Source organism: Aeromonas sp. Lyrl_2 (genome assembly GCF_051948815.1).
Lineage (GTDB): Bacteria > Pseudomonadota > Gammaproteobacteria > Enterobacterales > Aeromonadaceae > Aeromonas > Aeromonas veronii.
The window spans coordinates 1-52022 of sequence record NZ_JAYJLJ010000026.1 but is presented as its reverse complement, the minus strand read 5'-3'; the positions used below and the strand labels follow the sequence as shown (position 1 = coordinate 52022).

Here is a 52022-nt window from a genome sequence, read left to right as displayed (position 1 = left end):
GATCGTCTGTTTACTCTATTTGCCATAAGAAAAAGCCCTTCACCATGGTGAAGGGCTTTTTGCTATCTGACGTTAACCGCTCGGTTCGGCGTGCAGGCTCAGTAGCCCTGCTGATGCACGTCCATCACGGCGCGGCCAGACGGGTCGGCCATCTCCTTGAACTTGGCATCCCACTCCAGCGCAGTGGGAGTGGAGCAGGCGACCGACTTGCCGTAGGGCACTGTACGGGCGGCGGCTTCCAAGGGGAAGTGCTCGTCGAAGATGGCGCGGTAGAAGTAGGCCTCCTTGGTGAGCGGGGTGTTGATGGGGAAGCGGAATGCCGCTGCCTCGAACATCTGATCCGTCACTTCCTGTTCCACCATGGCTTTCAGGCTGTCGATCCACGAATAGCCCACGCCGTCGGAGAACTGCTCCTTCTGACGCCATGCCACTTCGTGGGGCAGCAGATCCTCGAATGCTTCGCGCAGGATGTGCTTCTCGATCTTGCCCTTGCCGCACATCTTGTCGGCCGGCTGCAGGCGCATCGCCACGTCCATGAACTCCTTGTCGAGGAAGGGCACGCGACCTTCCACACCCCAGGCTGCCATCGACTTGTTGGCACGCAGGCAGTCATAGAGGTGCAGTGAGGCGAGCTTGCGCACGTTCTCTTCGTGGAACTCTTTGGCATTGGGCGCCTTGTGGAAATAGAGGTAGCCACCGAACAGCTCGTCGGAACCTTCGCCGGAGAGCACCATCTTGATCCCCATCGCCTTGATGTAGCGGGCCATCAGATACATGGGCGTGGAGGCGCGGATGGTGGTGACGTCATAGGTCTCGAGGTGATAGATGACGTCGCGCAGGGCATCCAGACCCTCCTGCACGGTGAAGTGGATCTGGTGATGGATGGTACCGAGGTGATCAGCCACCTTGCGGGCGGCGGCGAGATCCGGCGACCCTTTCAGCCCTACGGCGAAGGAGTGCAGTTGCGGCCACCAGGCTTCGCTCTTGCCATCGTCCTCGATGCGGCGCGCCGCATAGAGCTTGGTGATGGCGGAGATGACGGACGAATCGAGCCCGCCGGAGAGCAGCACGCCATAAGGCACGTCGCACATCAGCTGGCGTTTGACCGCCGCTTCCAGCGCGGCTTTCAGCTCGGCCTTGTCGCTGACGTTGTGCTCGACCGCGCTATACTCCATCCAGTCGCGCTTGTACCACTGTTTGAGCTCGCCATCCTTGCTCCACAGGTAGTGTCCCGGCGGGAAGGTTTCGACGCTCTTGCAGACCGGCACCAGCGCCTTCATCTCGGAGGCGACATAGAAGTTGCCGTGCTCGTCGCGGCCGGTATAGAGGGGGATGATCCCCATGTGGTCGCGACCAATCAGGTAGGCATCCTGTTCGGCGTCATAAAGAATGAAGGCAAAGATGCCGTTGAGATCGTCGAGAAACGCCGGGCCCTTCTCCTTGTAAAGGGCCAGCAGCACTTCACAGTCGGATTTGGTCTGGAACTGGAAATCGACCTTGAGGGTTTTCTCCAGCTCTTTGTGGTTGTAGATCTCGCCGTTGACCGCCAGCACATGGGTGCGCTCGGGGTTGTAGAGCGGCTGGGCGCCATTGCCCGGATCGACGATGGCCAGACGCTCGTGCACCAGAATGGCTTTGTCGGAGCTGTAGACGCCGGACCAGTCAGGCCCGCGGTGACGCAGTCGCTTGGACATCTCCAGCGCCGATTTGCGCAGGGCTACTGCATCGGACTTGATATCCAGAATGCCGAAAATTGAACACATTGGCGGTAATCCTCTTGATTTTTATATGAGCCCCCCACGTTTGGGCTCGAAATTCCATTTACATTCCTCGTCAGACACAATGCCTAGCGGAAAAACCTTTTGCAAGCGGGAAAACCGCAGAAAATCATGCCGTAAGCGTCAAGCAGATCAACAGGATAAGGATTGTTGCAACGGGGCAGGGTGACGTGAACGTCAAGCCGATGCGGGTTCGAAGATCACATAGACCTTGCGACAGGGGGTGAGGGTCTCCCACTCACCGACAAAGCCTGCCGGAATCACGAATTGATCGCCGGGTTTGAGGGCCTGCTGGCCGCCCAGACTGTCGTGGATCACCACATCCCCCTCCAGCAGCTGGCAATACTCGTGCTCGGTGTAGTGGATGGCCCAGCGGCCAGGCTCGCAAGCCCAGAAGCCGATGTGAAACTGCTGGCTTGGGTCGGAGTAGTGGTTCCACACCGTTTGCGCCGGGTTGCCCGCTTTAATGCGCTCGGGGGCGGGCATCAGCGGGGTAGGGGCCGCCTCATGGCGATCGAGCAGGATCCAGTCGTTGAGGGTCTTCATGGTGCCTCCTTGGCTTCGGCAGATAGGAACGCGGGGCCATCCCGGCCCCGCGTTTGTTCGTTTTATTAAACGAGGTTGTGCATAACTTAAACGATGCGCATTCCCTTGCCAAGGGCTGCTGGCCGATAACTCAAAGCGGCTGCAAGCGGCGGATCACATGGCGGGCAAAGCCGCTGCCCGCTTCGTTGTAGACGTTGAATACCGCATCCACTCCCTGCTCTCTGAGGGAGGCGATATCGTCCTCGAAACGGACGATGGCGGCGATCTTGCCGTTGAATCCGTGGCTGCGCAGCTTCTCGATGGCGTAGAGATTCCCCGAATGGTGGGGCATCGCCAGCAGCACCAGATTGACCTGATTGGAGAGCAGCACCTTGTCCCAGAAGTCGGTATCGGTGGCATCCCCCTCGATGACGTTCATCCCCTGGGCGCGCAGGGTGGGTAGCTTCTCGCTGTCGTTCTCCACCCCGAGGATGACGTTGCCGTACTTGTTCTCCAGCTCGAAGTAGGCCCCCTGACCGATCCGCCCCATACCGAGGATGATCACCTCCGCATCGCCCAATTCGATGGGTCTGTCTTCCGGATGGAGGTTGCTTGCCTGCAATCCCCGCAGCCAGTGGCCGATGCGGTGATAAATGCGCTCGCTCTGGGCATTGAGCGGGGCGGAGATCATAAAGCTCGCCGCCAGTGCCAGCGAGACCGCCACCAGCCACTCGTGGGAGAGCCAGCCCGCCTTGGCGGCGATGGCGGCGACGATCAGGCCAAACTCCGAGAAGTTGGTGAGCGCCAGGGTCGAGAGCAGGGCGGTACGCACCCGCAGGTGTGCGCCGCTGTAGACCAGATAGTAGAGGACACTTTTGAGCGGCAGGGCCAGCACCAGCGCCAGTGCCAGCAGCATGGTGTCGTGGGTCGGCAGGCCGTTGAGGCCGATGGTGAGAAAGAAGCAGACCAGAAAGAGGTCTTTGAGGTTAAAGAGCGCCTTGGCAAGCCCTGCCGCAGCCGGATGAGAGGCGAGCATCATGCCGATGATCAGTGCCCCGAGATCCGGTTTGAGGCCGACCACTTCAAAACCGGCGGCCCCGACCACCAGCGCCAAAAACACCCCGAACAGCACCTGCAGCTCGCCGTGCCCGGCACGCTCCAGCAGCTTGAACAGCAGCGGGCGCAGCAGCGGCAATCCCAGTACCCAGAGCGCCCAGATACTGGGCCACTTGCCGCTGGAGAAGGCCAGAAACGCCACGGCGAACACATCCTGCATCACCAGCACCCCGATGGCGATGCGGGCGTAGAGGGCATTCATGTCGCTGCGATCTTCCAGCACCTTGACCGCAAAGACAGTGCTGGAGAAGGAGAGGGCAAAGCCCAGCAGCAGCGCCAGCTTCCAGTCCAGCGACAGGGCAAGTTCAAGCCCCAGTCCCTTGCAGACCAGCAGTACCACGGTAAAGAGCAGGGTGGAGAGCAGCAGGTGCAGGCTGGTGGTACCCCACACATCGCGCCGCATCAGGGTCTTGATATTGAGCTTGAGACCGATGGTGAACAGCAGCAAGGTGACGCCGAGATCGGCTACCTCGCTCAGGGCAGGAGTATTTTCATATCCCATGCCGTTGAGGATAAAACCGGCGGCCAGAAAGCCGAGCAGGGGGGGCAGGCCAATCAGATTGACTACCATGCCGCAGCCAAAGGCCACAGCGATCAGAATGGGTTCCATAACAGATCCTGCAAGGGCAGGAGAGACCTGCCCTGTTTAACGCTTGGGTGGTGATTAGACGATATCGATGTCGACCACGGAGTCGAAGATGTGGTTCGGCCGAAACGGCATGCGGTCGATATCGGCGACCTTGCTCACCCCGGAGAGCACCAGCACCGTCTCGAGACCGGCCTGAAAGCCCGCCAGAATGTCGGTGCGCAGGTTGTCGCCGATGATGATGGTGTCGTCGGAGTGGGCCTCCATCCGGTTGAGCGCCGCACGAATGATCCAGGCGCTCGGCTTGCCGACATAGAACGGCTTCTTGCCGGTCATCCGTTCGATGGGGGCGCACAGGGCGCCGCAGGCCGGGTGCATCATGGGGCCGTGGGTGTCGGGGTTGGTGGCGATAAAGCGGGCCCCCTGATCGACGAACTTGGCGCCCTGTTGCATCATGGTCCAGTTGTAGTTGCGGGTCTCCCCCACCACCACGAAGTCGGGGTCTATGTCGGTGATGGTGAAACCGGCTTTGTAGAGCTCGTGGGTCAGCGCCCCTTCACCGATCACATACGCCTTCTTGCCATCCTGACGCTTGAGAAAGTCGGCGGTGCCCATGGCGGAGGTATAGAAGCACTCTTCCGGCACTTCGATCCCGGCGGAGCGGAAGCGGTTTTGCAGATCTTTCTGGGTCTGGGCCGGGTAGTTGGTGAGGAACAAGAGCTTGCTGCCCTGCTCCAGCAGGCGATGGACAAAACGGTCGGCACCGGGGATGAGATCGTTGTTGTGCAGGATGACACCGTCGATATCGCAGATGACGTTCTTCTTCATGAAAACTCCTTGTCAGGGCGCAGGCGAGCCGCCAATCGTTAAGATGTTCAATCATTTATGATTTTTGTGACGCCATTATAAGTCTGTTTGATGACAAGTCTCCCCTGTCTCGCCACTTCGGTGCACAATAAAGCTGCCGTCGGGTCAGTCTGGTGGAGGGGCTGACGCCGGATCACTTTGCTGATGGAGCCGTCGCTATGGACACCCCGATTCCCAAGCCAGTCACACCCGAACACCTCACCGCCGCGCAATTTATCGCCGGACTGCCGAAACTGGAGCTGCACCTGCATATCGAGGGCAGCCTCGAACCCGAGTTGATGTTTGAGCTGGGCCGCCGCAACGGTGTGCCACTGCCCTGGCCCGACGTGGCCAGCGTGCGCGCCGCTTATGACTTTGACTGCCTGCAATCCTTTCTCGATCTCTACTATCGCGGCGCCAGCGTGCTGGTGACCGAGCAGGACTTCTTCGACCTCACCTGGGCCTATCTTGAGCGTTGCGCCGCCGATAAGGTGGTGCATGTGGAGATCTTCTTTGACCCGCAGACCCATACCGCCCGCGGTATCTCCTTTGCTACCGTGCTGGGCGGCATCGAGCGGGCGCTGCAGACCGGGGAGAAGGAGTTTGGCATCAGCTGGCGCCTTATCATGAGCTTCTTGCGCCACCTCAGTGAAGAGGAGGCGTTCGCTACATTGGCAGAGGCTATGCCCTTCCTGTCGCGCATTCACGGCATCGGCCTCGACTCGGGTGAAAAGGGCAACCCACCGACCAAGTTTGCCCGGGTCTTTGCCAAATGCCGCGAGCTGGGGCTGCCGGTGGTGGCCCATGCAGGTGAAGAGGGGCCTGCCGACTACATCTGGCAGGCGATCAACGAGCTGCAGGTATGCCGCATCGATCACGGAGTGCGTTCGGCAGACGATCCCGAGCTGCTGCGCTATCTGGCGGATACCCGGCTGCCGCTCACCGTCTGCCCCCTCTCCAACACCCGGCTCAAGGTGTTCGGCAATATGGCCCAGCACAATGTGTTGCGGCTGCTGGAGCAGGGGCTCTGCGTCACCATCAACTCGGACGATCCCGCCTACTTTGGCGGCTATATGAATGCCAACTTTGTGGCGCTGGCCGAGGGCCTTGGCGCGACCATGTGTCAGCTCTGCCGCTTGTCGCTCAATGCGGTGGAGGCGAGCTGGCTGAGCTTGGCTGACAAGGCGCGGCTGACCCGGGAGATCCGCAGTTATGCCGCGACTCACGGGGTGATCCTGCATTGAGTCAGGCGCCAATGAAGTCGAGATGACATGCACTATATAAAGAGAGGCCCGCCATCACTGGCGGGCCTCTCTCATTTCAAAGACTGGTGTGGTTATCGGGGCAGGTCAGCGTTATGCCACTCGCACCAGAAACTTCTCGCCCTGTCCTTCGCGCTTGAAGCGCTCGAGCTGGGTGGGTAGTTCCTCAAAGTCGCCGACCACCAGCGGCGGCAGGGTCAGCTCGCCGCTCGCCATCTGCTCCATCATGGCGACCCCGGCGGCCACCAGTCGGCTCCACTGTTTGTCGCTGCCAAAGGCGTGCTGGGCGCCCAGCGCAATCTCGTGCAATGAGTGGCAATGGCTAAAGGCGGGCAACGGATTGTGCGGGATGCGCCCGAGCACAGTCACCATGTGACCGTAGTAGCCCAGCGCGGGCAGCAGGCTCTCTGCCTGTTGGCTGGAGACCAGATCGATGATCCCCTCGAACGGCTCGTTGCCGTTGGCAGTCTGCAAGGTGCCCAGCCACTCGGGATCCCGATAATCGGCCACCCCCTGCACACCTATCTGCTTGAGCCAGTGATGGTGGCGTGAGCTGGCACTGGCAAAGACCCGCGCACCTTTCTGGAGGGCGAGCTGCACCGCAAAGCGGCCGACACTGCTGCCGGCACCTGTGATGAGCAGTGCTTCCCCGTGCAGGCGCGGCAGCTTGGCCAGTGCCTGCCAGGCGGTGAGGCCGGGACAGGGCAGGGCGGCGGCTGCCTCGTCACTCAGGGCATCGGGCACCGGCAGCAGGGCACGGGCGGGTACCCGGGTGTGGCGGGCAAAGCTGCCGTGGTGGCGCAGGTCGGTGTGATAGGCGACCCGGGCGCCGAGACGCAGATGGCTGACGTTGGCGCCGAGGGCCACGATAGTGCCCATGCCATCGACGCCGGGCACCTGACCATCCTGCCAGTTGGAGTGGCCATATTCGATCAGCTTCCAGTCCACCGGATTGAAGGCGATAACCCGATTGGCTACCAGTACTTCGTCAGGGGCGAGCGGTGCCAGGGGCAGATCGGCGAGGGTAAGCTGGGTTGGTTCACCGGGGGCATGCCAGCACCAGGCTTGGGTGTGATTCATGATGACTCCTTGTGAAAGCGAGGGGAGAGAACAACGAGGTCATTGCAACAGTGATTCGGTCAGTCATATCACTGTTGCTAATGCGCAACAATACGGCAGGCCCCTACCTGTGGGGCCTGCGTTACGTAGCCGGTTGGCCATCGACAATCAGCGGCTGGTGGTTGCGTCCTCGGCCTGATAGACGGGGTAGTCGGTCAACCCCTTCTCGCCACCGCCAAACAGGGTGGCCGGATCGTGGGGGGCCAGCGGATAGCCGTGGCGCAGCCGGTTCGGCAGATCCGGGTTGGCAACGAAGGGGCGGCCAAAGCCAATCATGTCGGCCCAGCCCGCTTCGAGGGCGGCACGTGCCCGCTCGCCATCATATTTACCGGCATAGATCAGGGTGTTGGGGAAGGCATCCCGCAGACCCTGCTTGAAGTTCTCCGGCATCAGGGGGGCATCGTCCCAGTCCGCCTCGGCAATGTGCAGGTAGACCACGTTGAGCTGGCCCAGCAGACGGGCGGCCGCCAGATAGGTCTCCTGCGGATTGGCATCCACGGTGCCGTTGAGGGTGGTGAGCGGCGCAAGACGCACCCCGACACGTTCGGCGCCGATTTCGCTACTAACCGCTTCTGTCACCTCTTTGAGAAAGCGCAGCCGGTTATCCAGCGATCCGCCGTAACTGTCGGTGCGGGCGTTGGATTCGGAGTCGAGGAACTGGTTGATGAGATAACCGTTGGCGGCGTGCAGCTCGATGCCGTCAAAACCGGCGCTGATGGCGTTGCGGGCCGCCTGACGGAACTGGCCCACCACCGCATCGATATCGGCCTGGGTCATGGCGCGCGGGGTGACGGTCTCGACAAAGCCCGGCGCATCGCTGCCGTTATCGACGAACACCTTGACGCCCACTGCGGGCAGGGCTGAAGCGGAGATGGGCTGGGCGCCGCCGATGTTGTCCGGATGGGTGACGCGGCCCACGTGCCAGAGCTGGGCGAAGATGGTGCCCCCCTTGGCGTGCACGGCATCGGTCACCAGTTTCCAGCCAGCGATCTGCTCTGCGCTGTAGATGCCCGGCGTCCAGGCGTAGCCCTTGCCCATGGGGTCGATTTGGGTGCCTTCGCTGATGATCAGGCCCGCCTCGGCGCGCTGGGCGTAGTAGCTCGCCATCATGGCGTTGGCCACATCACCCGGCTGACTGGCACGGGAGCGGGTCATGGGGGGCATGACGATGCGGTTGGCAAGGTGCAGCTGGCCGAGGCGCAGCGGGCAGAACAGGTGATCGTGGCTCATCTTGAGTTCCTCATGGTGGAAGTGAGGCCACTTTATGCCGCCATCTTGTTGTGAAAAAGGGGGGTAATTGCACAAGAGAATTGTGCTTGATGCAGCAATCAGTGCAAACCGTCGGGAAAGAGGCGTTGAGGCATAAAGTTGAAGCATAAAAAAGAGGGCCGTCTGGCCCTCTTCTGTATTCTGCTGGTGGCAGGCTCAAGCCGTGGCGGGCATCACTTTCACCCGCTCGATACGCCGCTCGCTCACCTCGATCACCTCGAAGTTGAGCTGCTGCAGTTGCAACTGCTGACCCGGGGTGGGCAGAGTGCCGAAGTGGGAGAGCAGCATGCCCGCCAGGGTCACGTATTCATCGCTCTCGCTTACCAGCCCCTCGTGCTCCAGCACCTGCTCCACATGGTGGATGTTGGTGCTGCCGTTGATGAGCCACCCTTCGCCATCGCGCACGATATCCGGGGTTTCGTCCTCATCCGGCAGCTCGCCGACGATGGCCTCCAGCAGATCGTGGGTGGTGACCAGCCCCTGGATCACGCCAAACTCGTCGGAGACCAGAATAAGGCTCCCTTTGGCTTTGCGCAGCTCCGCCAGCAGGCGGATCACGTTGATGGTCTGCGGCACGATAATGGGATCGTTCTGCTTGGCCAGTTCGCTCAAAGATTGCCCTTCGTTCAAGGCAAACAGCAGATCGCGCGCCTTGACCACTCCGATCACCTCGTCCAGATCCCCGTCACAGATAGGGAACAGGCTGTGGGGCTCGCGCTGCAGCAGGGCGCGGATCTCGTCGCTGGAGTCGTTGATATCGATCCAGGCCATCTCCGAGCGCGGGGTCATGATGGTGCGAATGGAGCGCTCGGCCAGCGACAGTACGCCGGTCACCATATAGCGCTCCTCCTCGCCAAAGCTCACCGGCGCTACGGCAGGGGCATCCAGATCGTCATCCGGCTGATCCTGATAGGCCTTGCTGCCCATCAGCTTGAAGATGGCGGCGGTGGTGCGCTCGCGCAGCGGCTGTTTGGATTCGTGACGCATGGCGCTGCGCTGGGCCAGCTGGTTGAAAAACTCGATCAGCACCGAGAAGCCGATGGCCGCGTATAGGTAGCCCTTCGGAATATGGAAGCCAAATCCTTCCGCCACCAGGCTGAAGCCGATCATCAGCAGGAAGCTCAGACAGAGCACCACCACGGTGGGGTGGGCGTTGACGAAGCGGGTCAGCGGCTTGGAGGCGAGCACCATCACCACCATGGCGATGGTCACGGCGGCCATCATCACGCCAAGGTGTTCCACCATGCCGACGGCAGTGATGATGGAGTCGAGCGAGAAGACCGCATCGAGCACCAAAATTTGGGCGATCACCACGCCGAAGCTGGCGTAGGCGCCGACCGGGCCATCATCCTGGGGTTTGGCTTCCAGTCGCTCATGCAGCTCGGAGGTGGCCTTGAACAGCAGGAACAGGCCGCCCCCCATCAGGATCAGGTCCCGACCGGAGAAGGGGTGATCCCACAGGTGCAAAATCGGGGTGGTCAGGGTGACCAGCCATGACATGACGCTCAAGAGCCCAAGTCGCATCAGCAGGGCCAGCGATAGGCCGATGACGCGTGCCTTGTCCCGTTGGGCGGGGGGCAGTTTTTTCACCAGAATGGCGATAAAGACCAGGTTGTCGATCCCGAGCACGATTTCCAGAATGATCAGGGTAAACAGACCAATCCAGATATGGGGATCCAGCAGCAATTCCATTGTGACGACCTCAATAAAAACAGACAGAGCAAACAGTGATCACGGCGCACGATGGCCGCAGTAACAGCAAGGCAAAGGTGTTATTCAGAGGCGCTGATTAAGCAGAAAAAGATAGGCTTTGACAGAGAGAGACGAAGGGCAACTTCGGGGATTGTCCATGATGGGCAATAAAACCTCGGGTGAAAAATGAGCCCTGATGATAACGGCTGGCGCCAATTTGGCAAGCGCAGCGTCAGCGGGGCGTGATGGGGTTGTGATGCGACAGGGGAGGCGGCCGTGCCGCGCTCCCCCGTGCGGTCGTTACAACCAGCGCTTTTCGCGGGTGAAACAGACCGAGAGCCAGGCATCCCCCAGGGTGTCGCCGAGGCGAGACCAGAGCTCCTGACGCAGGGCATCCTGACGTTCGACGGGCCACTCCTGACCCGGCGCCACCAGAATGTTCAATTCCAGCTCGAAGCGGCGACCGCTTTTGGCCAGATGGCTGTAGCACTCGATGCCATGGCGCTGGCGCAGCGCCTCGATCTCCTGCTCGACTTGCCGTGGCACATCCCCCTTGGGGGCGATCTTCAACACTTCCCGTAGGTTGCGACCGAGCACCTTGATGGGAATGAGGGTGGCGCAGAGGGCCAGCAGCGAGACCAGAACCGGGTCTATGTAGCGGTTGTATTGGCCGTAGCCGATGGCATCGAGGCCGATGGCGACCACGAAACCGATAAGCAGGGTGGCGCTGAGCAGGGTATCCACCAGCCACTCTTTGGAGTCGACCCGCACCAGCTCGGAGTCTACCTGCTCGGCGACCTGGGCTTCGATGCGATAGATGATGGCGCAGAAGAAGGTGGAGACGGCGGCATAGATGAGGGCGTGGCCGAGATCGATCTCCCGTCCGCCATCCAGCAGGGTGGTGATGCCGCTATAGAGAGCGCCAAGGCAGAGCAGCAGAATAATGGTGCCATTGATGACGTTGGTGATGGGCTCGAAGTGGGCGTAGCCATACTGGAAGCGCTCATCGGAAGGGCGGGTAACGAGATAGGCGGTAACAAGACCGAGGCCTGTCATGCCCATGCTGAACAGGGTGAAGATACCATCGAGCATGATGGCGTTGGAACCGACGAAGAGGCCGTAGCCGATGCCGAAGATGGCAAAGGTGATACAACCGAACAGCGACAGGGTAAGCGCCTGTTTTTCGGTGGTGACCAGCGTACTGATAACATGGCTGTGGTGAGCCATAAAAGTCCTCCTTTCAAATGGTGAATATTGCCAAGCGCAAGCGGTTTTCTAGCTGATATACTGCCCGCTCACATGTGAGCGGACTGGCCTGACTGCCATTGACAGGCGGCTGGCCAGTCGTTGTCGCCGGCGTGCCGGCATCAAGCAAAGGATGGGAACAAGGATTCATGATCCCGAGACTCGATTACCAGGACAGTTTGTCACCAACAACCCTGCAGTTTCTTGAGTTGCTAGAGCGCAGCGCATTTCGTGGTGATATCGAAAAGTCTTATGCAAGCCGGTTGGCGATGGCGACGGATAACAGCGTCTATCAGGTAGTACCTCAGGCGGTTCTCTATCCGCGCAGTGCGGACGACATAGCAGCAATGCTCAAGCTGGCCGCAGAGCCGGCGTTCGCCTCACTGAGTTTTTTCCCTCGTGGTGGCGGTACCGGCACCAATGGCCAGTCATTGGGCGGCGGCATTATCGTCGATCTCTCCCGTTATATGAACCAGATCATGGAAATTAATCTGGAGGAGGGGTGGGTACGCGCCCAGGCCGGGGTGGTGAAAGACCAGCTCAACGCCTATCTCAAGCCCCACGGCTACTTCTTCTCGCCGGATCTCTCCACCTCCAACCGCGCCACCTTAGGCGGCATGATCAACACCGACGCCTCGGGGCAGGGGTCGCTGGTCTACGGCAAAACCTCGGATCACGTGCTGGGGCTCAAGGCGGTGCTGGAGAACGGCGACCTGATGGCCACCGAGCCGCTGACCGGTGAGCGACTGGCCGACAAGCTGGCGCTGGAGAATCGCGAAGGGGAGATCTATCGCACCCTCTATCGCATCGGCAAGGAGCGCCGCGCCGACATCGAGGCGACCTTCCCCAAGCTCAACCGCTTTCTGACCGGCTACGATCTCAAGCACCTCTATCAACCCGATACCGACACGCTGGATGTCAGCCGGGTGCTGTGCGGATCTGAAGGGTCTCTCGGCTTTATCACCGAAGCCAAACTCAATATCACGCCAATCCCGCGCTACCGCACCCTGGTCAACGTCAAGTACGACAGTTTCCCTTCCGCCCTGCGCAACGCCCCCTTTATGGTTGAGGCCCAAGCGCTGTCGGTGGAGACGGTGGATTCCCGGGTGCTCGGGTTGGCCCGCGCCGACATCATCTGGCATTCGGTGAAAGAACTTATTCAGGATGTGCCCGGCAAGGATCTGCAGGGACTCAACATCGTCGAGTTTGCCGATACCGACGAGGTAGAACACAAGGCCAAGGTGGCAGAGCTCTGCCGCCGTATCGACGCGCTGCTGGCCAAGGGCGAGGCGGGGATCATCGGCTATCAGGTGTGTGACCACTTGCCGAGCATCGAGACCATCTACACCATGCGCAAGAAGTCGGTGGGGCTGCTGGGCAACGCCGAAGGACGCAAGAAGCCGGTGGCCTTCACCGAAGATACCGCCGTGCCGCCCGAGTCGCTGGCCGATTTCATCATGGAGTTTCGTGCCCTGCTCGACGCCCACGGCCTCGACTACGGCATGTTTGGCCACGTTGATGCCGGTGTGCTGCACGTGCGCCCGGCGCTGGATTTGTGCGATCCCGAGCAGGAGGTGCTGCTGCGCCGCATCTCCGATCAGGTGGTGGCGCTCACCGCCAAATATGGTGGTCTGATGTGGGGCGAGCATGGCAAGGGCTTTCGCTCCGAATACAGCCCCGCCTTCTTTGGCGAGCTGTGGGAAGAGCTGCAGCGGGTCAAGGGGGCGTTCGACCCGGCCAACCGCATCAACCCGGGCAAGATCTGTATCCCCTACGGTAGCGGCGCCGAGCTGGTGTCGGTGGATGGGCCCAAGCGCGGCAAGTATGACCGCCAGATCCCGCTCGCGGTGCGCACCAGCTACACCCGCGCCATGGATTGCAACGGCAATGGTCTGTGCTTCACCTTCGAGACCGACTCCCCCATGTGCCCCTCGGTCAAGATCAGCCGTGATCGCCGCCACTCCCCCAAGGGGCGGGCGGGCCTGATGCGTGAATGGTTGCGTCAGCTGGCGGAGCAGGGCTTTGACCCGCTGGCGGAAGAGGTGGCGCTGCAATCCGGTGGCGTGCGCTTCAAACAGCTGGTGGACAAGGTGCGCAACAGCTGGGCCAAACAGCGCGGCGAGTATGACTTCTCCCACGAGGTGATGGAGGCGATGGCGGGCTGCCTTGCCTGCAAGGCGTGCACCAGTCAGTGCCCAATCAAGGTGGATGTGCCCGATTTTCGCGCCCGCTTTATGCAGCTCTATCACGGTCGCTACCTGCGCGCCCCCAAGGATTACTTCGTCGGCACGGTGGAGAGCTATGCGCCGCTGCTTGCCAAGGCGCCGAAGCTGGTCAATTTCTTCCTCGAAAAAGAGTGGGCCCAGAAGGCGACCGAGAAGAGTATCGGCATGGTCGATGTGCCGCTGCTCTCTGTGCCGACCCTGGCCGAGAGCCTGCACGATAACCGCGCCCGCTATTTTGATCTGCCGGGACTGGAGCGGATGAGTGCCGAGCAGCGCAAGCAGGTGGTGCTCATCGTGCAGGACCCCTTCACCAGTTATTACGATGCCCCTGTGGTGCGCGACCTGGTGAAACTCGCCAGCAAGCTCGGTTTCCAGCCCTACTTGCTGCCCTTTAAACCGAACGGCAAGCCCCAGCATATCAAGGGGTTCCTGCGCGCCTTTGCCCGTACCGCGGCCAACAGCGCCCAGTTCCTCAATAAGGTAGCGGCGCTTGGCATTCCCATGGTGGGGGTGGATCCGGCCATGGTGCTTTGCTATCGCGACGAGTATGCCAAGGCGCTGGGGTCGGCTCGCGGCGATTTTCAGGTGTTGTTGCCGCAGGAGTGGCTGCTCTCGCTGCCGGTAGATCAGTTGCCTGCTCGAACCGACAAGACCAAGAGCGAGGAGGGGAGCGAGCCCTGGTATCTGTTTGCCCACTGCACCGAGAAGACCGCCAAGCCCTCGACCCACGGCGACTGGAGTACCCTGTTTGGCCGTTTCGGGGCCAGTTTGCAGCCGGTCTCTGTGGGTTGTTGTGGCATGGCGGGCACCTATGGTCACGACGTCAAACAGGTGGAGAACTCCAAGGGGATCTATGGGTTGAGCTGGGCTGAGCCACTCGCGCGCCTGCCCAAAGCGCGCTGTCTGGCGACCGGCTATTCGTGCCGCAGTCAGGTCAAGCGGATGGAGGGGGAAAAGCTCAAACATCCATTGCAAGCCCTGCTGGAGCTGCTCTGATGCTGACGTTCCCCAAGCGGTTTCGGGTGCCGAAGGCCTATCGGCACCCGCGTTTCTTGCTGTTACCCGCAACTCCCGCTCAGGCGGTGGTGGAGTTTGTCGCCATGTTGCGCGAGCGCGAGCAACTCCATCAGCTGTTTCGCCCGAACGATATCTGGCCCTCGGCCAACTTCAGCCTGAGCCAGCACGAAGGGGATCTGGAGTGGCAGCAGTCGGAGTTTCTGGCCAAGCGCTCCTTTGCCTATGGCCTCTGGAGCCCAGATCGGGAGCCGCAATTTTGGGGCGGGGTTTATCTCTACCCCTCGGTGCTGCCGGAGGTAGCGGTGGAGCTCTTCTTCTGGAAGGTGGCCGAGGCGCCCATCACGGATGAGGAGCTGGAGATTCAGCTGCGCGAGTGGCTCGCCAGGGTGTGGCAGTGGCCAGCCCCCCGCTTGCCGGGGCGAGATGTGCCTTGGTCCGAGTGGCCCGGCGTTACCTACCCCTGGTGACATCCCGCTTAAGGGCATGATTGTGTAACACGCAGCGCCGGGTCGGGGCTGCGTTGTTAACACGTCACCTGGTAACCAACAACTCATATAACAGAACCATGTTGCCGATGGAGGGCGTTTCACTCATATCGGTACGCATTCATCGCTTACATAAGGAGTCTGCTCGCAATGAGTCACGATATTGCGCCCATCTGGCGTAAACCCATGAATCTGGAGGGGCTCAACGCCACCTCTCGCAACACCCTGATGGCCCATCTCGATATCGTCTACACGGCTTTTGGCACCGATTGGCTTGAAGCGACCATGCCGGTGGATCATCGCACCCACCAGCCTCTTGGCATGCTCCATGGCGGCGCGTCAGTGGTGCTGGCGGAGACGCTGGGTTCCTTGGCGGCCAACATGGCGGTGGGACCAGATAGCTACTGTGTGGGGCTGGAGGTAAATGCCAACCATCTGCGAGCCAAGCGGGAAGGGGTGGTGACCGGGCGTTGTCAACCGCTCCATCTGGGAGCAACAACCCAGGTGTGGCAGATTGAAATTCGGGACGAACGTGAGCGTTTATTGTGCACCAGCCGACTGACCATGGCAGTGCTCAAACACAAGCGGGGCAAGGACTCCAGCGAGGAGTGATCTGCAATAACGCACTATGAGTGCAAAATAAGCAAGCCATACTCGTCAGATCCCTCTATAATTGCCAACGTCTTGAGAGGCTTATCACATTTTTCAAGACAGCAGAACAAAGTGGCGCTATAATCGCCGCCTTTTTGCTATTCCGCGGTGTTAGCCGCCTGCCTTAATCTGGAAGAATCTATGTCTGATACCGAACAACTGCCCCTTTTTAGTGAGCTTGGACTGGCCGCGCCTGTATTAAAAGCGCTGCAGGACGTGGGCTATGAGCGCCCGTCACCGATCCAGGCCGCAGCAATTCCCCACCTGATGGCGGGACACGATCTGCTGGGGCAGGCGCAAACCGGTACAGGGAAGACCGCTGCTTTTGCCTTGCCTCTGTTGTCTCGTCTGGAAGCAGGTAACCGCAACACCCAGATCCTGGTGCTGGCGCCTACCCGCGAACTGGCGCTGCAAGTGGCTGAAGCGTGCCAACGCTACGCCCACCACATGCCTGATTTCCACGTACTGCCCATCTACGGTGGTGCCTCCTACGAAACCCAGACCCGCGCCCTGCGTCGCGGTGCCCAGGTTGTCGTCGGTACTCCGGGCCGCGTGATGGACCTGATCCGTCGCAAGAACCTGGACCTCTCCGGCCTGAAAGCACTGGTACTGGACGAAGCTGATGAAATGTTGCGTATGGGCTTCATCGACGACGTTGACTGGATCATGGAGCAGTGCCCGAGCACTCGTCAGGTTGCCCTGTTCTCTGCCACCATGCCGGAGCAGATCCGTCGCGTGGCCCAGAAGCACCTGAAGCAGCCCAAAGAGATCAAGATCGCCTCCAAGACTGCTACCGCGACCACTATTCGCCAGCGTTACTGGCAGGTTACCGGTCTGCACAAGCTGGACGCCATGACCCGTCTGCTGGAAGTGGAATCCTACGAAGCCCTGCTGGTATTCGTGCGTACCAAGAACGCTGCCGAAGAGCTGGCTGGCAAGCTGGCCGCCCGTGGTCACGCCTGTGAAGCGCTGCACGGCGACATCCCGCAGAAACTGCGTGAGCGTACCGTCGACAAGCTGCGTCAGGGCCAGCTGGACATCCTGATCGCCACCGACGTTGTCGCCCGTGGTCTGGACGTTGAGCGCATCACCCACGTAGTGAACTACGACATTCCGTACGACACCGAATCTTACGTACACCGTATCGGCCGTACCGGTCGTGCCGGTCGTAAAGGCGAAGCCATCCTGTTCGTCGCTCCCCGCGAGCGTCGTATGCTGCGCGCCATCGAGCACGCAACCCGTCAGGCCATCGAGCCGATGAAGATGCCGAGCACCGAGGACATTAACCAGCATCGTCTTGCCAAGTTCAAGGAGCGCATCCGCGAAACCATGATGGGTGAAGAGCTCGAGATCTACCACAACCTGGTGAACGAGCTGATCGAAGAGGATTCTGCCGATCCGCTGGAGCTGGCTGCCGCACTGGCCAAGCTGGTACAGGGTGACCAACCGCTGCTGCTGGATGACTCCATTCCGGATCCGCTGCTGAATGCTGGCAACGATCGTGGTGGCTTCGAGCGCCGTGACTTCAACGACCGTGGCGGTCGTGACTTCGGTGACCGTGGCGATCGTCCTGCCCGTCGCATGCCGTCCCTGGAGCCGCGTCCGCTGAAAGACAACCCGGATGTGGAGATGGAGCGTTACCGCGTAGACGTGGGTGCCCATCACGGCGTCAAGCCGGGCCAGATCGTGGGCGCCATCGCCAACGAAGCGAACATCGAGAGCCGCTTCATCGGCAACATCGACATCGCTGATGACTTCTCCACCGTCGATCTGCCGAAAGGCATGACCGCCGATGTACTGGAAGTGATCAAGAAAGCCCGTGTTTGCCAGCGTCCGCTGCAGATCACCCGCTACACCGAAGTGCCGGCCGGTGGCAACACCAGCAGCCGTCCGCCGCGCGGTGATCGTCCGTTCCGTGGCGACCGTCCTTTCAACAAGGATCGCCGTCCGCAGGGTGACCGTCCCTTCAACAAGGATCGCCGTGAAGGCGGTTTCGACAAGGGTCGCAAGTTCGGTGGCAAGCGCCGCGATAGCTAATCCCTGATTGGTAATGCCAGAAGGCCGCTCATTGAGCGGCCTTTTTTATGTTTTTCCTGATGGTGCTTCGCCATAGCGAATCGAGGATGCAGAACTCACTTCGGTGATAAAAACGAGAGCCAAAAGGGCATTATTTTTTTGTTAAACGGTTGTGAGTGATAGGGGAGTGGTGTCATCCTGTCTCAGGACATTGAGTTCGTAGTCAATAAGGTGTGCCTCTGGTTGTGTTGTGTGGCTGCGACTTTAGTTGGTATCCCCTCTCTTTCGTTTGCATATGGCAGAAGAGAGTACGATTAATAAACTGAACACAATGACATGGAGGTTCATCATGACTGGATGGTTTGGCAGAGTGCTGTTGTTGTCCGGGTGTCTTGTATCGAGCGTGGTGCTGGCAGACGATGCGTTTCTGACGATTAAGGGTGATGGGTGTTGCAATGGCAAGGGGCAGATTAGTCTGACCCGGGCCGAGTTTGAGGCACTGCCGCAAAGCGAAGTGACCACCGAAACGCCCTGGACCGAAGGTAGTCACACTTACCGCGGTGTGCTGCTGCGGGAGCTGGTGAAGAAATACGGCCTAAAGAGCAGTGAAGTCAAGGCGATGGCCGTCAATGATTACTGGGCTGCCGTGCCTGTCGAGGATGGTGACAAGTATCCTGTGCTGGTTGCCGAGAAGCAGGATGGCAAGCCGCTGACCCTGCGCAACAAAGGACCTCTCTGGATTATCTACCCGCTCTCCGATTACCCCGACCTGAACAAGGAGCTCTATCACAGCCGCATGGTGTGGCAGCTGATTGGGCTAGAGAGCAAGTAACATGCTGCGCGGCAAGTTTGTCAGCCTGATCCTGATGGTGACTGCCTTTTTGGGGGTCGCCATCTGGTCGGTCTGGAACTATGACCGCGCATTCAATGCTGTTACTCGCTATACCCAGTTATCAGCCTGGGCGTTGGCACAGTTGGAGCTGGAAGTTCACGGTTTTGGCGAATCGCTCCAGCTCTATCGCGCCGGCTCGGTGAGTCAGGAGGAGATGAACAAGCGGTTTGACATCGCCTGGAACCGACTTGATGTTTTCCTGCACGGTGCTGAGGCAAAGCCGGCCAGGTCTCGCTTTGGTGCTGCCCAAGCAGCAGGGCAGCTGATGTCGCTGTTTGAAGAGTACGAACAGGATGTGGTGAGCGGAACGCGCGATTCGACCCGGTTAGCTCGTTTCTCGATAGAACTTGATCGCGATCTGGCGGCTATTCGTGATGTCATGGTGAAGAACTTTACCGGCCCCTCTGCCATTGCTCAGCGCGAGCTGCTCAATGAGTCGCGTACCCAGAATTTTGCCATTCTCGCCTTTCTGATGTCGGCAACTATGGTGATGCTGGTGATGCTGTTTCGCGAAGTGCGTCACCAGCAGTTTCTTGCGTGGAACGATCCCCTGACCCGTCTCCCCAATCGGGCAGCGCTTATCAAGCACCTGAAGTTGCGGGCAGCATATCGTGGCGGCGGCAGCAGTATCACTGTCTGCCTGGTGGATCTAGGCCACTTTCGTGAAGTGAACGACAGTCTGGGATACGAGATAGGGGATGGGCTGCTTAAGCAGCTGGCCGAACGGATTCATAGCGTGGCAGCACCGGGTATTTTTGTGGCCCGCACCGGCAGTGACGAGTTTGCCATCATTATCTCCGGCGCCATGCCGACCTATCTGCGTTTCTCCTTTCTGGAGCAGTTGCGCACCGAGTTGGCCGATCTGGCCTTTGCAGCAGATCCGGCGCACCGGGTCAGGGTCTTCATGGGGGTGAGCCAATACGCTCGTCCGGTACATACTCCGGAAGAGATGTTGCTGTTTGCCGATATCGCCCTCGATAGTGCCAAGCGCCAGCGGCTTCATCGTTCGGTAGTCTTCTCCCGAGCCATGCATCAACATTACCTGCGCAACCGCCGCCTCTCGACCGAGCTGCGTGAATTGATCCAGAGCCCCGAGTGCCAGCAGCTCTGCCTCTACTATCAGCCGATAGTTCGTGGTCAGAGTGCTGTCCGGCTGGGAGCCGAGGTGCTGATCCGCTGGAATCATCCGGAATATGGCTTTATTCCGCCGCTCGATATCATAGCGCTGGCAGAGGAAAACGGTCTGGGAGAGGCGCTGGGGCTCTGGATTTTCCACCGTTTGCAGCGTGATCTTTCCATTTTCCCGCAAGATCTGGTGGAGCTGCTGGAGATCTCGGTCAACCTCTCCAGCTCCATGTTCAATATGGGGCTGGCTGCCAATGTCGAGGAAAGGATGAGTGTCGGTCCGCTCGGGTTACAGCAGTTGATCGTGGAACTGACGGAGACCATAGCGCTGGATGATATCGAGCTGAGCAAGCAGATCATCGCCTCACTGCGCCACATCGGGGTGCGGGTGGCGCTCGATGATTTTGGAACCGGCTGGTCCTCATTCTCATATCTGCGTGAGCTCTATTTCGACAAGCTCAAGATTGACCGCTCCTTTATCACCGCCATCGATAACGATACTCGGCAGGCACTCTTTGTTGAGGCTATCACTTCGCTCTCTCATCAGCTGGGGGTGCGCGTCGTGGCCGAAGGGGTGGAAAACAACGATGAGCTGAAGGCGGTGCTGAGCATAGGGGTGGATGAAATTCAGGGCTATTTCTACTCCAGGCCCTTGCCGCTGCAGGACTTTCTGCTGTTCTGCCATCGCTACTTTATCAATCGGAGCATCATGCAGGAAGTGGCGCAGGGTTAGCCCAGCGGTTGGGGGATAAAGTCTCCACGATCGAGGATCCGCAGACAGGCATCCACCACATCCGCATCGAGCTGATGGCCGCGCATCTGGATGATCTGCTCACGGGCCTGGGGAATGCCGAGGGCGGCGCGATAGGGGCGATCCGAGGACATGGATTCGACGATATCGGCGACGGTGAGGATGCGGGCCTCCAGCAGGATCTCATCCCCCTTGAGCCCCTGCGGATAGCCGGAGCCATCGAGATACTCGTGGTGCTGGTGGATCATCCGGGCGATGGGCCAGGGGAAGTCGATATCCTTGAGCACCAGATAGCCGATGGCGGGGTGTTCCTTGACCAGCTCGAACTCCAGCGGCGTGAGGCGCTCCGGTTTGGTGAGAATTTCGGCCGGTACCTGGATCTTGCCGATATCGTGCACCATGGCGCCCAGATAGATCCCCCGCAGCCGCTTCTCTTCCAGCCTGAGCTCCCGGCCGATGGCTTGGGCCAGCTTGGCCACATGTTTCTGATGGCCAGCGGTATAGGGATCGCGCTGCTCCAGCACGGCAGCGATGGCACCCAGCGCATCTTCCAGTGCCAGCTCCAGCTGGCGGGCATGGAAGATCTTCTCCTGTTGCGAGCGCAGATAAGCCTGCTGGGTATGGCGCGCCTGCAGGCCATAGGTGAGGTAGTCGGTCAGTTGGATGAAGAGCTGCTCCTCCTCCTGGCTGAACAACCGTGGCTGGCCGCTGTGAATGATCAGCGCACCGGCCAGATCCTCCTGCAGTGGCAAGGGGATCAGCAGGCGGGAACGCAACGGGTGGTGGCCGGTATGGTGCCGCTCGTGGAAGATCACCTGATTGAGACGCCGCTGGTGGAGGATGGCCTGGGTGAGGGCCTCATCGTTCAACCACAACGTTTGTTCCGATGCATCGGCACTGCCTGCCTGCGCCACGATCCTCGGCGGTTGGGCGAGTTCGGGCTGGCCTTGCAGCACTGCGACCAGCGGAAAACGGTCATCGACGGCGATGGCATCGCAGATATCCTGCAGCAGTTGTGGCTCATCGCCCGGTTTGAGCAGGGCGTGGTGGGCGCGGCTGATCGCCTGTTGGGTCCAGGTGTACTGTTGCAGTTTCTCCTGCTGCCACTTCTGCTCGGTAATGTCTTCGAAGAAGACGCCGACCCCCACGATGACCCCCGCCTCATCACGCAGGGGAAACTTGGTGGTGCTGAGCCAGCGGGCTTCTCCCCCCTTCAGATAGGGCTCTTCGATGTGCTTGTGTATCCCCTCGCGCATGACTCGGGCGTCATCCTCCCGATAGCGCTGTACCAGTTCGGGGGGAAAAAAGTCGCAGTCATTCTTGCCCACCAGTGCCTCTGGGGAGAGGGCGAGATCCGCCGCCAGCAGGCGGTTGCCCGCAATGTAGCTGAATCGGGTGTCTTTGAGCAGCACCCGATAGGGAAGCTGATCCATCACTTGGGTCAGCAACAGCGCCGAGGAGGGGAGCGCATCGGTCAGTGGGTGGGGGAGTGCACAGGAGGTGAGGAGTTCTGACATCTTATCCCGCCTTGTCTGCAAGTTGACTGATGGGAGGACCGAAGTGGTAGCCGGTCTGCCAGAGCACGATACAGCTATTGACCACTTTTTCATCGTAATGGATCCCGGCATAGCGGGTCAGTTCGGCAAAGGCGTCACTCAGGGGCATGGCCCGGCGGAACGGGCGATGGGAGGTCATGGCGATCAGCGAGTCGGCCACCCGGATAATGCGCGCCTCCAGGGTAATGGCGTTGCCCGCCAGCCCCTGCGGATAGCCGCTGCCATCGAGGTTTTCGTGGTGCTGCAGCACTAGGGTGGCGATGGGCCAGGGGAAGTCGATCTGTTTGAGAATATCGTGGCCGGCCTGGGGGTGCTGCTTGATCAGTTCGAACTCCACCGGCCGCAATTCACGGGGGCGAGTGATGATCTCGGTGGGGATCTGCAGCAGGCCGATATTGTGCACCATGGCCGCCAGTCCCAGCGCATCCAGCCGCTCTTGCCGCAGTTGCATGGCCTGCCCGATGGCCAGTGCCAAATCGCGCACCCTCAGCTCATGGCCCGCACTGTTGCGATCTTTGTGGTGATGGCGCTGGCGAGGGCACTGATGGTCTGGAACAGCAGCTCACGCTGGTGGTGCTCGCTCTCCTTGAGGCGGGTGATGTCGACCAGGGTGCCGATGATGCCGGCAACCATCCCCTGATGGTCATAGAAGAGATCCTTGAAACAGATGACCTGATAGCGCATGCCATTGCGATCATGCAACTGCTGTTCGATGCACTGGGGCTGGCGACTTCGCAGCAACTCGGCTTCCCGCATGCTGTAGGCCTCGGCAAGCCCGACTGGCAGCAGCTCCTCGACCCGTCGACCCAGCAGCGCCTCCTTGCCGATGCCGATCACCTGATTGAAGGCCTGGTTGCAGCCCAGAAATCGCCCCTCGATATCTTTGTAGAACACCGGGATCGGGATGGCCTTGAGCAAGGATTCGTTGAAGTGTTTCAGATCCTTCAGTTCGGCCTGCTGACGCAGAGCGAGCAGCTCGCTGTCCTTGCACAGGGAAATGGCGCGGGCCAGGTTGCCGAGCACCGGGCTGAACAGATGGCAGACCGGTACGATCTGCTGATGTGGCTGGGGGGCGAGCAGCAAGATGAGATAACCCCCTTCAACCTTGAGCCGATAGGCAAACTGGTAGGGGCGGCTGCCCGGCAGGGGGAGCGTCTGTTGCAGCAGGCAGTGCTCCTCCTCGCTGACCCACCCAGGCAGTGGCAGGGTGGTGCCGGTGTGCTGGCGCAGCTGCTCGTCGCCGATCACCTTGAGCAGCTTGTATCCCTCCCGTTGTTGCTGCAATACCGCGCCAACCGGCGTGGCGCAGTGATGCATAAAACGTTGCAGTACCTTTGTGAGCAGCGCATCCAACGTCACTTCACGCCCGATGCAGAGCGCCAGATCGCAGACGATGGCCATGGCGTGGTCGTTGTTCATATCAATGCCCCGTTACAGAGAATGGCGCCGTTATGAAATTGGGGGTAATCCCCGTGGCGCACGCTGCCAATTTCGCCAAGGGAGAGGGCTCCTGCCAGATCGCCGGCCCCCGAGTGGGTCAGCAGGGTGTGCAGCTCGGTCACTGTCTGCTGGTCGAAGTGCAGCTGGCGTCCTGCGCAGTAGTAGACCTCCAGCAAGTGTGCCCGGGTGAGGGTTTGTTGCTGGTTGAGGCGCCTGGCCAGTAAGCAGGCATGTTCGGTGGCACTCTCTGGCGCCTTCAGCAGAGTGAGGATGCTGTGCTCCGCGACCTCGCCGGCGCAGAGCAGGGCGCCGTCATCGTTTGCCTCGACGGGGATCCTGACAATCACATCCCCGTTGGCCCGCAGCAGGCCCAGTGGCATGTGCACCACGAAACGGTAGAGCTCCTCGCGCACCATAGTGTGCTGGAATTGCTGGCGGATCAGCCCCTGATATTTTTGAAAGGCCGGTTGCCAGTCGATGTAGGCAATCTTGTTCGCTTCACTGCTGGTGGCCAGCATTGGTTGTGCCGAGAGTTGATAACCATGTTCCAGAAAGGGAAAGCTGTTGCTGGGCAGCAGCGTGCAGGTGACCCCGTAGGCAAGTTGCCGTTGATTGTCGAACAGGCAGGCAATAGGGGTGAAGCTGCCGCTGCCTGCGTTGGCGCTGGCATAGTTGACGCGATTGGCCAGCTGCAGATAAAGCGCATCCAGAATGGAGGCGATATTGGGAATGAGGTTGTCGAAGGTCAGAAACAGGGTTGGTGGCGGCGAAGGGGTTGGCCAGGTGGCCAGCATGCTTTCCACCTGTTCAGCAATCAGGTGGGCAAGGGATGCTGCGCTGGCCTGCGGTGTCAGGGGCAGCAGTGTGGCGTGATAGGGGTTGGCTCTGGGCAGTAGCCAGGCCCCTTGCGGCAACAATCCTTGCGCACCGATCAGCTGGGGGAAAATGGCGCCATCCAGGGCGATGTTGAAGTCGCGGCACAACTGCTGCAACAGGGGAACCTGCGCGCAATCCTGTTCGGCCAGCAGTATGGTCAGCTTGCCTCCTTGCAAGGGTGCCAGCGTGGCGGCCAGTTCTGTCGGGTTAAATTGGCAAACGTAGTGTTGCTTCATCAATCTGAACTCCATTCCAGAATATAACCAATATATCAATAAGGAATTCAAGAGGGTATGAGGATCTCGCCCGGTTCTGGTTGTATGGCAAAAACCATGATGGGTATCACCCTCGCTGACTTATCTGTCATTTGCGGGCTCGCGGAGTGCGCGATGCTGTCGGGCCGGAAAGAGAAAACCGGCAGCCAAGGCTGCCGGTTTTGCGGGTAATGAGGGGTAGTGACGGTAAAGGTTACTGCAATACCACGTGCTGGAACCCTTGTACCAGGCTGATGACCGGCTGGGGATAGAGCCCCAGCAACACCACCAGCACTGCAGAGAGCAGCACTACCACTCCACCGGAGGAGAGAGCCCAGTCGGCGCTGGCATCGCGCTGCTGCATGCCCGGTTCGCGCAGATAGAGGGTCACCATCACCTTGAGGTAGTAGTAGAGACCCAGTGCGCTGCCGAGCACGATGGCACCGGAGAGCCACCAGAGCTGCGCCTCGACGGTAACGCCGATGAGGTAGAACTTGCCGATAAAGCCGAGGGTCATCGGGATGCCCGCGAGTGACAACATCATCACCGTCAGTACGGCAGTCAGATAGGGGCGCTTCCAGAACAGACCACGATAGCTGTGCAGGGAGTCGGCATCCTTGCCGCGATAGGGGCTCGACATCATGCTCACCACCCCAAAGGCACCCAGGCTGGTGAAGAGATACATCAGCAGGTAGACCCCGGCTGCTTCCACCGGCATCTGGCCGAATCGGCTCGCCACGATCACCGCCAGCAGGTAACCGAAGTGGGAGATGGAGGAGTAACCCAGCATCCGTTTGACGTTGGTCTGCACCAGGGCCAGCAGGTTGCCGACCAGGATGGAGATGACCGCCATGGCAGCCAGCAGCCAGTGGATCATGGGATCGCTCGCCGCCGGTACCGCCAGATAGAAACGCAGCAGCACGGCAAACACGGCGACCTTACTGACGGTGGCGAGGAAGGTGGCGACCGGTGCCGGGGCACCTTCGTAGACATCCGGGGTCCAGAGATGGAAGGGGGCCAGGGAGAGTTTAAAGGCAAAGCCGACCAGCATTAACCCTAAACCGCCCATCAGCAGCGGGTGGTGAGCCGGGCTCTCGGCCAGGGTCTGCCCCAGGGCCGCAAAGCTCAAGCTGCCTGCCTGTGCATAGAGCAGCGCCATGCCAAACAACAGGAAGGCGGTGGCGGCGGCAGAGAGCACCATGTATTTCACCGCGGCTTCCAGCGAGTGGCGCTCGCGGTAGGCGTAACCCACCAGACCGAACATCGGCAGGGTCAGCATCTCGATCCCGATAAAGAGAGAGGCGAGGTGACGGGAGCAGGCCAGCACCAGACCACCAGCGGTGGCGATCAGCAGCAGCAGGAAGAACTCTTCCCGGTTGTCCGGGTAGGTTTTCAGCCAAGATTGACCGAAGGTACAGGTAGCCAGGGCGCCGATGAGCACCAGTCCCATGTAGAAGACGGCGTAACTGTCCACTTGCAGCAGCGGGGTGACCCCCTGATCCCCTTGCGCCATCACGATGGGCAGCGAGAACAGAGCAAGGTTGAGGCCAACAATGGTCACGGTAAAGGCGGTGGTGACACAGCGGCGCCAGGCGATGGCCAGCATCAGGGCCGCCATGGCCCCGGTGGTCAACAGCAGGGGAAGCAGTGCCAGCAGTTGGGAAGCGGAGAAAGTCATTGCAGGGCTCCAGCAGTCGGCAGCAGATACCAGTGCAGCACGTTGATAAGGCTGCTGCTGGCGGTGTCAATCACGGGTTGGGGATAGAGGCCAAGCACAACTAGCAGGCCCGCGATCACCATCATCATGGTCAGCTCGCGGCGATCCAGTCCCTTGAGCATGCTCTCATCCTTGGCGGGGCCAAAGCAGGCGCGCTGCAACATGATGAGAGAGTAGACCGAGGCCAGTACCAGACCGAAGGTGGCGACTGCCGTGATGACAGGGGCAACCTGGAAGCTGCCGATCAGGATCAGGAATTCGCCGACAAAGTTGCCGGTGCCCGGCATGCCAAGTGACGCCACCGAGAAGAACAGCATCACACCGGGCAGATAGCGCAGGCGTCCCCACAGGCCGCCCATCTGGCGCAGATCCCGGGTGTGCAACCGCTCGTAGAGCTGACCGCAGAGGATAAAGAGGCCGGCAGCGGAGAGACCGTGGGCGATCATCTGCACCACGGCGCCCTGCAGGGCCAGCTCGCTACCCGAGTAGATGGCGATCATCACAAAACCCATGTGGGAGATGCTGGTGTAGGCTACCAGCCGTTTGATGTCGGTTTGGGCAAAGGCCACGATGGCGCCATAGACGATACCGATCAGGCCAAGCACCATGGCGTAGGGAGCAAATTCGGCGGACGCCTCGGGGAAGAGCGGCAAGGCAAAGCGCAGCAGACCGTAGGCGGCGGTTTTGAGCAAAATACCGGCGAGATCCACCGAACCTGCGGTCGGCGCCTGACTGTGGGCATCCGGCAGCCAGCCGTGCAGCGGTACCAGCGGCATCTTGACCGCGAAGGCGATAAAGAATCCCAGCATCAGCAGCCACTGAACGCCCTTGCTCATCGGGGTATTGAGCAGCTCCAGATAGTTGAAGGTGAAGACTCCGGTGGCATGCTGGTGGGTCAGCACCAGCCCGATGATGGCCACCAGCATGATAAGGCCGCTCACCTGGGTGTAGATGAAGAACTTGGTTGCGGCGTTGATCCGTGATTTGCCGTCAGTGACCGAATGGCCCCAGAGCGCAATCAGGAAGTACATGGGGACCAGCATCATCTCCCAGAAGAAGAAGAAGAGGAACAGGTCCAGCGCCATAAAGACCCCGAGCACACCGCCCAGGATCCAGAGCAGGTTGAGGTGGAAGAAGCCGATGCGCTGTACGATCTCTTTCCACGAACAGAGAATGGCCAGTACCCCGATAAAGCAGGTGAGGATAACCATCAAGAGCGACAGGCCATCCACCGCCAGATGCAAAGAGATGCCGAAGCGGGGGATCCACGGCAGGCGCCACTCGGCGGCCCAGGCGGAGGCAGCACCAGAGACGCCCGCGCTGTCGAGGCCCGTGGTGGCAAGGGAGAAGTCTCCACTTAGCCAGATGGCACAGGAGAGCAGCAGGCTGGCGCTCATGGAGAGCAGGGCTACCCAGCGGACAAACTGCCCGCCGAGACGCTCCATCTGCCAGCAGAGCAAGCCGCCGATAAAAGGAATTAGCAAGATCCAGAGTAAGGTCACGGTATCAGCTCTCGTTCAAGTTCATATGAGATTGCGCTCCCTGTTCCATCAGGGAAAGCAAACAGCCTGGCTGTATGATTGTCCGGTTGTTCATCGCGTTACCCCAGCAGCAACAGCGCCAGCACCAGCACGGCGCCGATCCCCATGGAGGCGGCATACCAGCGCAACTTGCCGGTCACGGTCCAGGCCAGCAGCTGGTTGCCACGCAGGGCAAGCCAGGCGGGCAGGCCCATCATCCAGTCCAGCGGGTCCTGCCCGACCAGACGGGTTGCCAGCAGATAGGGTTTGACCCACAGCTGGTCGTAGAGCCAGTCAAAGCCCCAGGCGTTGAACCAGAGGGTGCTGAGCAGGCGGCCCGGCGCGCTGTTGGCAATGGAGGTGGCCAGACGGCGCTCACCAAGGAACAGAAACGCGGCCAGCGCAATGCCTGCGATGGCGATGATGCCAGAGGTGATTTCCAGTGCATGGCGCCCCTCTTCGATATGATCACCAGGGCCTGCGGGCAGTACGCCTGCCAGCGGTGGAGTGATCAGCGCACCTATGCCGGTGGAGAGCACCAGCAGCACCAGCAGCGGCAGGTGGTGAGCCAGACCGTGGCCCGCATGGGCTTTGGTCTGCTCTTTGCCATGGAAGGCGATAAAGATCAGCCGGAAGGTATAGAGCGAGGTGAGGAATGCCCCCGCCAGACCGGCCCACAGCAGCGCGCTTTGGCCAGAGGCCTCTACTTGCCACAGGATGGCGTCCTTACTGTAGAAACCGGAGGTGACCAGCGGCAGCGCGGCCAGCGCCGAGCCCCCCACCAGGAAGCAGGCATAGACCAGCGGCAGACTCTTGCGCAGCCCGCCCATCTTGAAGATGTTCTGCTCGTGGTGGGTCGCAACGATAACGGCACCGGCGGAGAGGAACAGCAGCGCCTTGAAGAAGGCGTGGGTCATCAGGTGGAAGATGGCCCCTTCCCATGCGCCGACACCGAGTGCCAGAAACATGTAGCCAATCTGGCTCATGGTGGAGTAGGCGAGGATCCGCTTGATATCGGTCTGAACCAGCGCGGCAAAGCCTGCCAGCACTAGGGTGATGGCGCCAACCAGCCCGACCAGATGGAGGATCTCTGGCGCCAGCAGGAACAGGCCGTGGGTACGGGCAATCAGGTAGACACCGGCGGTCACCATGGTGGCGGCGTGGATCAGCGCTGAGACCGGGGTCGGGCCAGCCATCGCATCCGCCAGCCAGGTTTGCAGCGGCAGCTGTGCCGATTTGCCGACCGCGCCGCCCAAGAGCATCAGGCAGGCCAGCGACAGGGCAGGGGAGCCCTCGGCAAACAGGGTCGGTGCGCGCACCAGCAGCTCGTGGATATTGAGGGTGCCCAGTTCCCGATAGAGGATAAACAGGCCGATGGCGAGGAAGACATCACCCACCCGGGTCACGACAAATGCCTTGAGGGCCGCCGCGCCGTTCTTGCGATCCTTGTAGTAGAAGCCGATCAGCAGATAGCTGCACAGCCCCACCCCTTCCCAGCCGAGGTAGACAAACAGCAGGTCATCGGCCAGCACCAGAAACAGCATGCTGGCGATAAAGAGGTTGGTGTAGGTGAAGAAGCGGGAGTAACCCTCTTCCCCGCGCATATACCAGGAGGCGAACAGGTGGATAAAGAAACCCACCCCGGTCACCACCCCCAGCATGGTCAGCGATAGGCCATCCAGTGCCAGTGAGAAGCTCGGGGTAAAGTTGCCCACCGCCATCCATTGCCACAGGCGCTGGACATAGACGCCCCCCTCGGGCGGGTTGCCCAGAAAGTCGATGCCCACCCACAGGGTAGTGAGGGCCGACAGGCCAATGGAGCCTACCCCGATCAGCGCCGAGGTACGTTCACCAAACCGGCCGAGGGAGAAGGCCAACACCAGCCATCCCAGCAGCGGAAATAAAAAAGTCAGATATAAGAGGCTCATCCGCGCATCTCGCTCACAGTGTCCACGTTCAGGGTGTGGTAACGACGATAGAGCAGCAGTAACAGGGCAAGGCCGATACTGGCCTCCGCTGCCGCCAGAGAAATCACCAGGATATACATGATCTGGCCATCGGCCTGGGCCCAGCGGCTACCCGCCACCACAAACGCCAGTGCCGAGGCATTCATCATGATCTCGATACTCATCAGGATGTAGAGCAGGTTGCGGCGGATCAGCAGACCGCACAAGCCGATGCAGAAGAGCACCGCGGCCAGCAGGAGGCCGTGCTCCATAGGGATTCCATTCATTGCTGACCTCCTTCTTGTGCAGAGCGGGATGCTGTGCGGGGGACGGAGAGCACTTCACCGCTCTTCTCTTCCCGACCCAGGTGATAGGCGGTTACCAGACCCGCCAGCAGCAGGATGGAGGCAAGCTCCACCGCCAGCACATAGGGGCCAAAGAGCTCGACACCCACCTGCTTGGCGGTCACCTCGGTCACTCCGATCAGGCCCCCGGTCACCCCGAGAATGCCGTGGGCCAGAAAGCCCAGCAGGATCAGCGAGAGCAGGGCTGGGCCCCCCCAGGTCATGGGGGTGAGCCACTTTTTCTCCTGTGCCTGGGCACTCCCCAGGTTCAGCATCATCACCACGAACACGAACAGCACCATGATGGCGCCGGCGTAGACGATCACCTGCAGGGCGCCCGCAAAGGCGGCACCCAGGCAGAAGAAGATCATGGCCACGGCGATGAGGGAGATGATGAGATTGAGCAGCGCATGCATGGGATTGCTGGTGCTGATCACCCGCAGCGTGCTGTAAATGGCCACCAGGGCCGAGGCATAAAATGCCAGTTCCATGATTGACTCCTCAGGGCAGCAGGCTCTTGACATCGATGGGCTTGGCTTCGTTTTCGGCATCCCCTTTCGGCTTGCCGTCGATGGCCATCCCGCTCATGCGATAGAAGTTGTAGTCCGGGTATTTGCCGGGCCCGCTGATCAGCAGATCCTCCTTCTCGTACACCAGATCCTGGCGGCGGTACTCACCCATCTCGAAATCCGGTGTCAGCTGGATGGCTGTGGTGGGGCAAGCCTCTTCACACAGGCCGCAGAAGATGCAGCGAGAGAAGTTGATGCGAAAGAACTCCGGATACCAGCGACCATCTTCCCGCTCGGATTTTTGCAGCGAGATGCAGCCGACCGGGCAGGCAACTGCGCAGAGGTTGCAGGCCACGCAGCGCTCGTCCCCGTCGGGGTCGCGGGTCAGCACGATGCGACCGCGGTAGCGGGGGGCCGCATAGACTGCCTGCTCCGGATAGTTGAGGGTTTCACGGGGCCGCCAGGCATGGGAGAAGACCATGGCCAGACTGCGTAACTGGGTGCCGACACCCTGAATAATGCTAACAATTTTCATATTGAGTGCCTCACTGCGTACTTATCAGTACAACTGCCGCAGTGACCAGCATATTGATCAGGGTCAGCGGCAAGCAGACTTTCCAGCCAAACGACATCACCTGGTCAAAGCGCGGGCGAGGCAGGGAGGCCCGCAGCAGGATGAAGAACACCATGAAACAGGCGGTCTTCAGGGCAAACCAGATGAAGGGGGGCAGCCAGGGGCCGTGCCAGCCACCGAAGAAGAGGGTCACGATGAGCGAGGAGATCAGCACGATGCCGATATATTCGCCCACGAAGAAGAGACCCCACTTCATCCCCGCATACTCGATGTGATAGCCGTCGGCGAGCTCCTGCTCGGCTTCTGGCTGATCGAACGGGTGACGGTGGGTGACGGCGACACCGGCAAACAGGAAGGTGACAAAGCCCAGGATCTGGGGCACCACGTTCCACAAGTCTGCCTGTGCCTCGACGATATCCCGCAGGTTGAAACTGCCGGTCTGGATCACAATCCCCATCAGGGATAGCCCGAGAAACACCTCGTAGGAGAGGGTCTGGGCCGAGGCGCGCAAGCTGCCGAGCAATGAGTATTTGTTGTTGCTCGACCAGCCGGCGAACAGCACCGCATAGACCGCCAGCCCCGCGATGGCCAGGATGTAGAGCAGCCCCACATTGAGATCCGCCACGCCCCAGGTGGGGGTGATGGGCACCACCGCAAACGCCAGAATAAAGGCGGTGAAGGCGATGATGGGGGCCAGGATAAAGATCCGGCGATCGGCGAACGGCGGGATCCAGTCCTCCTTGAAGAACATCTTGATCATGTCGGCGGCCAGCTGGAGCAGACCAAACGGCCCCACCCGGTTGGGGCCGTAGCGATCCTGCCACAGGGCCAGCAGACGGCGCTCGATGAAGCTCATGAAGGCGCCAGCCCCCACGATCCCCACCAGCACGATCAGTGCCTTGCCCACCTCCAGCAACAGATCGATCAGCGACTCGCTCATGCGATCACCTCCTGCAGGTTAGTGATTGAGGCTTGTTGCAGGGCCGTCGGCAGGCCGTTCACCCCAAGGGGGAGCCCCACCAGACCGGCGCTCAGCTGTTCGCTCAGGCGCAGGCGCAGTTGCCAGTGGCTACCGCCCCAGGAGAAGGAGACCTGATTGCCTGCATGGAGGGCCAGACGCTGCGCATCTGCTGGATTCAATACCAGCTCGGGTTCGTTCATCCGGGCCTGAATTACCGGGCTGCGAGCGGAGAGCTCCTCGCCGCCAAACAGCTGGGCATAATTGACCACTTGCAGCGCCTCTGCGGCCTTGAAGGGGGCGGGGATGGTGGTGAACCAGCCGAGCAGCTCCTTGCCTTCTGCCTGCGGGTCTGTTGCTTCCAGCAGGCGGCGACCCGGATCGCCAGCACGCAGTTTGCCACCCACTTCATCCTGGAACTTGTTCCAGGCGGAGGGAGAGTTCCAGCCCGGCGCCCATGCGAACGGTACTTGCGGCAGCGGCTGACGGGCTCCGGCATACCCTTCCATGGAGAAGTTGAAGGGGGAGTCGGGATCTTGCGCTACCCGCGGTTCGCTGACGTTCTGATCCGCCAACATGGAGGTGCGACCGCTGTAACGATGCGGCTCACGGGCCAGTCGCATGCCACGGATCCGCAAGCCTGCGTTGGGCGCCGCTTCCAGCATGGTAGCCAGCAGCGGATTGCTGGTGGCGCAGTCATGGTTGACCTGGTCGAAGTTCTGCCAGCGCAGCGGCTTGCGTTCGATCGCCCCTTGCAGCGCCGTCAGCCAGCGCCACCCTTCACGCACCTGAGTATCGGCGTTGTAGAAGGCGGGTGCATAGACCTGGAAGAAGCGTTGGGCGCGCCCTTCCATGTTCACCAGGGTGCCATCGGCCTCGGCAAAACTGGCCGCTGGCAGCACCAGATCTGCCTTGTTGGCGGTCGGGGTCGCCTGATGGTCGATGACCAGCAGGTGCTGCAGCCGTGCCAGAGCAGCATCCACCCGGTTGCGCGGCGCGCGGCGGTAGAGATCGTTCTCCAGGGTGACCAGCGCCAACCCCTCTTCTGACTCGATACGCGCAAGGGCGGCTTCGAGTGGCTTGTCTGACAAGGTTTGGGCGCCCAGCATGGCCAGACCCAGCGAGTTGGCCTCCTGGCCAACCAGCGCGATGTTGGCTTCCAGACCTCGGCCTTTCAGGGCGCGGGCAATGTTGCTGGCCGCCTCAAGCAGCGCCACATCGCGGGCAGTGGAGCCTGCAATGATGAGCGGCTTCTTGGCGTTGCCGAGCAGCTCGGCCCAGCGAGTCGCTTGTGCCTGCAGCTCGGGGCAGAGGTCGCTCACGGCCGGTGCTACTGGGTCGAGCAGGTGGGCGATGGCAAAGCCAAGGCGCGCCTGATCGGCATAGGGGGCGTGCAGCTTGTCGGCCGCCACATCGTCAAGACGGGTGGTGTCGAGACTGGTGATGAGCAGCGGGTAGCGCTCGTTCTGACCCAGGGTCTGAACGGCGGCGACTTGCCACAGATCGACCTTCATCTTGCGGGCCAGCTCGCGAGCCTTGCCCTTGACCGACTGACGCAGCGCCAGCGCGATACGGGCGGCGCTCATGGTGACATCCTCGCCGAGCAGCAGAATGGCGTCGGCCTCTTCCATGTCCCGCAGGCTCGGGGTCGGCACGCCGCCCTGTTGCAGGATCTGCAGCATCTTCAGCTGACAGGCCCACTCGGCCTGCTCGACGCCAGCGTAGAAGTTGTCTGCCCCCACCAGCTCGCGCAGGGCAAAGTTGCTCTCCAGCGAGGCGCGGGGCGAGCCGATGCCGATGAGGTCACGGGCCGTGCGCAGGGCATCGGCGGCGCGGTTGAGGGCGCCATCGACCGTGATGGTCAGCTGGTCGTTGCCATCTTTGAGCAGCGGTTGGCGCGGGCGATCGGCCAGATTGACGTAGCCATAGCCAAAGCGGCCACGGTCACAGAGGAAGTAGTGGTTGACGCTGCCGTGGAAGCGGTTTTCGATGCGGCGCAGCTCGCCATAACGCTCGCCCGGACTGATGTTGCAGCCCACGGAGCATTGCTGGCAGATGCTGGGGGCAAATTGCATGTCCCACTTGCGGTTGTAACGTTCGGAGTGGGTCTTGTCGGTGAAGACGCCGGTGGGGCAGACCTCCACCAGGTTGCCGGAAAATTCACTCTCCAGGGTGCCATCCTCGACCCGCCCGAAATAGACGTTGTCGTGGGCACCATAGACCCCGAGATCCTCGCCACCGGCATAATCCTTGTAGTAACGGACGCAGCGGTAGCAGGCGATGCAGCGGTTCATCTCGTGACCGATGAAGGGGCCCAGCTCCTGATTCTGGTGGGTGCGTTTGGTGAAGCGGTAGCGACGGCTGTTGTGGCCGGTCATCACCGTCATGTCCTGCAGGTGGCAGGCGCCGCCCTCTTCACACACCGGGCAGTCGTGAGGGTGGTTGGTCATCAACCACTCCACCACGCTCTTGCGAAATTCTTTAGCCTCTTCATCCTCGATGGCGATGTAGCTGCCATCGGTGGCCGGGGTCATGCAAGACATGACCAGACGACCGCGTTTGTCATCGGCATTCTGATACTGTTTGACCGCACACTGGCGGCAGGCGCCAACGCTACCCAGCGCCGGATGCCAGCAGAAATAGGGGACGTCCAGACCCAGCGACAGACAGGCTTGCAGCAGGTTATCTGCTCCGTCTACCTCGTACTCTTTGCCGTCTACATAAATGGTTGCCATACAACTTCCCTGAAACCTGTTTTGTGAAATCTGTGGTGTCGTTACCAGCGCTCGCCCAGCAGATTGGGCTGGATCCCTTTGACCGGCTTGCGGTTATCACCGCTGCCTTTGATCCCGGCCTCGAATTCGGAGCGGAAATATTTGATGGCGCTGGCGAGCGGCTCGACGGCGCCCGGTGCGTGGGCGCAGAAGGTCTTGCCCGGGCCAAGGAAACCGCAGAGTTGTTCCAGAGTCGCCAGATCGCCGGATTGCCCTTCGCCACGTTCCAGTGCCCGCAGCAGCTTGACGCTCCAGGGCAGGCCATCGCGACAGGGCGTGCACCAGCCACACGACTCGCGGGCGAAGAACTCCTCCATGTTGCGCAGCAGGGAGACCATGCTGATGGAGTCATCCACCGCCATGGCGAGGCCAGTCCCCATCCGGGTACCTACCTTGCCGATACCGGCGGTATACATCTGGGCATCGAGGTGCTCCGGCAGCAGGAAGCCGGTTCCCGCGCCGCCCGGTTGCCAGGCTTTCAGGCGATAGCCGCTCTTCATGCCGCCGGCGTAATTTTCAAACAGCTCGCGGGCGGTGATGCCAAAGGGCAGCTCCCAGACCCCGGGGTTGTTCACCTTGCCGGAGAAGCCCATCAGCTTGGTGCCGTGATCTTCCGAGCCCGGCAGCGCCAGCCCGTGATACCAGGCGACCCCGTTGCCGATAATGGCAGGCACGTTGCAGAGGGTCTCGACGTTGTTGACGCAGGTGGGTTTTCCCCAGACACCTGAGACGGCGGGGAAGGGGGGTTTGGCACGCGGGTTGGCGCGTCGCCCTTCCAGCGAGTTGATAAGGGCCGTCTCTTCGCCACAGATGTAGCGGCCGGCGCCGGTGTGGACGAACAGCTCGAAGTCAAAACCGGATCCCAGAATGTTCTTGCCCAGTAGACCGGCGGCCTTGGCCTCTTCCACCGCACGGCGCAGGTGGATGGCAGCATCCACATACTCGCCGCGCAGGAAGATATAGCCGCGATAGGCCTTGAGCGCCCGGGCACTGATGATCATCCCCTCGATCAGCAGATGGGGCAGTTGCTCCATCAGCAGGCGATCTTTCCAGGTGTTGGGCTCCATCTCGTCGGCGTTGCAGAGCAGGTAACGGATGTTCATGCTCTCGTCTTTGGGCATCAGCCCCCACTTCACACCAGTGGGGAAGCCCGCGCCGCCACGCCCCTTGAGACCGGCATCCTTGACGGTGCTGACGATCTCGTCCGGGCTCATCTGGCCGAGCGCCTTGCGGGCGGCTTCATAGCCCTGTTTGGCCTGATACTCCTCCAGCCACAGCGGCTGGCCGTCGTCCCGCAGCCGCCAGGTGAGCGGGTGGGTCTCGGCGGTGCGGGCCGTGCGGTTGGCGGTGCCAAGAGAGGCGAGGATCTTGTTCTGCGGCAGGCTCATGGGTAAGCCTCCAGCGTTTTCAGCAAGGTCACCGGATCGAGGCCGCCATAGGTGTCGTCATCGATCATGATGGCTGGCCCCTTGTCGCAGTTGCCAAGACAGCAGACCGGCAGCAGGGTGAAGCGGCCATCCGGGGTGGTTTGACCGGGGCCGAGGTTCATCACCTCCTTGAGACCGGCCAGCAGATCTTCATGGCCATTGATGTAGCAGACCATGCTGTCGCAGACGCGGATGATGTGACGGCCTACCGGCTGGCGGAAGATCTGGCTATAGAAGGTGGCAACCCCCTCCACGTCGCTGGCGGGAATGCCGAGCTCGGCGGCGATGGCGTGAATGGCGCCGTCGGGGACCCAGCCTCTGGCCTGCTGCACGATCTTGAGTGCTTCGATGCTGGCGGCGCGGGGATCTTCGTAGTGGTGTTTCTCGTGTTTGATGGCATCGCGTTCAGCCTGGCTCAGAACAAAGTCGTCCTGTTTGCTGCTGCATGCCCCTTGCCCCTGTGGGGTCTGATTATTGTGACACTGACATTGCTGGCTCATGACTTGACCTTTGGTGGCTTGTCCTTTTACTGCTCGTCCGGCGATCCCGATTCCCGGCCATGGCCGGGAGGGCGGATCACTTAACGGTCCACATCCGACATAACAAAATCGATACTGCCCAGATAGACGATGAGGTCCGACACCATGCTGCCCTTGATCACCGAGGGGATCTGCTGCAGGTGAGCAAAGCTCGGGGTGCGGATCCGGGTCCGGTAGCTCATGGTGGAGCCGTCACTGGTCAGGTAGTAACTGTTGACCCCCTTGGTCGCCTCAATCATCTGGAACGACTCGGCAGCGGGCATCACCGGGCCCCAAGACACTTGCAGGAAGTGGTTGATAAGGGTCTCGATGTGCTGCAGGGTGCGCTCTTTGGGCGGCGGGGTGGTGAGGGGGTGATCTGCCTTGAAGGGGCCCTCCGGCATGTTTTTCATGCACTGCTCGATGATCGACATGCTCTGGCGGATCTCCTCGATCCGCACGGTGGCTCTGTCGTAGGCATCGCCATTGCTGCCGACTGGCACTTCAAAGTCGAATTGATCGTAACCGGAGTAGGGACGCCACTTGCGCACGTCGAAGTTGAGGCCGGTGGCGCGCAATCCGGCCCCCGTGGTGCCCCAGGACAACGCCTGCTCGGTGGTGTAGGCAGAGACGCCTATGGTTCGACCGCGAAGAATGCTGTTGCGCATCGCCGCTTTTTCGTAATCCATCAGCCGCTTGGGCAGCCAGCTTAGCAGGTTGTCCTGCACCAGCCGCTGCCATCCCTTCGGCAGGTCGTGGGCCACACCGCCGATACGGAACCAGGCCGGATGCATGCGGGCACCGGTGATCGCTTCGATGATGGTGTAGATCTTCTGCCGATCGGTGAAGGTGAAGAAGACCGGGGTCATGGCCCCCACGTCCTGGATATATGTACCGAGGAACAAGAGGTGGCTCTGGATGCGGAACAGCTCCGCCATCATCACCCGGATCATGTCGACCCGCTGCGGCACCTTGATGCCGGCCAGCTTCTCGACCGCCAACACGTAAGGGAGGTTGTTCATCACCCCGCCCAGATACTCGACCCGGTCGGTATAGGGGATATAGCTGTGCCAGGATTGGCGCTCGCCCATCTTTTCGGCACCACGATGGTGGTAGCCGATGTCGGGCACGCAGTTGCGGATCTCCTCGCCATCGAGCTGCAACACCAAGCGGAAGGCGCCGTGGGCAGAGGGGTGGTTGGGGCCGAGGTTCAAGAACATGTAGTCCTCGTTATCGTTGCCGCGGGCCAGTCCCCACTCTTCCGGTTTGAACAGCAGGTTCTCCTGCTCCATGTCCTGTTTGGCTGCATCGAGCATGAAGGGATCGAATTCGGTGGCGCGCGCCGGGTAATCCTTGCGCAGCGGGTGACCCTGCCAGCTTTTGGGCATCATGATGCGGGTCAGATGGGGGTGGCCATCGAAGGTGATGCCCAGCAGATCCCACACTTCCCGTTCATACCAGTTGGCATTGGGGAAGTGGTTGGTGATGGTGGGCAGATGCAGGTCACTTTCGGCCAGCGCCACTTTCAACATCACATCGGCGTTACGGTCGATGGAGATGAGGTGATAGAAAACGGTGAAGTCGCTTTGCGGCAGGCCGTCGCGATGGCTACGCAGCCGCTCGTCAGTCGCACTCAGATCGAAGAGCATCACGAACGGGGAGGGCACCTTGCGCAAAAAGCCCATCACATCCTGAAGCAGTTCGCGGGGAAGCCAGACCACCGGCACGCCGGTGCGCGTGGTCTGCACGGTGAAGTGCTCGGCCCCGAAGTGGGCAAACAGTTCGCCAATGACTTTGGCATCCTTGTGGTCGCTGGGCTGCCACTGGGCCATGGCGTAATTGCTGGGAAAATCACGAGTCAGTTTCATGGTCAGATCTCATCCGGCGTGCGCAGGTTGGTCACATTGATCCGTTCGCCGCGCTTGCGCTCTTTTTCGGCCTGCATCTGGGGACGGTAGATCCCCTGATCGCCCACTACCCAGGAGAGGGGGCGGCGCTCTTTGCCGATGGAGTCCTGCAGCAGCATCAGGGCTTGCAAAAAGGCTTCGGGACGGGGCGGGCAACCCGGAATGTAGACGTCGACCGGCAGGAACTTGTCCACCCCCTGCACCACGGAATAGATGTCATACATGCCGCCGGAGTTGGCACAGGCGCCCATGGAGATCACCCACTTGGGTTCGAGCAGCTGTTCATACAGGCGCTGGATGACTGGCGCCATCTTGATGAAGGGGGTCCCTGCAATCACCATGAAATCGGCCTGACGGGGCGAAGCGCGGATAACTTCGGCGCCGAAGCGGGCCACATCGTGGGGGGAGGTGAAGGCGGTACACATCTCCACGTAGCAGCAGGAGATGCCGAAGTTGTAAGGCCAGAGGGAGTTTTTGCGGCCCCAGTTGACTGTGTCTTGCAGCACCTCCTCGAGACGGCCCATCATGATGCCGCGCGTCGCTTCTTGCGCCAGTGGGTCATCGACGGTCTGGCGCTGCTCCTGGGGGTAGCGCTCAACGGGTGCATCCGGGTCAATCCGGGTCAGGGTGTACTTCATGGTGCAACCTCAAGGAAAGGGTCTGTGGTTCAATCACTGTTTTTGTTGTTCAACTGCGGTTTGCGCGGTGACCAGTCCAGTGCGCCGATGCGCCAGAGGTAGATCAGGCCGATAAGCAGCAGTCCGATGAAAATGGTGGCTTCAATAAAGCCGACCCAGCCACTCTCCCGCACGGAGACAGACCAGGCAAACAGGTAGAGCGCCTCGACGTCGAAGATGACGAAGAACATGGCGACCAGATAGAACTTGGCGGAAAAACGCAGGCGGGCACTGCCGACCGAGTCGACACCAGATTCAAATGGCTTGTTCTTGGTGCGGCCGTAGGCGCGACCTCCCAGCAGGGCGGCGAGGCCTATCATCACCAGACAGATGGTGATGGCACCGATGACATAAATGGCAAAAGCCCAATGTTGAGCAGAAATATCAGCAAACATAGAGGTTTTTCCTAACCAAATTAATCAAGCGACTTAACAATAATGTTACGCATTATGACACTTTCGCACTGATTTACATGTCATTTTTACGGGTTAATTATTAATCGGTTAACCAGTAATTAAATTTTGTTAAGAAGCGCACTTTTTTGTTGGTTATGGCGGGCGAGAAAGGCCTGTAAAGCGCAGAGAGCTGCTCCTCGTCATCACCTGAAAGGGGTATGTCGCGTGCGAAGCAGGATCAGGTCGGTATCGCGGGCAGGGAGCACAGGCGGGAGAAGAGCGTGATGGCGGGTGAGGTAGAGAGGGCGGCAAGAGCAATAAAAAGAGAGGCTTTCAAGCCTCTCCTGTCATCGCGTTCCGGTTTCGAGCGTGGGGCGGTCAGGGTTTATTGGCGACCAGCAAGACCTGATCCGGGTAGGCGCCAATGGAGCGAAGACCGATATCTCCCGAGGTGATATCCAGATACGCCCGCTGACCATTGGCGGAGGTTACCGTGCTGCTCATCAGATAGACATAGCCCTCATTGACCTCTTTACCGCCCCCCGCCATGGCGCGCGGGAAAATGGCTTCATTGAGAGAGGGCTTGTAGCAGGCGTGCTCGACCAGGGTCGCCAGCTCCTTGATGTCGGGCAGGCGCCACTGGCTGATACCGCCGAAGTGATAGAGAGCATGGCTGCTGTCACTGCGGATCCGCTCCGCCACTTGCAGCCCCTGCTGCCAGTAGTAAACGGTCGGTTCACCCAGGCAACTGCTGCCACTCCATGTCTGCCCCAGTTTGCAGCGCATCCAGGTGAGGCCGGTGTGTTGATCCGTGACGGTGCCGTTGCCATGGTCAAGAAAACGGGCAGAGGGGGCGGTGCGATCCATGGTGTCATCACAAATGGCAGCACCGTGGGCCAGGGGGGCCAGCAGTGCCAGCATGGCGAACGAAAAGCGATAAAGGCTCATGATATTCCTCGGATTATTGGGGAGTGGCGACCAGTCGTACCTGCATCAGCTCGATATAGGTATCTTGCAGCACCAGCGCGGGATAGGTGGTGCCCGCATCTTCTCCCAGGAGCAGGACTGTGCGTTTGCTGATGGGGCCACCGGAAAAGCGCTGGGCTGTGTTGCTGGTGGCGCTCCAGTAGTAGCCATGGTAGGTGTCATCTTCCGAGGGGGCGATATCCGGGAAGTAACGGGTATCCACGATGATGCGTTGACCCAGCGGGTCCTTGGCCAGGCTGCCGTAGTGCATCAGTGACATCAGCTCACCCATGGTGGGCAGCCGCCACTGGCTGATGCCGCAGCGCTGCTCGCCATTGAGCCACTGCTGATACGCGCGGGTGGTCAGCATGGTGGTCAGCGCCTGTGCCCGGGCGAGGGCCGCCAGATCTCCTTCGGCGGTGAGCTGTTCGATCCTCTTATGAATATGCTGGTAGGCCGCTTGCTGCTCGCCTGCGGTCGCCTTGAACTGCTCATCCTCATAGGCAAAGGGTCTGCTTTTCCAGGCCGGACTCAAGGGATCGTCCGATTTGACCTCCCACACCAGACCGGTATTGAGATCCTTGACGCACTGCCAGCTCGGCGCGTTGTCAGGGAGCGCCTGACCGCGATCATCGAGTTTGCGATAGGCAAGCTGGGGACGAGTGCGATTCCAGCTGGCATCTTGTCCCGGATAGTCGGCGGGTTCTTGTTCCAGCAGCGGGTCGTTGCCATCGCTGAAGGTGGTGACGCCGGTGACGGTCAGCAGGTTGCGTGGCTGCTGCTGCACCAGCAGGGTCAGCAGCTCGCTTTGGGTCTCTTCGGCAAACTGGCCGTTGCGCTGCCACTCCTGAGCCAATTGCTCCAGCATCAGGCTGATGGCGCGATAGCTGGTGGTGAGCAACTGGGTCTCCTTGGCGGTGGCAAGGCGTGTGCGGGCCTGTTGCTGCAAGCTGGTCGCCACCTGTTGTAGCGCCTGATCAAACTGGCCGAGACCCGCGAGGGCCGCGCGGTCGCTGCCTGGTTGCAGCGGCACGAGATCGGCCAACAGCTGCGTCAGTGCGCGATCGGCAGCCACCCCTTCGGCAATACGGCTCTGCCACAGAGTGCTGAGCAGGGTCGGTTGCAGCCGTTGTGGCTCCCCTTTGGCGGCCGGATGTGCCAGCAGCAGCCCTCCGCCCCGCGGTACGAACAGCAGGGGTGAGTTGACGATGTTGGCCGAACGGCTGACAAGGGCCACAGCTCCTTCGCCGCTGACGGCAGGATCGGCGGCATCACACAGCCAGTTCTGATCCAGATCGGCGCACAGGGTACCGGCGGTCGGCAGGGCGACATCGACCCGGTAGTCCGGGATCGCCAGTGGTGCGTTATCTTCCCCGCCGCCACAGGCGCTGAGCAGGGCTGAGAGGGTTGCAATAACCAGTACGGATGGTTTCACTTCACATTCCTTGATTCGGTCACAGGTTCACGGGGGCGGTGACCCCCGTGGTACAGGGTTCAACGGCGCGAGACGCTCCGGCGCCAGAGGCGGGGCCAGAGGGCCAGCAACAGCAGCAGGGGGGACGCCGTGCCGCCACCCCCTTCATCCTGCTCAAGGGGAATGATGCCTGTGTTGGGTAGGGCTTCATCCTTGTCGCAGCGGGTGCCGACTTGCTGGGCGACGCGCCAGTTGCGCAACTGACCGGTGTCACCGGCGCTGGTGTCGTTGATCTCCAGCAGCCAGCGGCCTGCGAGCGGTTCACCGTGCAGCTTATCCAGCGATTCGAACGGTACCAGTTCACGCGGAAACTCCCCCTTGAGCCGGGTATGGCTGGCGTAGCCTTTGTTCCACAGGCTGATCCGGGTGCCGTAAGGGGAGGTGAGCCAGATCTCCAGTTGCTCCAGTTTGCTGTGCTCCAGATCGAGGGCGACCACGAATCCGCTGTCGATGCGGGCCTTGCTCTCGGGCAGGGTGAGAGTGAAGCGGGACAGGCCGTGCCGTTCATCGCTCACCGCATCCTTGATCTGGCCACCCTGGCCGATGGCCCGCTGCCAGAGCGGTTCACCGATCGGCAGTTGCAGGTCAAGGCGGGTCTGGCGCTCGGTGGGGCTGGGCAGGGTGAGCTGGAACTGCAGCGGCAAGGTGACTGCCTCGCCACAGGTCAGGTTGCTCGCTGCTTCCAGCGGCAGGGTCCAGCGGGCGGTGCCATCGGCGTTGAGCTCTCCCTGCCAGTGACCGTCACCCATGAGCCCCTTGGTCGGGAGCAGGCTGGCGTCAGCCACGGTCAGGGGCCGGCCGCTCTGGTTGGTCAATTCGATGGCGAGGCTCTTTTTCTCCCCGGGCAGCAGGTAGCTGTCATCGGCAAGGCGGGCCGCGATGGGCGTGGGCAGCAGTGCGTGGTGGCGGAAGGCCTGCTCCAGCAGCTTGCCATAGCTGCGATCCGGATAGAGGCGGTTGGCGGTATCCACGGTGACGCGCGCCAGCTGGGGCATCCGCACCTGCGGGCCGAGGCCGAAGTGGGATTCAATCAGCAGGGTATCGAACTCGTCACGGGCTACCTCGCCATACTGTTCAACGGCCTGGCGCAGCGCGGTGAAGAGCGGGGTGCCCCACAGCTGGTCGCCGTTGCTGCCGTTGATGGTGAGGTGAGCCGGATAGAGGAAGCCCGGGTGATAGCGTGCCCGCAGATCATCGAGCTGACGGGGCGTCCGGCCGCTGATCCTGGCATCCCAGTTGAATACCATGAAAGGCTCGAACTGGCGGGCTTCGGGGCTGCGCTGGCGCCAGCTGGCGGCCAGATAGTCGCTAAAGCCCTCGCCGATGGCGCCCCAGTCACCCTCTTCTCCCATGTCGGGCAGGATATGGTGCTGCACCGCATGGCCAAACTCGTGCCAGATCACCATCGGATCTTCCGCATCGGGTACCCCGATCCGGCCAATTTCCAACCGGCGCAGGAAGGGGTCATAGAGGGAGTTGTCCTGCTCCCCGGCATCGGTATCGATGGCCAGGGGGCCGCCCATCAGCGTCGGGTAGCCCAGGGATTCCACATGGCGCTGGGCCAGATCCAGATGGTAGTAGCCATTGATATCGAGGAAGGCGGGCTGCTGGTGATCCAGCTGGAAGCCATCGGCATCAGGGCTGCTAAAGGGGGCAGTTTCCGGCGCCGTGCCATCCACGACCCGGGCGCGTGGGCCACTCAGCTGGTAGGTGTCATCCACCTTTTGTACCGTGAGCGGCGCGGTGCGATAGGCCCCGTTGTCCAGCACCAGATCGTGGCGCCACAGCAGGTTGCCATCTTGCAGCTGGGTGCGTGGGTCGAGGGCAAAGATGCGGGCCTGCACCGTGGCCGCTTCTCCTGCCAGCGGGACCGCTTCGGCACGGGTGTTGGCCTCTTGCAGCGTGCGCCCCAGCAGGGCGCTGCCATCGCAGGTGACAAACAGTTGCCAGTGGCTGCTTTTGCTGTTGCCCGGCTGGCTTTCCACCGCCAGCAGACGCCAGGCCGCAGTCAGGGTGTCGCCATCCTGCCAGTACCAGGGCTGGGCCTCGTCACTGCCGGCGAATTGCCACACAGCGCCATCCAGCGTGGCGGTATAGGCATCCACCCCGGCGCGGCTTGCTTCATCACATGGCGTCGCCTGTGCCTGCATCAGCCGGGTATTGTGATAAAGGCGCCACGGGCGACCCTGCTCATCGAGACTGACGGCGGCCATCAGGCCGGCGATCGGTGCGCCATTGAGCTGCTGGCGATAATGCAGATAGTGGCCCAGCTTGCCTTGGCGCTGATAGGCCGGGGCATCACTCAGGGTGACGCCGAGCTGCTGTTCGAGCCAGAGGCGGGTATCGGCCGGGGCGTCCTGTTCGACAAAACGCAGTTCGGCGGCCTGAGTGGAAAAGCCAGCCAGCCCCAGCAAGAGGGCGGGCAACAGGGGTTTCATAGTGGTACTCCCAATCAGCGGCAGGGTCATTGATTGATCCCCGCCAGATGCAACAAGAAGGCAAATTCACGAGCCCGATCGCCACCACCGGCGCGGTGGCCTCCCTCCAGTTCGGTCAGCAGCAGGTAGGGGCCGGAGCCCGTGCTGTGCTCCCGCAGGCGGGCCAGCCACTTGACCGGCTCCCAGTAGGGCACCTGGCTATCGTGCAGGGCGGTAGTGACCAGCAGGGGCGGGTAGGGGGCGCGGTGCAGGTTGTCGTAGGGGCTGATGCGGCGCATCGCCTGATATTCTGCGGGCTTGGCCGGATTGCCCCACTCCTGATACTCCTGACGGGTCAAGGGGAGGGCAGGATCGCTCATGGTGCCGAGCATATCGACGAAGGGGACCTGCAACACGGCGCCGCTAAAGAGTGTCGGTTGCTGGTTTAGGGCCGCAGCAACCAGCGTGCCCCCCGCGCTGCCCCCGATGGCAAACAGGGGCAGGGGAGCAGAGTCGGGCGACCAGTGGCGCAGGGCGTGACCGGCTGCGATAAAGTCGCTGATGCCGTTCTGCTTGTTGATGCCCCGTCCGTCGCGGGTCCACTGCTCCCCCAGCATGCCGCCGCCGCGCACATGGGCGATGGCGTAGACAAAGCCCCGATCCAGCAGGCTTAACAGCTCTTTCTGGTAGTAGGGGCGCATCGGCGTGCCATAGGCGCCATAGCCATAGAGCAGTACAGCGCGAGGGGCCAGATCCTTGCGCCACACCAGCGAGACAGGTACCCGGGTGCCATCGGCAGAGGTGATCCAGCGCCGCTCGCTCTGATAGGGCAATGCTTTATTGCCTGCGGTGTGCTGGTCGTTGATCCAGTGGCCGCTGGTCAAATCCAGCCAGCGCTGGCCGGGGGGCTGACTCAAGCCCTGACTGCGCACCAGAATGCGGTCGCTGGCCGGGTCATGTTCTCCTTGCAGCCAGCCGGTACCGGCGCCACTGGCCAGCGGCAGGCGCTGGCGTTCATGGCCGTTGCGATCGAGCAGGGCGAGCCAATCCTCCCCCTGCTGGCGAAACTGCACCACCAGATGGCGATCAAACAGTCGCCACTTCTCGGGATCGCCGAGATCCTCCTCTTTGGCGGGCCACAGGCGCTGCCACTCACCGAGCGGCGTGCTGGCTGAGTAGAGGGCAAACGTCCCCTCCCGGTTGCTCTTGATCACCCAGCCAGACTGGCTGTCCAGATAGTATTCCACCCCGCGCTGGCGGGGTTTGACCTGCTGCGGCTTGCCCGAGTCGAGCAGGTACTGCTCCGAGCTGTCGTGGTTGTTGCCCTGCAACACCAGATGCTGGCCATCCGTGGTGCGATAGAGGCTGAGCAGCCAGGCGGGATCCTGCTCCTCATAGAGAGTCTGCTCCTGGCCATCCTGCCAGCCGCGCAGCTGCCAGGGGCGCAGGGTGTAGCGCTCGTTGGCGATGCTGTAGAGGGTGCGACCATCTTGTGACCAGGCGAGATCGGCGCTGCGCTGCGCCAAACTGGCCAGCGCCTTGCCGCTTTGGAGATCGAGCAGGGTGACCTGATAGTCGAGATCGCCGCGCCTGTCTTCGGCGATGGCCAGTGTGCGGTTATCCGGGCTCAGGGCCCAGCCGCCCGCTTCGTAATAGCCCTCACCCGCTCTGGCGGGAAGCCGTTGCTGCACCTTGCCCCCGTGGCGTTGCCAGAGTGAGCCATCCGGGCGCAGCTGCCATGCCTGATCGCCGCGCACAAGCCAGTTGTCCGGTACGGGTTCCCCCGCCGGATGGCGGGCAAATTCGGCGCGCAAGGTTGCTTCCAGCGGCTGCTGGGTGGCGAGTTGCTGCTCGCTCCAGCGATTTTGCTGCTTGAGCAGGGCGAGAATGGCCGGGTTGCTACGGCTCTCGTCCCGCAACCAGAAGTAGGGATCCTGGCGTACGGGATTGCCTGAAATCAGGTGCGATTGGGACGGGATCGGCGGTGGCAGGGCCTCTTGCGCCCACGCCAACGGGGCGGCCAACAGGGCCGCCATGATTGCATGATGCTTCATCACATCCCCACGAAACGGTAGCTGAGGCTGGCTGACAGGTAGCGGCCGCTCTGGCTGTAGAGGGAGGTGTCGCTGCCAGCCGGAAGTCCGGCCACATCCTGATAGCGGACGTAGCGGGTATCGAGCAGGTTGCCGATGGTGGCATTGACCTTGAGCGCCTCGGTGATCTGCCAGTCGCCGGTGAGATCCAGACTGAACCAGCCTGCGCTGCTCTGGCAGGCACCGTTGTAGCCAGTCTGCGCATTGGCGCACTGGGGCACCTTGGTCATGGCGGCGGCATAGTTGCCACTGAGCTCAACCCCCCAGTCGAGCTGTTGCCAGCGCAGGGTGGTGTTGCCTTCCAGCGGTGTCTGGGTGCGCAGCGGTTCACCGCGGTGATCCTTGCCATCCATCCAGGCCAGATTGGTCGAAAGCTCCCACTCGTCGCTCAGCCAGAGGCTGGCGGCCAGCTCAGCGCCCCAGGTTTCTGCTTTGGCAACGTTGCGATATTGGCGCAGGAAGACACCGTCATCGAGGCGAAAACCGGTCTGGCGCCAGTCGATGAAGTTGTAGTAGCGGTTGTAGAAAACGGCCGGTTTGACGCTCCAGTTGTCGCTTTGGCCATTCACTCCCCACTCCAGACTGTGGCTGGTCTCCTCCTTGAGGTTGGGGTTGGCAATGATCTCGAACGGCGGCATGGCAAAGTAGTGAGGAATGTTGCCGTAAACCTGATCGTAAGCGGGGGCGCGGAAGCCGTTGGCATAGCTGAGCCAGCTGCGCCATGTTTCGTTGAAGCGGTAACTGGCCGCCACACTGGGGGAGAGGTGGTCGCTGTGGTTCTCGGCCAGATTGCTGTCCGGTGCGCGCAGGCGCTGGCGGTCAAAGCGCAGGGTCGGGGTAAACTGCCAGTTGCCCAGATCGATCACATCGCTCAGCCAGATGCCATCGCGGCGGGTTTCGGCCTTGCTGAAGGGGGCTTTCTGTCCCTGGGTGGTGATGCCATCTTCCAGGGTCAGATTGCTGACCGGCCGCTCGTGGTTGGCCTGCTCCAGCTCCACACCGTAGCTGAAGGTGTGATCCAGCGAGCCGGTGCTCAGCTTGCTCTGCAACTCCAGCTCACTGCCAAGGCGCAGCTCCTCGAACGTGGAGAGGGTGCGCTGGCTGCGATATCTGGGATAGCCGCTCAGGGCATCGTTGCGCAGCAGCTGGCGCTGGTTGGCTTCGTTGCGGGACTGATTGCCAAACAGGCTCCAGTTGAGGGTATCGATCATGCCCAGATCGCTGGCTTCCCAGCTGAACTTGCCGCCCTGGGTGCGCTGATCGCCATCTTCCTGAAAACCGACCACGTCCCAGCTGCCATCGGGTTGGGGCACCGCTTTGGGCCCCATCTGGCGTTTGGCGTGATCCTCGTAGTAGTCCAGCTCCAGCCGCAGAGCGTGATGGGCATTGAGGGGAAGGCGGCTGCTGGTGGAGGCACTCATGCCATCCAAATCAGCCGGAATTCGGTTCTCCTCAAAGTTGGCGGTTTCGTTGCCACGCCAGCCGGAGAGGCGCAACAGATGTTCGCTCTCCAGTGCCCGCACCGCGCCTGTCATGCTGAGCTTCTTCTTGTTGCTGTCGCCACCGTAGAGGGTTTTGGCCGCTAGATAGCTATCTTGCTGTTGCAGATAATCTTCCGGCTGCTTGGTATTCATCACCACGGTGCCGCCGATGGCATCGGAGCCATGCAGGGAGGAGCCGGCCCCCTTGGCCACCTCAATCTGCTTGATGTCATCAAGGTCGAAGTTGAAGCGACCTACCTTGTCATTGATGTTGTCGGCGCCAAAGCCGTCGCTGACGCGCACCCCATCCTTGATCAGCAGGATACGGTTGCCACCGATGCCGCGCACGCTGATGTTTTGCGGTCGCCCGGCAGAGCCGGTGACCGAGACACCGGGGATCTTGCGAAACACATGAGTCAGCTCGCTGGCGACCTGACGGTCCAGCTCTTCCTGGGTGATGACGGTGATGGAGCCGGAAACATCGGAGAGTTTCTGTTGTACTCGTTGCCCGGTGACAATGATGGTGTCGTCGCTGCGAGCCTTCTCCACAGGGGGAAGATCGGCCGCGCCAGCGGAGGCACACAGGAGTGCCGGCCATGCCTGAAGCAGTTTGTTCATAATGATAATTGTTTTTATTTAAGCCTGAGGGGCGGCATTATTGCAGAGGCCTGACCACTTGACAATAAATGGCAATCATTATCATTAAGATCTTATGGTGTTGATATTATTGAGTTATTTGTTTTTAAAAAAGAGGCTCCCGCGTGAAGCGGGAGCGGGGGGATCAGGGCTTGAGCAGTTGCAGTGACTCTTCTGTTGCCTTGCCTTGGGAGAGGGTGATATCGACCCGGCGGTTCGCCTGGCGATGTTCGGGGGTGTCATTGGCAAAGCGGGGTTGAGTGTCGGCAACACCCTGAGCGATGACTCGTCTGGCATCCAGCTGGGGATTGGTCAGCATGGTCTGCACGATGGAAGAGGCCCGCAGCACCGAGAGCTCCCAGTTGTTGCGATAGAGCTCCACCGGCGCCTGGGAGTTGTCGGTATGACCGGTGACCACTACCTGCCCCGGGATATTGGCCAGAATGCCGGCGATCTTGTTGACCAGCGGGATGAACTGGGGCTGCAGGAACGCCGAATCGGAGGGGAATAGCGCCTTCTCGCCGATGCGGATCACCAGTTGACTGCCGAGTTGCTCGACCTCGAGATCCTTCGATTCGATCTGGGCCTTGAGTTGCTGCTCCAGCTTCTGCTTGGTCACCTGCACCCACTCCTGCTCCTTGGTCTTGTGGGGCCAGGCTTCGGTGGCGCTCGGTTTTTCCGAGGCACCTATGGTCTCGTTGAAGGGGTCCGATGCCGCCATGGGGGCATCTTTTTCCAGTACAGTCTCTTCTTTCGGGCTGCTCGGCGTGGTCTTCGATTCCGGCTCGAGAATCCCTGTTCCCCCCTGCATCAAGGGTGAGCCGGCAGGCGGGGAGATGAGGCCGATTTTACCCAGCGACTCGATAAAGCCCTGGATAAGCACCCGGGTTTCGGACTGCTTGGCCATGGCAAAGGAGTAGAGCACCACAAACAGGGCGAACAGCAGGGTCATGAAGTCGGCATAGGAGACCAGCCAGCGTTCATGGTTCTCCGGTGCTTCAGCCTTTTTCTTTTTGGCCACCGTGACCTCCCAGATAAGGTTCGAGGGTAACTTGCAGGCGCGCTTGGGATTCGCCATCAACGATGCAGAGAATGCCGGTCAGGGTCATCTCCTTGTAGTGGCGGATCTGGTGGGCAAACCCTTTGTAGCGGTTGCCGAACGGCAAGAAGATCAGGTTGGCTGCGGATACCCCGTAGATGGTAGCGATAAAGGCCACCGCGATGGCGCCGCCCAGCTTGTCGGGGGCATCCAGCAGACCCATGGCGTGGATCAGGCCAAATACCGCCCCGACGATCCCCATGGTCGGGCAGTAGCCGCCCATGGCTTCATAGAATTTGACCGTCTGTTCGAGATCTTCCTGTTCAAATTCGATCTCGTTCTCCAGCACCTCGTGTATCTTGGTTTTCTCGTAACCATCAACCATCATCTGCACCCCTTTCTTCAGGAAGGGATCCTTGATCTCGTCGATCATCCCTTCCAGCGCCAGCATGCCGCTGCGGCGGGCGTTGCCTGCCAGGGTCTCAAGCAACTGGGCCTGTTCATGCATGTCGAGCTTGAGGGGGGAGAGCAGCCATTTGAAACGCTTCATGGTGCTGCCGACGACGGAGAAGGGGAACTGGGTCAGCGCAGCACCTATGGTACCGCCGATCACGATAAGAAATGCGGGCAGATCGAGCAGTGCGCTGGGATGACCACCCTCGATCATGTTGCCGCCAAGGATGGCGATCAACGCCAGTACCAAGCCAATCAAGCTCATTTTTTACACATCCCTGCATGTTGATAATCGCTAGTGTAGCTACTTAAGTATCAGTTTTTCAAAATGAAATCCAATCGCTGAGCAATTAATGGGCGCTGGGTAACGTCCGCAGAGGGAGGTATGTTGAAGAGGAGCAAATCGATGAAGCTTGAAGGGAAATAACCAAGGGGGCGGTAATCTGATCTCCGCCATCCTCTTCAAATCTGTATCTTGGGAAAGTTGTTTCACCTCGCCACAGAATCGTCCCCAGCATTAACTCAAGGCTTTTAAATCTTCCTTACACGAGTGTGCTTTACGCTAAATACTGTGTGAGTAAGCAACCATGATTTCAACTAGAAAAGTCCTGCAAATCCATCGTTTCGTCAGTCGTGCCATTGATCAAAAACCCACTATAACCACCCAGGGTATGTTGCAAATCCTGGACTGGACCATCATGCGGGTCCAGCAAAATAAAATAAGGGAGGAGGCCTATCCCTGTATCTTTGCCAGAGGGGCTGAACTGTTTTATCTGATTAGTTCAATCCGACCGTTTAGGCGATACAACCAGTTAACCGCTTTGTGTGTTGTCGACTGGTGTGTCCGACAACATGGCTTTGGCCTCAAAGATCTGCATCTGGATGAACAGCGGGTCATAACGGAGCGCATAAGACGCGATTACCGGGAACCGGTTTTGCAGGCAAGTGACCATTTTGCTCAGGAGTACCGCTACTGGTTTTTCATGCATAGCGAGCCCATCAGTAAACAAAGAGCCAGGTCTGCTAGTGCAATTACATCCATTAGTCGCAGCTTGTTTGATCTCAACTGGTAACTGCCGCTCCTCCTCATTCTTACCACGATGAGGTGAGCAGAAACATAGCAATGAGGTGTGACCCCAACTCCCCTGGTTCAGTAACAAATCAATCGGGTGGGCTGGTCATGCCATAACGAAAGGTGGTCGTATGCAACCAATAGCTTCCCGTGCTCGAAGACATCAGCGCCGTCATAGAGAAAAACGAGCACAAGCCTCGGTAACAGGCCAACACTACCATCCCACAATCCTCTTTTTTACCGGGGCGGGCTTATCAGCGGAAAGCGGTGTGCCCACGTTTAGAAGTGAAGGCATTTGGCGTAATCATGAGAACTGGCGCTATTCCCACGCTAGTAGCATGAGTACGGATCTGGCTGGTTTCTTGGCCTTTCACAACAAACGGCGTCAAACCATGTTAG

Annotated in this window: 40 protein-coding genes; 8 read left to right on the top strand and 32 right to left on the bottom strand. The window is 60.7% G+C overall.

The window, feature by feature from the left end; translation table 11 throughout:
• Window positions 1-98: 98 nt before the first annotated feature.
• The 4 genes from asnB to VF684_RS18490 form a co-directional block, all read right to left on the bottom strand.
• Window positions 99-1763, bottom strand: coding sequence for an asparagine synthase B (gene asnB, locus VF684_RS18505; RefSeq protein ID WP_376898540.1), 1665 nt, complete (start codon window positions 1761-1763; stop codon window positions 99-101).
• A gap of 192 nt (window positions 1764-1955) precedes the next feature.
• The gene (locus VF684_RS18500; protein ID WP_376898538.1) at window positions 1956-2324 is read right to left on the bottom strand and encodes a cupin domain-containing protein; all 369 of its coding nucleotides are present in this window, start codon (window positions 2322-2324) and stop codon (window positions 1956-1958) included.
• 130 nt (window positions 2325-2454) lie between these two features.
• On the bottom strand, window positions 2455-4029 hold the full coding sequence (locus VF684_RS18495; protein ID WP_019446569.1) for a cation:proton antiporter family protein: 1575 nt from the start codon (window positions 4027-4029) through the stop codon (window positions 2455-2457).
• Between the two features lie 54 nt (window positions 4030-4083).
• Window positions 4084-4833, bottom strand: a complete 750-nt coding sequence (locus VF684_RS18490) for an HAD-IIA family hydrolase (RefSeq protein WP_005337281.1) — start codon at window positions 4831-4833, stop codon at window positions 4084-4086.
• 197 nt (window positions 4834-5030) lie between these two features.
• Here VF684_RS18490 and VF684_RS18485 point away from each other — a divergent pair, with 197 nt between their 5' ends.
• The gene (locus VF684_RS18485) at window positions 5031-6095 is read left to right on the top strand and encodes an adenosine deaminase (RefSeq protein WP_139441900.1); all 1065 of its coding nucleotides are present in this window, start codon (window positions 5031-5033) and stop codon (window positions 6093-6095) included.
• A gap of 111 nt (window positions 6096-6206) precedes the next feature.
• Here VF684_RS18485 and VF684_RS18480 read toward each other — a convergent pair whose 3' ends face one another.
• The 4 genes from VF684_RS18480 to VF684_RS18465 all read right to left on the bottom strand — a co-directional run bounded on the left by VF684_RS18480 (window position 6207) and on the right by VF684_RS18465 (window position 11420).
• The gene (locus tag VF684_RS18480) at window positions 6207-7193 is read right to left on the bottom strand and encodes a zinc-binding dehydrogenase (protein ID WP_139441901.1); all 987 of its coding nucleotides are present in this window, start codon (window positions 7191-7193) and stop codon (window positions 6207-6209) included.
• 147 nt (window positions 7194-7340) lie between these two features.
• A complete protein-coding gene (locus VF684_RS18475) occupies window positions 7341-8462 on the bottom strand; it encodes an alkene reductase (protein ID WP_139441902.1) in 1122 nt (373 codons plus the stop codon).
• Between the two features lie 195 nt (window positions 8463-8657).
• Complete coding sequence (locus VF684_RS18470) at window positions 8658-10193, bottom strand: TerC family protein (RefSeq protein WP_101531322.1); 1536 nt, start codon at window positions 10191-10193, stop codon at window positions 8658-8660.
• Between the two features lie 300 nt (window positions 10194-10493).
• Window positions 10494-11420 carry a cation diffusion facilitator family transporter gene (locus VF684_RS18465; RefSeq protein WP_376898535.1) on the bottom strand — a complete coding sequence of 309 codons (927 nt, stop codon included), beginning with the start codon at window positions 11418-11420 and terminating at the stop codon, window positions 10494-10496.
• 167 nt (window positions 11421-11587) lie between these two features.
• Here VF684_RS18465 and ydiJ point away from each other — a divergent pair, with 167 nt between their 5' ends.
• From ydiJ to VF684_RS18435, 6 genes are all read left to right on the top strand, one after another.
• Window positions 11588-14659: a D-2-hydroxyglutarate dehydrogenase YdiJ gene (ydiJ, locus tag VF684_RS18460; RefSeq protein ID WP_162516176.1), complete on the top strand. Its 3072-nt coding sequence runs from the start codon at window positions 11588-11590 to the stop codon at window positions 14657-14659.
• Window positions 14659-15147 carry a hypothetical protein gene (locus tag VF684_RS18455; RefSeq protein WP_136502330.1) on the top strand — a complete coding sequence of 163 codons (489 nt, stop codon included), beginning with the start codon at window positions 14659-14661 and terminating at the stop codon, window positions 15145-15147. The genes ydiJ and VF684_RS18455 overlap by 1 nt, the downstream gene beginning before the upstream one ends.
• Before the next feature lie 168 nt (window positions 15148-15315).
• Entirely contained in the window at window positions 15316-15777 is a 462-nt protein-coding gene (locus VF684_RS18450) for a hotdog fold thioesterase (protein ID WP_376898533.1), read from the top strand.
• A gap of 180 nt (window positions 15778-15957) precedes the next feature.
• On the top strand, window positions 15958-17853 hold the full coding sequence (locus VF684_RS18445) for a DEAD/DEAH box helicase (RefSeq protein WP_162516175.1): 1896 nt from the start codon (window positions 15958-15960) through the stop codon (window positions 17851-17853).
• A 328-nt stretch (window positions 17854-18181) separates the two neighbouring features.
• A complete protein-coding gene (locus tag VF684_RS18440) occupies window positions 18182-18664 on the top strand; it encodes a molybdopterin-dependent oxidoreductase (protein WP_139441906.1) in 483 nt (160 codons plus the stop codon).
• A gap of 1 nt (window position 18665) precedes the next feature.
• Window positions 18666-20582, top strand: a complete 1917-nt coding sequence (locus VF684_RS18435) for a putative bifunctional diguanylate cyclase/phosphodiesterase (RefSeq protein ID WP_440174358.1) — start codon at window positions 18666-18668, stop codon at window positions 20580-20582.
• On the opposite strand, the gene VF684_RS18430 is transcribed toward VF684_RS18435, so the two are convergent.
• From VF684_RS18430 to VF684_RS18315, 24 genes are all read right to left on the bottom strand, one after another.
• The gene (locus VF684_RS18430; protein WP_139441907.1) at window positions 20579-22117 is read right to left on the bottom strand and encodes an HD domain-containing phosphohydrolase; all 1539 of its coding nucleotides are present in this window, start codon (window positions 22115-22117) and stop codon (window positions 20579-20581) included. The two genes, VF684_RS18435 and VF684_RS18430, sit on opposite strands and share 4 nt — an antisense overlap.
• Before the next feature lies 1 nt (window position 22118).
• The gene (locus VF684_RS18425) at window positions 22119-22640 is read right to left on the bottom strand and encodes an HD-GYP domain-containing protein (RefSeq protein ID WP_376898528.1); all 522 of its coding nucleotides are present in this window, start codon (window positions 22638-22640) and stop codon (window positions 22119-22121) included.
• A gap of 2 nt (window positions 22641-22642) precedes the next feature.
• Window positions 22643-23575 (bottom strand): PAS domain-containing protein, encoded by a 933-nt coding sequence (locus tag VF684_RS18420; RefSeq protein WP_376898526.1) that lies wholly within the window; start codon window positions 23573-23575, stop codon window positions 22643-22645.
• The gene (locus VF684_RS18415) at window positions 23572-24708 is read right to left on the bottom strand and encodes an FIST C-terminal domain-containing protein (protein ID WP_376898524.1); all 1137 of its coding nucleotides are present in this window, start codon (window positions 24706-24708) and stop codon (window positions 23572-23574) included. Before VF684_RS18415 ends, VF684_RS18420 begins: the two co-directional genes overlap by 4 nt.
• 232 nt (window positions 24709-24940) lie before the next feature.
• Window positions 24941-26404, bottom strand: coding sequence for an NADH-quinone oxidoreductase subunit NuoN (nuoN, locus tag VF684_RS18410; protein WP_064339990.1), 1464 nt, complete (start codon window positions 26402-26404; stop codon window positions 24941-24943).
• On the bottom strand, window positions 26401-27945 hold the full coding sequence (gene nuoM / locus VF684_RS18405) for an NADH-quinone oxidoreductase subunit M (protein ID WP_257725398.1): 1545 nt from the start codon (window positions 27943-27945) through the stop codon (window positions 26401-26403). Before nuoM ends, nuoN begins: the two co-directional genes overlap by 4 nt.
• Window positions 27946-28043: 98 nt before the next feature.
• The gene (nuoL, locus tag VF684_RS18400) at window positions 28044-29891 is read right to left on the bottom strand and encodes an NADH-quinone oxidoreductase subunit L (protein WP_257725397.1); all 1848 of its coding nucleotides are present in this window, start codon (window positions 29889-29891) and stop codon (window positions 28044-28046) included.
• Window positions 29888-30196 carry an NADH-quinone oxidoreductase subunit NuoK gene (nuoK, locus tag VF684_RS18395; RefSeq protein ID WP_005337247.1) on the bottom strand — a complete coding sequence of 103 codons (309 nt, stop codon included), beginning with the start codon at window positions 30194-30196 and terminating at the stop codon, window positions 29888-29890. The genes nuoL and nuoK overlap by 4 nt, the downstream gene beginning before the upstream one ends.
• Complete coding sequence (gene nuoJ, locus VF684_RS18390; RefSeq protein WP_005359828.1) at window positions 30193-30744, bottom strand: NADH-quinone oxidoreductase subunit J; 552 nt, start codon at window positions 30742-30744, stop codon at window positions 30193-30195. Before nuoJ ends, nuoK begins: the two co-directional genes overlap by 4 nt.
• 10 nt (window positions 30745-30754) lie before the next feature.
• Window positions 30755-31297, bottom strand: a complete 543-nt coding sequence (nuoI, locus tag VF684_RS18385; RefSeq protein ID WP_005337245.1) for an NADH-quinone oxidoreductase subunit NuoI — start codon at window positions 31295-31297, stop codon at window positions 30755-30757.
• A 10-nt stretch (window positions 31298-31307) separates the two neighbouring features.
• The gene (gene nuoH / locus VF684_RS18380) at window positions 31308-32276 is read right to left on the bottom strand and encodes an NADH-quinone oxidoreductase subunit NuoH (RefSeq protein ID WP_005337244.1); all 969 of its coding nucleotides are present in this window, start codon (window positions 32274-32276) and stop codon (window positions 31308-31310) included.
• Entirely contained in the window at window positions 32273-35029 is a 2757-nt protein-coding gene (gene nuoG / locus VF684_RS18375; RefSeq protein ID WP_376898521.1) for an NADH-quinone oxidoreductase subunit NuoG, read from the bottom strand. The genes nuoH and nuoG overlap by 4 nt, the downstream gene beginning before the upstream one ends.
• A gap of 41 nt (window positions 35030-35070) precedes the next feature.
• Window positions 35071-36456 carry an NADH-quinone oxidoreductase subunit NuoF gene (gene nuoF, locus VF684_RS18370; RefSeq protein WP_201914923.1) on the bottom strand — a complete coding sequence of 462 codons (1386 nt, stop codon included), beginning with the start codon at window positions 36454-36456 and terminating at the stop codon, window positions 35071-35073.
• Entirely contained in the window at window positions 36453-36995 is a 543-nt protein-coding gene (gene nuoE, locus VF684_RS18365) for an NADH-quinone oxidoreductase subunit NuoE (RefSeq protein WP_234924809.1), read from the bottom strand. Before nuoE ends, nuoF begins: the two co-directional genes overlap by 4 nt.
• Before the next feature lie 80 nt (window positions 36996-37075).
• Entirely contained in the window at window positions 37076-38881 is a 1806-nt protein-coding gene (gene nuoC / locus VF684_RS18360) for an NADH-quinone oxidoreductase subunit C/D (protein WP_201914926.1), read from the bottom strand.
• Window positions 38882-38883: 2 nt separating this feature from the next.
• On the bottom strand, window positions 38884-39558 hold the full coding sequence (locus VF684_RS18355; RefSeq protein WP_005344917.1) for a NuoB/complex I 20 kDa subunit family protein: 675 nt from the start codon (window positions 39556-39558) through the stop codon (window positions 38884-38886).
• 29 nt (window positions 39559-39587) lie between these two features.
• Window positions 39588-39992 carry an NADH-quinone oxidoreductase subunit A gene (locus VF684_RS18350; protein ID WP_005344919.1) on the bottom strand — a complete coding sequence of 135 codons (405 nt, stop codon included), beginning with the start codon at window positions 39990-39992 and terminating at the stop codon, window positions 39588-39590.
• A 378-nt stretch (window positions 39993-40370) separates the two neighbouring features.
• Window positions 40371-40940, bottom strand: coding sequence for a DUF1566 domain-containing protein (locus tag VF684_RS18345; RefSeq protein ID WP_005351118.1), 570 nt, complete (start codon window positions 40938-40940; stop codon window positions 40371-40373).
• A gap of 13 nt (window positions 40941-40953) precedes the next feature.
• On the bottom strand, window positions 40954-42393 hold the full coding sequence (locus VF684_RS18340; protein ID WP_257725394.1) for a DUF1566 domain-containing protein: 1440 nt from the start codon (window positions 42391-42393) through the stop codon (window positions 40954-40956).
• A gap of 59 nt (window positions 42394-42452) precedes the next feature.
• Window positions 42453-44900: a proprotein convertase P-domain-containing protein gene (locus tag VF684_RS18335; RefSeq protein WP_257725393.1), complete on the bottom strand. Its 2448-nt coding sequence runs from the start codon at window positions 44898-44900 to the stop codon at window positions 42453-42455.
• Window positions 44897-46903, bottom strand: coding sequence for a prolyl oligopeptidase family serine peptidase (locus tag VF684_RS18330; protein ID WP_201914943.1), 2007 nt, complete (start codon window positions 46901-46903; stop codon window positions 44897-44899). The genes VF684_RS18335 and VF684_RS18330 overlap by 4 nt, the downstream gene beginning before the upstream one ends.
• Complete coding sequence (locus VF684_RS18325; RefSeq protein WP_064336650.1) at window positions 46903-49041, bottom strand: TonB-dependent hemoglobin/transferrin/lactoferrin family receptor; 2139 nt, start codon at window positions 49039-49041, stop codon at window positions 46903-46905. Before VF684_RS18325 ends, VF684_RS18330 begins: the two co-directional genes overlap by 1 nt.
• 163 nt (window positions 49042-49204) lie before the next feature.
• Window positions 49205-50080 (bottom strand): flagellar motor protein MotB, encoded by an 876-nt coding sequence (locus tag VF684_RS18320; RefSeq protein ID WP_376898517.1) that lies wholly within the window; start codon window positions 50078-50080, stop codon window positions 49205-49207.
• Window positions 50058-50816, bottom strand: a complete 759-nt coding sequence (locus tag VF684_RS18315) for a flagellar motor protein (RefSeq protein ID WP_042056089.1) — start codon at window positions 50814-50816, stop codon at window positions 50058-50060. The genes VF684_RS18320 and VF684_RS18315 overlap by 23 nt, the downstream gene beginning before the upstream one ends.
• Window positions 50817-51754: 938 nt before the next feature.
• On the opposite strand from VF684_RS18315, the gene VF684_RS18310 reads away from it, so the two are divergent.
• Window positions 51755-52022 (top strand): Sir2 family NAD-dependent protein deacetylase (locus VF684_RS18310; protein WP_440174357.1); only part of this gene is annotated, 268 nt, incomplete at its 3' end.

Coding starts and splice junctions, on each gene's coding strand:
- asnB (WP_376898540.1), bottom strand. CDS start 1,763: ATGTGTTCAATTTTCGGCATTCTGGATATCAAGTCCGATGCAGTAGCC.
- VF684_RS18500 (WP_376898538.1), bottom strand. CDS start 2,324: ATGAAGACCCTCAACGACTGGATCCTGCTCGATCGCCATGAGGCGGCC.
- VF684_RS18495 (WP_019446569.1), bottom strand. CDS start 4,029: ATGGAACCCATTCTGATCGCTGTGGCCTTTGGCTGCGGCATGGTAGTC.
- VF684_RS18490 (WP_005337281.1), bottom strand. CDS start 4,833: ATGAAGAAGAACGTCATCTGCGATATCGACGGTGTCATCCTGCACAAC.
- VF684_RS18485 (WP_139441900.1), top strand. CDS start 5,031: ATGGACACCCCGATTCCCAAGCCAGTCACACCCGAACACCTCACCGCC.
- VF684_RS18480 (WP_139441901.1), bottom strand. CDS start 7,193: ATGAATCACACCCAAGCCTGGTGCTGGCATGCCCCCGGTGAACCAACC.
- VF684_RS18475 (WP_139441902.1), bottom strand. CDS start 8,462: ATGAGCCACGATCACCTGTTCTGCCCGCTGCGCCTCGGCCAGCTGCAC.
- VF684_RS18470 (WP_101531322.1), bottom strand. CDS start 10,193: ATGGAATTGCTGCTGGATCCCCATATCTGGATTGGTCTGTTTACCCTG.
- VF684_RS18465 (WP_376898535.1), bottom strand. CDS start 11,420: ATGGCTCACCACAGCCATGTTATCAGTACGCTGGTCACCACCGAAAAA.
- ydiJ (WP_162516176.1), top strand. CDS start 11,588: ATGATCCCGAGACTCGATTACCAGGACAGTTTGTCACCAACAACCCTG.
- VF684_RS18455 (WP_136502330.1), top strand. CDS start 14,659: ATGCTGACGTTCCCCAAGCGGTTTCGGGTGCCGAAGGCCTATCGGCAC.
- VF684_RS18450 (WP_376898533.1), top strand. CDS start 15,316: ATGAGTCACGATATTGCGCCCATCTGGCGTAAACCCATGAATCTGGAG.
- VF684_RS18445 (WP_162516175.1), top strand. CDS start 15,958: ATGTCTGATACCGAACAACTGCCCCTTTTTAGTGAGCTTGGACTGGCC.
- VF684_RS18440 (WP_139441906.1), top strand. CDS start 18,182: ATGACTGGATGGTTTGGCAGAGTGCTGTTGTTGTCCGGGTGTCTTGTA.
- VF684_RS18435 (WP_440174358.1), top strand. CDS start 18,666: ATGCTGCGCGGCAAGTTTGTCAGCCTGATCCTGATGGTGACTGCCTTT.
- VF684_RS18430 (WP_139441907.1), bottom strand. CDS start 22,117: ATGTCAGAACTCCTCACCTCCTGTGCACTCCCCCACCCACTGACCGAT.
- VF684_RS18420 (WP_376898526.1), bottom strand. CDS start 23,575: ATGAACAACGACCACGCCATGGCCATCGTCTGCGATCTGGCGCTCTGC.
- VF684_RS18415 (WP_376898524.1), bottom strand. CDS start 24,708: ATGAAGCAACACTACGTTTGCCAATTTAACCCGACAGAACTGGCCGCC.
- nuoN (WP_064339990.1), bottom strand. CDS start 26,404: ATGACTTTCTCCGCTTCCCAACTGCTGGCACTGCTTCCCCTGCTGTTG.
- nuoL (WP_257725397.1), bottom strand. CDS start 29,891: ATGAGCCTCTTATATCTGACTTTTTTATTTCCGCTGCTGGGATGGCTG.
- nuoK (WP_005337247.1), bottom strand. CDS start 30,196: ATGAATGGAATCCCTATGGAGCACGGCCTCCTGCTGGCCGCGGTGCTC.
- nuoJ (WP_005359828.1), bottom strand. CDS start 30,744: ATGGAACTGGCATTTTATGCCTCGGCCCTGGTGGCCATTTACAGCACG.
- nuoI (WP_005337245.1), bottom strand. CDS start 31,297: ATGAAAATTGTTAGCATTATTCAGGGTGTCGGCACCCAGTTACGCAGT.
- nuoH (WP_005337244.1), bottom strand. CDS start 32,276: ATGAGCGAGTCGCTGATCGATCTGTTGCTGGAGGTGGGCAAGGCACTG.
- nuoG (WP_376898521.1), bottom strand. CDS start 35,029: ATGGCAACCATTTATGTAGACGGCAAAGAGTACGAGGTAGACGGAGCA.
- nuoF (WP_201914923.1), bottom strand. CDS start 36,456: ATGAGCCTGCCGCAGAACAAGATCCTCGCCTCTCTTGGCACCGCCAAC.
- nuoE (WP_234924809.1), bottom strand. CDS start 36,995: ATGAGCCAGCAATGTCAGTGTCACAATAATCAGACCCCACAGGGGCAA.
- nuoC (WP_201914926.1), bottom strand. CDS start 38,881: ATGAAACTGACTCGTGATTTTCCCAGCAATTACGCCATGGCCCAGTGG.
- VF684_RS18355 (WP_005344917.1), bottom strand. CDS start 39,558: ATGAAGTACACCCTGACCCGGATTGACCCGGATGCACCCGTTGAGCGC.
- VF684_RS18350 (WP_005344919.1), bottom strand. CDS start 39,992: ATGTTTGCTGATATTTCTGCTCAACATTGGGCTTTTGCCATTTATGTC.
- VF684_RS18345 (WP_005351118.1), bottom strand. CDS start 40,940: ATGAGCCTTTATCGCTTTTCGTTCGCCATGCTGGCACTGCTGGCCCCC.
- VF684_RS18335 (WP_257725393.1), bottom strand. CDS start 44,900: ATGACCCTGCCGCTGATTGGGAGTACCACTATGAAACCCCTGTTGCCC.
- VF684_RS18330 (WP_201914943.1), bottom strand. CDS start 46,903: ATGAAGCATCATGCAATCATGGCGGCCCTGTTGGCCGCCCCGTTGGCG.
- VF684_RS18325 (WP_064336650.1), bottom strand. CDS start 49,041: ATGAACAAACTGCTTCAGGCATGGCCGGCACTCCTGTGTGCCTCCGCT.
- VF684_RS18315 (WP_042056089.1), bottom strand. CDS start 50,816: ATGAGCTTGATTGGCTTGGTACTGGCGTTGATCGCCATCCTTGGCGGC.